The sequence below is a fragment of the Microbacterium sp. CH-015 genome (genome assembly GCF_049707015.1).
Taxonomy (GTDB): domain Bacteria; phylum Actinomycetota; class Actinomycetes; order Actinomycetales; family Microbacteriaceae; genus Microbacterium; species Microbacterium aurum.
The window spans coordinates 278,181-334,248 of the sequence record NZ_JBNAFJ010000002.1; the positions used below are offsets into that span (position 1 = coordinate 278,181).

The 56,068-nt window shown below is 72.3% G+C and carries 52 protein-coding genes, 1 tRNA gene and 1 pseudogene (2 of these 54 only partly in view); 26 read left to right on the plus strand and 28 right to left on the minus strand.

The annotated features are described in order from the left end of the window. Positions 1-264, plus strand: the final stretch of a protein-coding gene (locus ACPYN4_RS06135) for a glycosyltransferase family 2 protein (RefSeq protein WP_424445936.1). It extends 759 nt beyond the left edge of the window; the window shows 264 of its 1,023 coding nt (coding positions 760-1,023); its start codon lies off the left edge, out of view; its stop codon occupies positions 262-264. A 10-nt stretch (positions 265-274) separates the two neighbouring features. On the opposite strand, the gene ACPYN4_RS06140 is transcribed toward ACPYN4_RS06135, so the two are convergent. The 3 genes from ACPYN4_RS06140 to ACPYN4_RS06150 form a co-directional block, all read right to left on the minus strand. Continuing rightward, positions 275-1,741, minus strand: coding sequence for a CDP-glycerol glycerophosphotransferase family protein (locus ACPYN4_RS06140; protein WP_424445900.1), 1,467 nt, complete (start codon positions 1,739-1,741; stop codon positions 275-277). Further along, entirely contained in the window at positions 1,738-2,994 is a 1,257-nt protein-coding gene (locus tag ACPYN4_RS06145; protein ID WP_315548960.1) for a CDP-glycerol glycerophosphotransferase family protein, read from the minus strand. Before ACPYN4_RS06145 ends, ACPYN4_RS06140 begins: the two co-directional genes overlap by 4 nt. 81 nt (positions 2,995-3,075) lie before the next feature. Then, a complete protein-coding gene (locus ACPYN4_RS06150) occupies positions 3,076-4,635 on the minus strand; it encodes a S1C family serine protease (protein ID WP_076690447.1) in 1,560 nt (519 codons plus the stop codon). A gap of 101 nt (positions 4,636-4,736) precedes the next feature. Between ACPYN4_RS06150 and ACPYN4_RS06155 the strand changes: the two genes are divergently transcribed. Next, positions 4,737-5,948 (plus strand): aminotransferase class I/II-fold pyridoxal phosphate-dependent enzyme, encoded by a 1,212-nt coding sequence (locus ACPYN4_RS06155; protein ID WP_424445901.1) that lies wholly within the window; start codon positions 4,737-4,739, stop codon positions 5,946-5,948. Between the two features lie 10 nt (positions 5,949-5,958). Here ACPYN4_RS06155 and ACPYN4_RS06160 read toward each other — a convergent pair whose 3' ends face one another. Together ACPYN4_RS06160 and ACPYN4_RS06165 are read right to left on the minus strand one after the other, a co-directional pair. Beyond that, positions 5,959-6,762 carry a carbon-nitrogen hydrolase family protein gene (locus ACPYN4_RS06160; RefSeq protein ID WP_076690445.1) on the minus strand — a complete coding sequence of 268 codons (804 nt, stop codon included), beginning with the start codon at positions 6,760-6,762 and terminating at the stop codon, positions 5,959-5,961. Continuing rightward, the gene (locus ACPYN4_RS06165; protein ID WP_232321742.1) at positions 6,759-7,271 is read right to left on the minus strand and encodes a DUF6328 family protein; all 513 of its coding nucleotides are present in this window, start codon (positions 7,269-7,271) and stop codon (positions 6,759-6,761) included. Before ACPYN4_RS06165 ends, ACPYN4_RS06160 begins: the two co-directional genes overlap by 4 nt. Before the next feature lie 92 nt (positions 7,272-7,363). Between ACPYN4_RS06165 and ACPYN4_RS06170 the strand changes: the two genes are divergently transcribed. Further along, positions 7,364-7,437 (plus strand) — tRNA-Met (locus tag ACPYN4_RS06170). Positions 7,438-7,526: 89 nt separating this feature from the next. Here the strand turns inward: ACPYN4_RS06170 and ACPYN4_RS06175 are convergent. Continuing rightward, entirely contained in the window at positions 7,527-8,000 is a 474-nt protein-coding gene (locus ACPYN4_RS06175; protein ID WP_424445902.1) for a MarR family winged helix-turn-helix transcriptional regulator, read from the minus strand. 64 nt (positions 8,001-8,064) lie between these two features. Here ACPYN4_RS06175 and idi point away from each other — a divergent pair, with 64 nt between their 5' ends. Genes idi through ACPYN4_RS06210 form a run of 7 tightly spaced genes read left to right on the plus strand, consistent with a single transcriptional unit; the run spans position 8,065 to position 13,685 of the window. After that, positions 8,065-8,628: an isopentenyl-diphosphate Delta-isomerase gene (gene idi, locus ACPYN4_RS06180; RefSeq protein WP_076692154.1), complete on the plus strand. Its 564-nt coding sequence runs from the start codon at positions 8,065-8,067 to the stop codon at positions 8,626-8,628. Continuing rightward, positions 8,610-9,686: a polyprenyl synthetase family protein gene (locus ACPYN4_RS06185; protein WP_424445903.1), complete on the plus strand. Its 1,077-nt coding sequence runs from the start codon at positions 8,610-8,612 to the stop codon at positions 9,684-9,686. The genes idi and ACPYN4_RS06185 overlap by 19 nt, the downstream gene beginning before the upstream one ends. After that, positions 9,683-10,531, plus strand: coding sequence for a phytoene/squalene synthase family protein (locus ACPYN4_RS06190; RefSeq protein ID WP_424445904.1), 849 nt, complete (start codon positions 9,683-9,685; stop codon positions 10,529-10,531). Before ACPYN4_RS06185 ends, ACPYN4_RS06190 begins: the two co-directional genes overlap by 4 nt. After that, entirely contained in the window at positions 10,528-12,114 is a 1,587-nt protein-coding gene (crtI, locus tag ACPYN4_RS06195) for a phytoene desaturase family protein (RefSeq protein WP_424445905.1), read from the plus strand. The genes ACPYN4_RS06190 and crtI overlap by 4 nt, the downstream gene beginning before the upstream one ends. A gap of 1 nt (position 12,115) precedes the next feature. Beyond that, the gene (locus ACPYN4_RS06200; RefSeq protein WP_239280510.1) at positions 12,116-12,463 is read left to right on the plus strand and encodes a lycopene cyclase domain-containing protein; all 348 of its coding nucleotides are present in this window, start codon (positions 12,116-12,118) and stop codon (positions 12,461-12,463) included. After that, on the plus strand, positions 12,460-12,816 hold the full coding sequence (locus ACPYN4_RS06205; protein ID WP_239280508.1) for a lycopene cyclase domain-containing protein: 357 nt from the start codon (positions 12,460-12,462) through the stop codon (positions 12,814-12,816). The genes ACPYN4_RS06200 and ACPYN4_RS06205 overlap by 4 nt, the downstream gene beginning before the upstream one ends. Beyond that, positions 12,813-13,685, plus strand: coding sequence for a prenyltransferase (locus tag ACPYN4_RS06210; protein ID WP_239280507.1), 873 nt, complete (start codon positions 12,813-12,815; stop codon positions 13,683-13,685). Before ACPYN4_RS06205 ends, ACPYN4_RS06210 begins: the two co-directional genes overlap by 4 nt. A 146-nt stretch (positions 13,686-13,831) precedes the next feature. On the opposite strand, the gene ACPYN4_RS06215 is transcribed toward ACPYN4_RS06210, so the two are convergent. Together ACPYN4_RS06215 and ACPYN4_RS06220 are read right to left on the minus strand one after the other, a co-directional pair. Continuing rightward, positions 13,832-16,744 (minus strand): UPF0182 family protein, encoded by a 2,913-nt coding sequence (locus ACPYN4_RS06215; RefSeq protein ID WP_424445906.1) that lies wholly within the window; start codon positions 16,742-16,744, stop codon positions 13,832-13,834. Between the two features lie 41 nt (positions 16,745-16,785). Continuing rightward, positions 16,786-17,904 (minus strand): YlbL family protein, encoded by a 1,119-nt coding sequence (locus ACPYN4_RS06220; protein ID WP_287271419.1) that lies wholly within the window; start codon positions 17,902-17,904, stop codon positions 16,786-16,788. Between the two features lie 135 nt (positions 17,905-18,039). Here ACPYN4_RS06220 and ACPYN4_RS06225 point away from each other — a divergent pair, with 135 nt between their 5' ends. After that, positions 18,040-19,527: a zinc-dependent metalloprotease gene (locus ACPYN4_RS06225; RefSeq protein ID WP_424445907.1), complete on the plus strand. Its 1,488-nt coding sequence runs from the start codon at positions 18,040-18,042 to the stop codon at positions 19,525-19,527. An 818-nt stretch (positions 19,528-20,345) separates the two neighbouring features. Here the strand turns inward: ACPYN4_RS06225 and ACPYN4_RS06230 are convergent. Both ACPYN4_RS06230 and nudC read right to left on the minus strand, forming a co-directional pair. Beyond that, complete coding sequence (locus ACPYN4_RS06230; protein WP_424445908.1) at positions 20,346-22,130, minus strand: ATP-dependent helicase; 1,785 nt, start codon at positions 22,128-22,130, stop codon at positions 20,346-20,348. Next, positions 22,127-23,083: an NAD(+) diphosphatase gene (gene nudC / locus ACPYN4_RS06235; protein WP_424445909.1), complete on the minus strand. Its 957-nt coding sequence runs from the start codon at positions 23,081-23,083 to the stop codon at positions 22,127-22,129. Before nudC ends, ACPYN4_RS06230 begins: the two co-directional genes overlap by 4 nt. Before the next feature lie 65 nt (positions 23,084-23,148). On the opposite strand from nudC, the gene ACPYN4_RS06240 reads away from it, so the two are divergent. Beyond that, positions 23,149-24,450: a phosphotransferase gene (locus ACPYN4_RS06240; RefSeq protein ID WP_424445910.1), complete on the plus strand. Its 1,302-nt coding sequence runs from the start codon at positions 23,149-23,151 to the stop codon at positions 24,448-24,450. A 47-nt stretch (positions 24,451-24,497) separates the two neighbouring features. Here the strand turns inward: ACPYN4_RS06240 and ACPYN4_RS06245 are convergent, their stop codons facing one another. Together ACPYN4_RS06245 and ACPYN4_RS06250 are read right to left on the minus strand one after the other, a co-directional pair. After that, the gene (locus ACPYN4_RS06245) at positions 24,498-27,818 is read right to left on the minus strand and encodes a UvrD-helicase domain-containing protein (RefSeq protein ID WP_424445911.1); all 3,321 of its coding nucleotides are present in this window, start codon (positions 27,816-27,818) and stop codon (positions 24,498-24,500) included. Next, the gene (locus ACPYN4_RS06250; protein ID WP_424445912.1) at positions 27,815-31,105 is read right to left on the minus strand and encodes an ATP-dependent helicase; all 3,291 of its coding nucleotides are present in this window, start codon (positions 31,103-31,105) and stop codon (positions 27,815-27,817) included. Before ACPYN4_RS06250 ends, ACPYN4_RS06245 begins: the two co-directional genes overlap by 4 nt. 167 nt (positions 31,106-31,272) lie before the next feature. Here ACPYN4_RS06250 and ACPYN4_RS06255 point away from each other — a divergent pair, with 167 nt between their 5' ends. Beyond that, positions 31,273-31,497: a DUF3107 domain-containing protein gene (locus tag ACPYN4_RS06255; RefSeq protein ID WP_076690430.1), complete on the plus strand. Its 225-nt coding sequence runs from the start codon at positions 31,273-31,275 to the stop codon at positions 31,495-31,497. Positions 31,498-31,513: 16 nt separating this feature from the next. Next, on the plus strand, positions 31,514-31,804 hold the full coding sequence (locus tag ACPYN4_RS06260; RefSeq protein ID WP_287271382.1) for a hypothetical protein: 291 nt from the start codon (positions 31,514-31,516) through the stop codon (positions 31,802-31,804). An 11-nt stretch (positions 31,805-31,815) separates the two neighbouring features. On the opposite strand, the gene ACPYN4_RS06265 is transcribed toward ACPYN4_RS06260, so the two are convergent. Further along, positions 31,816-32,532, minus strand: a complete 717-nt coding sequence (locus ACPYN4_RS06265; protein WP_424445913.1) for a ferritin-like fold-containing protein — start codon at positions 32,530-32,532, stop codon at positions 31,816-31,818. Positions 32,533-32,735: 203 nt separating this feature from the next. Here ACPYN4_RS06265 and ACPYN4_RS06270 point away from each other — a divergent pair, with 203 nt between their 5' ends. The 3 genes and pseudogenes from ACPYN4_RS06270 (at position 32,736) to ACPYN4_RS06280 (ending at position 34,655) form a co-directional block, all read left to right on the plus strand. Then, positions 32,736-34,250 carry a DEAD/DEAH box helicase gene (locus tag ACPYN4_RS06270; RefSeq protein WP_424445914.1) on the plus strand — a complete coding sequence of 505 codons (1,515 nt, stop codon included), beginning with the start codon at positions 32,736-32,738 and terminating at the stop codon, positions 34,248-34,250. Between the two features lie 60 nt (positions 34,251-34,310). Continuing rightward, positions 34,311-34,457, plus strand: a pseudogene (locus ACPYN4_RS06275) (PLDc N-terminal domain-containing protein); the annotation flags it as partial. A gap of 21 nt (positions 34,458-34,478) precedes the next feature. Further along, the gene (locus tag ACPYN4_RS06280; protein ID WP_424445915.1) at positions 34,479-34,655 is read left to right on the plus strand and encodes an SHOCT domain-containing protein; all 177 of its coding nucleotides are present in this window, start codon (positions 34,479-34,481) and stop codon (positions 34,653-34,655) included. Between the two features lie 41 nt (positions 34,656-34,696). Here the strand turns inward: ACPYN4_RS06280 and ACPYN4_RS06285 are convergent, their stop codons facing one another. Beyond that, positions 34,697-35,584 (minus strand): PHP domain-containing protein, encoded by an 888-nt coding sequence (locus ACPYN4_RS06285; RefSeq protein WP_424445916.1) that lies wholly within the window; start codon positions 35,582-35,584, stop codon positions 34,697-34,699. Positions 35,585-35,667: 83 nt separating this feature from the next. Between ACPYN4_RS06285 and ACPYN4_RS06290 the strand changes: the two genes are divergently transcribed. Together ACPYN4_RS06290 and ACPYN4_RS06295 are read left to right on the plus strand one after the other, a co-directional pair. Beyond that, positions 35,668-36,699 (plus strand): endonuclease/exonuclease/phosphatase family protein, encoded by a 1,032-nt coding sequence (locus ACPYN4_RS06290; protein ID WP_424445917.1) that lies wholly within the window; start codon positions 35,668-35,670, stop codon positions 36,697-36,699. Between the two features lie 157 nt (positions 36,700-36,856). Further along, complete coding sequence (locus tag ACPYN4_RS06295; protein WP_424445918.1) at positions 36,857-38,293, plus strand: aminopeptidase P family protein; 1,437 nt, start codon at positions 36,857-36,859, stop codon at positions 38,291-38,293. A 70-nt stretch (positions 38,294-38,363) separates the two neighbouring features. Here ACPYN4_RS06295 and ACPYN4_RS06300 read toward each other — a convergent pair whose 3' ends face one another. Together ACPYN4_RS06300 and ACPYN4_RS06305 are read right to left on the minus strand one after the other, a co-directional pair. After that, on the minus strand, positions 38,364-39,053 hold the full coding sequence (locus ACPYN4_RS06300; RefSeq protein WP_424445919.1) for an alpha/beta family hydrolase: 690 nt from the start codon (positions 39,051-39,053) through the stop codon (positions 38,364-38,366). Next, a complete protein-coding gene (locus ACPYN4_RS06305; protein ID WP_287271392.1) occupies positions 39,037-39,669 on the minus strand; it encodes a general stress protein in 633 nt (210 codons plus the stop codon). Before ACPYN4_RS06305 ends, ACPYN4_RS06300 begins: the two co-directional genes overlap by 17 nt. Before the next feature lie 77 nt (positions 39,670-39,746). Here ACPYN4_RS06305 and ACPYN4_RS06310 point away from each other — a divergent pair, with 77 nt between their 5' ends. From ACPYN4_RS06310 to ACPYN4_RS06320, 3 genes are read left to right on the plus strand one after another with little or no spacing between them, the layout of a single operon-like run. Next, positions 39,747-41,039, plus strand: coding sequence for a magnesium transporter MgtE N-terminal domain-containing protein (locus tag ACPYN4_RS06310; protein WP_424445920.1), 1,293 nt, complete (start codon positions 39,747-39,749; stop codon positions 41,037-41,039). Next, positions 41,039-41,581, plus strand: coding sequence for a DUF1003 domain-containing protein (locus ACPYN4_RS06315; protein WP_239281270.1), 543 nt, complete (start codon positions 41,039-41,041; stop codon positions 41,579-41,581). The genes ACPYN4_RS06310 and ACPYN4_RS06315 overlap by 1 nt, the downstream gene beginning before the upstream one ends. Then, positions 41,578-42,783 carry a P-loop NTPase gene (locus tag ACPYN4_RS06320; protein WP_424445921.1) on the plus strand — a complete coding sequence of 402 codons (1,206 nt, stop codon included), beginning with the start codon at positions 41,578-41,580 and terminating at the stop codon, positions 42,781-42,783. The genes ACPYN4_RS06315 and ACPYN4_RS06320 overlap by 4 nt, the downstream gene beginning before the upstream one ends. 36 nt (positions 42,784-42,819) lie before the next feature. Here ACPYN4_RS06320 and ACPYN4_RS06325 read toward each other — a convergent pair whose 3' ends face one another. Next, positions 42,820-43,197, minus strand: a complete 378-nt coding sequence (locus tag ACPYN4_RS06325; RefSeq protein ID WP_239281268.1) for a Sec-independent protein translocase TatB — start codon at positions 43,195-43,197, stop codon at positions 42,820-42,822. Positions 43,198-43,268: 71 nt separating this feature from the next. Here ACPYN4_RS06325 and ACPYN4_RS06330 point away from each other — a divergent pair, with 71 nt between their 5' ends. Next, positions 43,269-43,910 (plus strand): O-methyltransferase, encoded by a 642-nt coding sequence (locus ACPYN4_RS06330; RefSeq protein WP_424445922.1) that lies wholly within the window; start codon positions 43,269-43,271, stop codon positions 43,908-43,910. 62 nt (positions 43,911-43,972) lie between these two features. Here the strand turns inward: ACPYN4_RS06330 and ACPYN4_RS06335 are convergent, their stop codons facing one another. The 3 genes from ACPYN4_RS06335 to dapE form a co-directional block, all read right to left on the minus strand. Next, the gene (locus tag ACPYN4_RS06335) at positions 43,973-44,146 is read right to left on the minus strand and encodes a DUF3117 domain-containing protein (protein WP_076690416.1); all 174 of its coding nucleotides are present in this window, start codon (positions 44,144-44,146) and stop codon (positions 43,973-43,975) included. Between the two features lie 87 nt (positions 44,147-44,233). Then, on the minus strand, positions 44,234-45,475 hold the full coding sequence (locus ACPYN4_RS06340) for a hypothetical protein (protein ID WP_424445923.1): 1,242 nt from the start codon (positions 45,473-45,475) through the stop codon (positions 44,234-44,236). Beyond that, positions 45,457-46,533: a succinyl-diaminopimelate desuccinylase gene (gene dapE, locus ACPYN4_RS06345; protein ID WP_424445924.1), complete on the minus strand. Its 1,077-nt coding sequence runs from the start codon at positions 46,531-46,533 to the stop codon at positions 45,457-45,459. Before dapE ends, ACPYN4_RS06340 begins: the two co-directional genes overlap by 19 nt. A gap of 74 nt (positions 46,534-46,607) precedes the next feature. On the opposite strand from dapE, the gene dapD reads away from it, so the two are divergent. Further along, complete coding sequence (dapD, locus tag ACPYN4_RS06350) at positions 46,608-47,552, plus strand: 2,3,4,5-tetrahydropyridine-2,6-dicarboxylate N-succinyltransferase (protein WP_424445925.1); 945 nt, start codon at positions 46,608-46,610, stop codon at positions 47,550-47,552. Between the two features lie 31 nt (positions 47,553-47,583). Next, positions 47,584-48,387 carry a polyphosphate kinase 2 gene (gene ppk2 / locus ACPYN4_RS06355; protein ID WP_424445937.1) on the plus strand — a complete coding sequence of 268 codons (804 nt, stop codon included), beginning with the start codon at positions 47,584-47,586 and terminating at the stop codon, positions 48,385-48,387. 6 nt (positions 48,388-48,393) lie between these two features. Here the strand turns inward: ppk2 and ACPYN4_RS06360 are convergent, their stop codons facing one another. The 7 genes from ACPYN4_RS06360 to ACPYN4_RS06390 form a co-directional block, all read right to left on the minus strand. Next, positions 48,394-49,470 (minus strand): hypothetical protein, encoded by a 1,077-nt coding sequence (locus ACPYN4_RS06360; protein ID WP_424445926.1) that lies wholly within the window; start codon positions 49,468-49,470, stop codon positions 48,394-48,396. Between the two features lie 21 nt (positions 49,471-49,491). Beyond that, positions 49,492-50,784, minus strand: a complete 1,293-nt coding sequence (locus tag ACPYN4_RS06365) for a citrate synthase (protein WP_312678228.1) — start codon at positions 50,782-50,784, stop codon at positions 49,492-49,494. A gap of 100 nt (positions 50,785-50,884) precedes the next feature. Next, positions 50,885-51,991: a succinyldiaminopimelate transaminase gene (gene dapC / locus ACPYN4_RS06370; protein WP_424445927.1), complete on the minus strand. Its 1,107-nt coding sequence runs from the start codon at positions 51,989-51,991 to the stop codon at positions 50,885-50,887. Between the two features lie 5 nt (positions 51,992-51,996). Further along, positions 51,997-52,317, minus strand: a complete 321-nt coding sequence (gene fdxA / locus ACPYN4_RS06375) for a ferredoxin (protein ID WP_076690410.1) — start codon at positions 52,315-52,317, stop codon at positions 51,997-51,999. Between the two features lie 10 nt (positions 52,318-52,327). Beyond that, positions 52,328-52,759: a histidinol dehydrogenase gene (locus ACPYN4_RS06380; protein WP_281652398.1), complete on the minus strand. Its 432-nt coding sequence runs from the start codon at positions 52,757-52,759 to the stop codon at positions 52,328-52,330. A gap of 97 nt (positions 52,760-52,856) precedes the next feature. After that, positions 52,857-53,171 carry an AzlD domain-containing protein gene (locus ACPYN4_RS06385; protein ID WP_076690408.1) on the minus strand — a complete coding sequence of 105 codons (315 nt, stop codon included), beginning with the start codon at positions 53,169-53,171 and terminating at the stop codon, positions 52,857-52,859. Beyond that, a complete protein-coding gene (locus ACPYN4_RS06390; RefSeq protein WP_424445928.1) occupies positions 53,168-53,968 on the minus strand; it encodes an AzlC family ABC transporter permease in 801 nt (266 codons plus the stop codon). The genes ACPYN4_RS06385 and ACPYN4_RS06390 overlap by 4 nt, the downstream gene beginning before the upstream one ends. Here ACPYN4_RS06390 and ACPYN4_RS06395 point away from each other — a divergent pair. After that, positions 53,967-54,329 (plus strand): DUF2200 domain-containing protein, encoded by a 363-nt coding sequence (locus tag ACPYN4_RS06395; RefSeq protein ID WP_287271890.1) that lies wholly within the window; start codon positions 53,967-53,969, stop codon positions 54,327-54,329. The genes ACPYN4_RS06390 and ACPYN4_RS06395 overlap by 2 nt on opposite strands. 24 nt (positions 54,330-54,353) lie before the next feature. Here ACPYN4_RS06395 and typA read toward each other — a convergent pair whose 3' ends face one another. Next, positions 54,354-56,068, minus strand: partial view of a translational GTPase TypA gene (typA, locus tag ACPYN4_RS06400; protein WP_287271892.1) — the 3' portion only. The gene runs 199 nt beyond the window's last position; 1,715 of the gene's 1,914 nt are visible here — the last part of the coding sequence; its start codon lies beyond the right edge, outside the window; the stop codon is at positions 54,354-54,356.

Here is a 56,068-nt window from a genome sequence, read left to right on the forward strand (position 1 = left end):
CTGCAGACGACGGGTGTGCTCGCCGGTACGGCCGCTCTTGCAGCATCCGTCGTCTACCTGCCCCTCGTGGCGTACGCCCTCCTCGTCCTCGGGTACGCGTGCAGCCGCCGGGCCGGCCCGGGCGTCCGTGAGCGGCTGTGGACCCTCGTCGTCATCCCGACGATGCACCTGGCGTGGGGCAGCGGGTTTCTCATCGGCGCGGCGCGCGGCGCCCGCGAGAACGTCGACACCTCACGGCTCGACCGCAACACGCCGCTGCCCTGAACGCGCGCGCTCAGGCGCGATCCACGAACCCCTGATCGAGGATGCGGGCGACCACGCGCTCCGCCGCGTGTCCGTCGTCACGCGCGTTGAACCGGTCGCGCCAGCGTGCGTAGCGGTCGGCGACGGCCGAGACCGCGTCGGGATCATTGAGCGCGGCGGTGAGCTCGGCCTGGGTCGCGGTCAGGGGTCCGGGCGCGTGCGCGGCCAGATCGAAGTAGAACCCGCGCAGCTCCCCCCGGTAGTGCTCCACGTCGGGCGTGAAGAAGTACACGGGCTTCCCCGTCGCGGTGAAGTCGAACATGACCGACGAGTAGTCGGTGATGAGCGCGTCGGCGGCGACGAGCAGTTCGGAGATGTCGGGGTACGCCGTCACGTCGATGACACGGGCGCCCTCCGCATCGGAACCGGGGAGCAGCGTCCGGGAATGACCCCGCACGATCACGACGGCGTCGGTGTCGCGGGCGAGCCGCTCCAGATCGAGGAAGTCGACGATCTCGTCGCGGTCGTCCCGCCACGTCGGCGCATAGAGCAGCACGCGGGCGTCCGGCGCGATCCCCAGCGCCGCCCGGACGGCGGTGCCGTCGCCAGTGACGAGCACATCGTTGCGGGGGTAGCCCTCCACCCAGATCGGGCGTCGCAGGAAGGCGTAGGCCTTGCGCAGGATGCGGGCGCCGTAGGCGTTCTGCGCCAGCAGCACGTCCCACCGGCGACTCTCGCGGATCACCGCGACGATCCGCCGCGGATCGAACCCGGGCCGGTGCAGCGCGAGGCGCTTCAGGGGCGTGCCGTGCCAGGTCTGCAGCACGACTTGGCCCGGCCGGCGGGTGTACCGCCGACGCAGCCAGTCGTTGACGACGAGCAGGCGGGCCGCTCCCCGTGCCCGCCACCACTGCGGGCTGCCCTCGATCACCGGGATGGCGCCCTCCGGCACGGCGACCGACAGGTCCACGACGCTCCAGTAGCGGGTGACACCCGGAGCGACACGGGCGAGCTCCCGGTCGATGGCCCGCGGATTGCAGCTCGCGTTTCGGCCGTAGAAGCTCTCTAAGAAGACGGCGTTCTCCAGCTCCGCACCGGGCGGGCGCGTCGCGTAGCGGCGCTCGAGCGCCGCCTGACCCTCCCCGGAGTCGTACGCCGGGTCGATCGGCGGCCGTACCGTGAGGCGATCGCCGTCCAGGCGTGCCCGCAGTGTCGCCGCCGCCACCTCCGCGACGGTCGCCGGCACCTCCCGCACCGCGCCGTCCGCGTCGGCGAGGCGCACCTCGTACGCCCCGCTCGGCAGCGGAAGCGGCTGGCTGCCCCACCGCGCCGCGCTGAGCGGAAGCTCCACCGACCACTGGCCCCCACCGGCATCCTGCGGCGTCGCGGCGACGCGGGCGCGTCGCCCGACGAGTTCCGCCGCGACGGGAGCGGTGCCGTCACCGTGCAGGACGAGCGCGGGAGCCGGATCAATGTCGATGCGGGCGGTGATCGTCATGAACGCCTCTCTGCGGCCAGGGCGGCCTGTACGGCACGGTACACGCGCGCGGTGTTCTCGCCGTCATCGAACGCGTGCACCCTCGCGCTGAGCGCCCGCGCCCGCGCGACGCGGCGATCCCGCTCAGCGGGGTCGGAGAGGACAGCCCGCACGAGCGCCGTCGCCTGCGTCCAGTCCTGCGCGATGTCGTCGCCGGCGACCTCCGCGTAGGTGCCGTAGAACCCGCGGGATCGCGCGTAGTCGGCGAGGTCGGGCGCGAGGAACAGCGTGGGAACCGGGACGAGCGCGGCATCGAACGCCAGCGACGAATAGTCGGTGATGAGCACGTCGACGGCGGGTAGCAGCGGCGTGACGTCGACCACGAGGTCGCTGCCCAGCATCCGCCCCCCGGCGCCGAGGGCGGCCGCGTAGTCTCCCGCGCCGAGCGGATGCGAGCGGACGAGGAGGATCGCCTCGGCGTCTGTCAGGACGGTCCGCAGCGCCGCCGCCTGCGCCGCATCGGGCGCGGCCGGGTCGGGCGCGCCGTCGCGCCAGGTCGGGGCGTACAGCACGATGCGACGGTCGCCGATGCCCGGAACGAGCTCGGTCAGCCGCGCCCGGGCGAACGCCCGGCGCTCGGCATCCGTCCCCCGCGAGAGAACGTCGACGCGCGGCTCGCCGGTGACCGGGACGCGGTCGTCGGGAAGTCCGAATGCCGACTCCAGCCGCCCCCGCACCATCTCGGAGGCCGCCGGCAGCACCCGGATGCGGCGTTGCGTGCGCCGGTACGACGTCGCCAGCAGGCGTCCCAGGGCGCGGCGGACGACCGCCGGCGCACCGGGGAGGGGCGCCTGCGTCGTGACCGGCGCGTCGAGCCCGATGCGCTTGAGCGGGATGCCGTGCCACAGCTGCACGATCACCCCGCCGGTGGCGGCGTAACGGTTGACGTCGCCGAACCCGTGGGTGACGACGGTGACCGCAGCGCGCGCGGTGAGCCAGAGTCCGCGCAGCGAACCCTTGCGAGCCGAGGGGATGCCGCGGCGCCGCGCCTCCGCGTCCTCGGCCGGACTGCCGGTGAGCCACACCGCGTGCTCGCCGCGGTCCGCCGCGTGCTCCCACAGCGCCCACGCCCCGTCGGCGAGCCCTACGGCGCACCCGAACACCCAGAGGTCGCGCGTGCGCGGGATCGCGAAGGTCAGCGCGCGACCGAGTGCGTACAGCGGGATGCGAAGGAGCTTCCCGGCGTTGCCGGCGCCGAACGAGAAGGACGCCACCCGGCGAGCCTATCGTCCGGTGGCGTCCTTTTTTTCGAGCGGCCCCGGCGTCGCGATGACGCCGGGGCCGCGTGTCGAGTGTTACTGCGTGAGCGTGCCGAGGGTCACGGTCGCCGACAGCGTCTTGCCGTCGCGCTCGTACACGATGGTCGCCTTCGATCCGGCGGCGAGGGCGCGCACCTGAGCGGTCAGATCGGTCGCGTCGCTGATCGGCACCCCGTTGAACGACGTCACGACGTCGCCCTTCTGTAGCCCGGCCTCGGCGGCGGCGCCGCCGGCGGTGACCTCGCTGATGTAGGCGCCCGCGGTGGTCGCGCCCTCCTGCGCGGCGGCGTCCATCACGCCGGCGCCCAGCAGGCCGTGAGTGGCGGCACCGTCGGCGATGATCTCGTCGGTGATGCGCTTGACGATGTCGGACGGGATCGAGAACCCGACCCCGATCGACCCGGACGGGCTCGAACTGGAGCTGCCGGTCGAGGCGATCGCCACATTGATGCCGATGAGCTTGCCCTCACCGTCGACCAGTGCGCCGCCGGAGTTGCCGGGGTTGATCGCGGCATCCGTCTGGATGACGGCGATCGAGATCGTGCTCGTCGCGGAGGACTGCTGCTGGCCCTGACCGAAGTCGAACTGGAACGGCGAGTCGCCCTGGCCCTGCTGCGTGTCGTCGCCCTCGGGAGCGGCGGACGAGGCGATCTGGATCGAACGGTTCAGCGCGCTGACGATGCCTGTCGTGACCGTGTTGGACAGTCCGAGCGGGGCGCCGACGGCGACGGTCTGGTCGCCGACGTTGAGCTTGCTGGAGTCGCCGAACGTGATGGGCGTGAGACCCGACGCGTCGTCGAGCTTGATGACCGCGAGGTCGTAGGTCGGGTCGGTGCCGACGATCGTGGCGGAGTACACCTTGCCGTCCGAGGTCGTGACCGTGAGCTTCGCGTCGGAGGTCTCGCCGTCGAGTGTCACGACGTGCGTGTTGGTCACGACGTAGCCGTCTTCGCTCAGGATGACCCCCGAGCCGGTGCCGCCCGACGATCCGGAGGATGCCGAGATAGTCACGACGCTCGGCACGACCTTCGCCGCGATCGCGGTGGTCTGGTTCACCGAGTCGGTGTTGTTGACCGTGACGGCGCCGGGGCCGGTGGTGACGACCGTCTGCGGCTGCGCGAAGAACGACGTCCCCGCGGCGGCACCGCCAAGGCCGGCCGCGCCGCCGACGAGGGCGGCGGCCACCATGATGCCGACGATCTTGCCGGCACCGACCTTCGCCCCGGGAGCCGCGGTGTGACCGCTCGCGCCCGCGTCGTGCCCGTGCAGGCTGTGACCCTGGGTGGGGAGTCCGGATGCCGGGGCCGTCGCGTAGGCGTCGGTGGGCTGCTGCGCGTACTGGCCGTGCTGGCCGTGCTGACCGTAGGCGGGCGCGCCAGCGGGGGCGCTCGGCGCGGTGTAGGGAGCCTGCGACGCGTACGGCTGGGCGCCGGCCTGCGGCGCGGGCGCGGCGGCGGGCTGGCCGGCCGGCGCCGCGGCGGCGTGGGCGGCCGGCTGCTGCGGCAGCGGCGGGCGCGCGGGGGTGGCCGCGGCATCCTGCGATGCGGCGTCCTGACCCGGCTGGGGCTCGACGTTGGAGGGGATGTTCTCGCTCATGGCTGCTTTCCTTCTTCCCGGAACGACACCAGGATGACGCGGGTTCCTGTGCGTTGCTTATGCCGCCACCCGGCGCAGCCTATGCATGTAGCCTGAGCGCGATGCGAGACATTCCCGGAGCATGGCGCCGCACCGCGCGCGGTGCCGGCCTGCTGTCGCCCGACGGCGCGGCGGCGCCGACGATCTTCGCCGAGATGACGGGCCTCGCCCTGCGGACGGGCGCGGTGAACCTCGGGCAGGGCTTTCCCGATGAGGACGGTCCCGCGGAGGTGCTCGCCGCCGCCGCAGCGGCCATCGCCGCCGGGGAGAACCAGTACGCCCCCGGCCGCGGAGTCCCCGCCCTGCTGCAGGCGGTCGCCGACCATCAGCGACGCTTCTACGGCATCGAGCTCGATCCTGCCCGCGAGGTCCTCATCACGGCGGGCGCCACCGAGGCACTCGCCGCGACGCTTCTCGCCCTCATCGACTCCCCCGACGACGAGGTGGTGGTGTTCGAGCCGTACTACGACTCCTATGCCGCGTGCGTCGCACTCGCCGGCGCGAAGCTCGTCACGGTGCCCCTGCGGTGGCCCGATTTCCAGCCCGATCCGGATGAGCTCGCGGCGGCCGTCGGCGACCGCACCCGGCTGATCCTCGTCAACGACCCGCACAATCCCACCGGCGCCGTCTTCTCGGCCGCCGTGCGCGAGCAGATCGTCCGTCTCGCCGACCGTCACGACGCCATCATCGTCACCGACGAGGTCTACGAGCATCTCGTCTTCAACGGCCCGCACACGCCGATCGCGACGATGCCGGGGGCCGCCGCGCTCACCCTGTCGATCTCGTCGGCCGGCAAGACGTTCTCCACGACCGGCTGGAAGATCGGGTGGGTCACGGGACCCGCTGACCTCGTCGACGCGGTCCTGGCGGTCAAGCAGTTCCTCACGTACACCAACGGCACGCCGTTCCAGCACGCGATCGCCGCGGCTCTCGGCCTCCCGGACGCGTACTTCGACGGTGCCGCGGCGACGCTCCGCGACAAGCGTGACCTCCTCGGCGAGGGCCTGCGCGCTGCCGGCTTCGCCGTGTCGGTCGCCGCCGGGTCGTACTTCACGGTGGCCGACGCCGCCGATCTCATGGCCCCGGGCACGGATGCCGCGGACTTCTGTCGCACGCTCCCCGAGCGCGCCGGGGTGGTCGCGATCCCGCTCACGGCGTTCGCCTCCACCGAGCGACGCGGCCAGTACGCGAGTCTCGTCCGCTTCGCGGCGTGCAAGCGCACCGAGGTGATCGCGGAGGCCGGGCGCCGACTGGCGGCGCTGGCCGACGCCTGACCCGACGAGGTCAGCGGGGGTCGACGCGGAAGCGCCGCAGGGACAGCGCCGGATTGACGCGCCGCACCCGCTCGACGCTGCCGGCATCCGCGAAGGCGACCGCGACGTCCGTGCCGGTTCCGATGCCCGCGATCTCCACACCCTGCGGATCGACCACGACGGAGGCGCCCACGCCGAGGGGTGGCGGGTGATCGGCGCCCGCGACGTACAGGGTGTTCTCGATGGCCCGGGCGCGCAGCAGCGTCCGCCAGTGGTGCTCCTTCAGCGGACCGCGCACCCATTCCGCGGCCACCAGCACGACGTGGGCGCCGGCGTCGGCGAGCCGCCGCGCGACCTCGGGGAAGCGCAGGTCGTAACACGTCATCAGGGCGAACCGCAGACCGCCGACCTCGAAGGTCTGCGGATCGGTGATCTCACCCGGCTCGACCCAGTCCGATTCGCGCTGCCCGAACGCGTCGTACAGGTGCAGTTTGCGCGACACCGCGCGGAGGCCCTCGGCATCCACCGCGATGACGGCATTGCGCACCCGCTCTCCCTCCCCGCGCTCGACGAGCCCGGCGACCACGACGACCCCGTGGCGGCGTGCGATCTCCCGCAGCGTCTGCGCGAACGGGCCGTCCAGGTCCTCCGCGTGCGCGGCCAGGGAAGGGTCGAACGGGTCGACGAAGTAGCTCGCGTACTCGGGGAAGAGCACGACTTTCGCGCCCCGGGCCGCGGCACGGGCGGTGAGATCCGCGATCGTGCGGAGGTTCGCCGCGGTGTCGGCGGTGGGGGCGAACTGCGCCACGGCGATCCCGACGGCATCCTCGCTCACGATCGCCCCCGCACCCGCAGGATGACCGGGACCATGCCCCAGAGGGTGATGAGCACGACCGCGGCGGCGATGCCGATGATCCATGAGGCCGCCGCCCCCAGCACGACGTCGAAGACGAAGGCGACCACCCCGACCAGCAGCACCGACACCGTCACGAGCGCCGTGATGAGCGCGATATGGCCGTATCGCACGACCGTTCCCTTCTCGCGGCGGCCGAACACCATGCGGTGCAGCGCCACCGGCGCCAGCGCGATCACCGCGCTGAGTGTCGCGAGCACCACGAGGACGAGGTAGAAGACGCGCTGACCCTGATCGAGATCCGCGAACGCCGGCTGGAAGGCGAGCGCCAGCAGGAACCCGGTGAGGATCTGCGTGCCGGTCTGCAGGACGCGCAGCTCCTGCAGCACTTCGGTCCAGTTGCGGTCGGCGCGCTCGTTGGGTGTCTCGTCGCGCCCGTCGGCGCGGTCGTCCCCGGGCACGCGGTCGCGCAGCATCGGGGGCTCGGTCATGCCTTCATCCTGGCGCGCTCAGCCGTCGGAGGGCAACGACGCCCGCCGGATGCGACCGCCGCCTCGAACCCGTGTTAGGCTATTCAACGTGCCGCGGGGTGGAGCAGCTCGGTAGCTCGCTGGGCTCATAACCCAGAGGTCGCAGGTTCAAATCCTGTCCCCGCAACGAAAGAAGAAGGCGTCCCGCACGGGGCGCCTTCTTCGTTTCCGGTTCGGGCGTCCTCCCGCAGCGCGGAGCCGACGGCGGCGCCGGTCTCAGCCCAAGGCCTCCTCCATGTCGCCGAGGAAGCGGATGACGGCGCGCAGCTCATCATCGCTGTAGTCGGCCATCGACTCGCGCATCCGCACCATCCGCTCCCCGAAACGGCGGTAGAACTCGCGGCGGGCGTGCTCGGTGATGGCCACGATCCGCGCGCGTCGGTCGTGCGGGTGGGGGCGGCGCTCCACGTGTCCGCTCTCGCTCAGCCGGTCGAGGAGCTTCGTCGTCGACGCGGTCGAGATCGCCAGGTGCTCGGCGATCTCGTGCGGGGACACCCACTCCCCCCGCTGCTCGCGCACGATCAGCATGCGCAGCGCCGCGAGGTCGGTCGCGTTCATGTCCATGTCCGAGCGGATGCCGCCGTGCATCCGGTCCATGGCGTCGGTGAACGAGCGCACCGAGGCCATCGCCGCCATCACGAGCTCATCGCGCGCGGTGCGCGGCACCCATCTCTCCACCACGGTGGACACCTCCCCTCGTTCAAAGGTAGTATCACTGGAAATCGCTAGCTAAACTAGCAATAGGGAGAAGATGGTGTCGGCGACAGAATACGTGGTGCTTCTGGACGAGGACGGGCAGGAGATCGGAACCGCCCCGAAGGCGAGCGTCCACGGCACCGAGACCGCCCTGCATCTGGCCTTCTCGTGCCACGTCTACAACTCACGCGGCGAGACGCTCGTCACGCGCCGGGCGCTCGACAAGCAGACCTGGCCCGGCGTCTGGTCCAACTCCTTCTGCGGCCACCCTCGTCCCGCCGAGCCGGTCTCCGACGCCGTCCACCGGCGCGCCGCGGAGGAGCTCGGCCTCGAGCTGCACGACGTGCGGCTCGCCCTCCCCCTATTCCGCTACCGCGCGGTGGACGCCAGCGGCATCGTCGAGTACGAGATCTGCCCTGTCTACACCGCCCTCGTCGACGCGGAACCGCGACTGAACCCGCGCGAGGTCGCCGACGCGCAGTGGGTCGACCCCGCCGACCTGGCGGTCTCGCTGCGGGCGACGCCGTGGGCGTTCAGCCCCTGGCTCGTGCTGCAGGCCGAGCAGCTCGGCATCTTCGACACCCCGGCGCCGCCGGCGGCGCGATGGGACCGGGCGTCGTGATCGCGCTCGATGCCCCCTCCCGCGAGCGGGTGGATGCCGCGATCACGGCGGCGCTGTCCCGGCTCGAGCAGCGCTCCGCGCGCCTGGGCGACGGCGCCGCGGCCCTCGGGGCGGCCACGCGCGCGGCGGCGGCCGACGGCAAGCGACTGCGCCCCGCGCTGCTCGTCGCCGCCTTCCGCGCGTTCGACGGCGACGCCGACCGCCAGCCGGGCGTCTGGGACGTCGCGGCGGCCCTCGAGCTGCTGCACACCGCGTTCGTCGTGCACGACGACCTCATCGACGGCGATGTGGAGCGGCGCGGCGCCCCCACTGTCGGCGGACGCTTCCGCATCCGCGCCCGCGATTACGGCGCCGACGCGCGTCAGGCCGCCGCTGTCGGCGACGCCGCGGCCGTGCTGGCCGGCGACCTCCTGCTGTTCGAGGCGTCGCGCCTGGTCGCCACCGCGGCGATCGACGAGGGCGCCCGCGCGGCGATGTTCGACCTGCTCGACGAGGCGATGCTCGTCTCCGCGGCCGGTGAGCTCGCCGACGTCGAGCATGCCGCCCGCGCCGACTGCCCCGGCACCGACGCGCTGCTGAGCGCGGCCCACGACAAGACCGCGACGTACTCCTTCGAAGCTCCGCTCCTGGCCGGTGCCATCCTCGCCGGCGCCCCCGACGCCGCGCGGCAGCCGCTGGCGGCGGCAGCGGCCGACCTGGGACTGGCGTTCCAGCTCGTCGACGACCTCATCGGAACCTTCGGCACCCGCCGGCAAGCGGGGCGCGCCCCCGGCGCAGACCTTCGAGAGGCCAAGCGCACGCCGCTCATCGCGCTCGCCCGCGACACCGCCTCGTGGCCCCAGGTCAGCTCGGCACTCGCCGTGGCCCACACCGGCCCCATCGCCGTGCGGCGCGCCCAACGCGAGCTGGAGGCCAGCGGTGCCCGCGACGATCTCGTCGCCCTCGTGACCGGCCGTCTGCGCCGCGCCCGCGGCCACGCCGCCTCGCCGGAGCTGCCGGCCGCCGCGGTCACACTCCTCGCGACCGTCGCCGCCGCGATCGAGGGGCGCATCCCGTGACGACCCTCTACGATCGCTGCGCGCAGGATGCCGCGGCATCCGTCATCGCCGCCTACTCCACCTCGTTCGCGCTCGCCTGCCGCCTGCTCGGTCCCCGCGTGCGCAGCCACGTCCGGAGCGTCTACGCCCTCGTCCGCGTCGCCGACGAGATCGTCGACGGCGCCGCCGAGAACGCCGGCGTGCCGGCGGCCACGCAGCGGCTGCTGCTCGACGACTTCGAAACCGAGACCCTGGCCGCCATCGACCGCGGGTTCAGCACCGATCTCGTCGTGCACGCCTTCGCCCTGGCCGCCCGCGAGTGCGGCATCGACGGCGAGCTCGTCCGGCCGTTCTTCGCCTCGATGCGCACCGATCTCACCCGCACGCAGCACGATGGCGCGTCGCACGATGCCTACGTCTACGGCTCCGCGGAAGTCGTCGGCCTCATGTGCCTGCAGGTCTTCGTGAACGCCGGACGGCGGACGCCTCTCGCCCCTGCGCCGCACCTCATCGAGGGCGCGCGGCGTCTGGGGGCGGCGTTCCAGGACGTGAACTTCCTCCGCGACCGCGCCGACGATGAGAGCCGACTGGGCCGCGACTACCTGGGCCTGCATGGCGACCGCGGCGACCGCGCGGCCGTGCTCGCCCGGATCGATGCCGACCTCGCCGCGGCGGCTCGCGCCATCCCCGACCTCCCCGCCGACTGCCGCCGTGCCGTCGCGACCGCGCACGGCCTGTTCGCCGAGCTCGCACGGCGCCTCCGCGTCGCCGACGACAGCGTCCGCGTGTCGGTGCCCGCGCCCGTCAAGGCCTCGATCGCGGCGCGCGCCGTCATCGGCCTCCCGCAGCGGCAGCGCGTCGCATGAGCCGCTCCGCCGTCATCGTCGGCGCCGGGATCGCGGGACTCGCGACCGCCGCGCTCCTCGCCCGCGACGGGTGGGATGTCACGGTGCACGAGGCGCGAGACGAGATCGGCGGCCGCGCCGGCTCGTGGCAGCAGGACGGGTTCCGGTTCGACACCGGCCCCAGCTGGTACCTCATGCCCGAGGTCTTCGAGCACTTCTTCCGCCTGTGCGGCACGACGGCCGCCGCCGAGCTCGACCTCGTGCCGCTCACCCCCGCCTACCGTGTCTACCCCGAGCCGGACGCGGGCGCAGGTCCTGCGGCGCCGGTGGACGTCGTCTCGGGACGGTCAGCCGCGCGCGAGCTGTTCGAGTCCCGCGAGCCGGGAGCCGGTGCGCTGATCGACGCCTACCTCGACTCCGCGGCCGACGCCTACCGGCTCGCGGTCTCGCGGTTCCTTTACGACCCGTACACCTCCACCCGCGGGCTGCGCGACCGCGCCGTGATCCGGCAGCTCCCCCGCCTCGTCCCCCTCCTCGTCCGCTCGCTGCACCGCCACGTCGCCCGACGCTTCCGCGATCCGGTGCTCCGGCAGATCCTCGGCTACCCGGCGGTGTTCCTCGGCACCTCGCCGTTCGACGCGCCGAGCCTGTACCACCTCATGAGCCATCTCGACCTCGACGAGGGCGTGCTGTACCCCCGCGGCGGATTCACCGAGGTCATCGCCGCCGTCGCCCGTGTCGCGCGGGCGCAGGGCGTGCAGATCCGCACCGGTTCGCCGGTGACCCAGATCGTGACAGATGCCGGGCGGGCCACCGGCATCCGCCTCGCCGACGGCACCGTCCATGACGCCGACGTCGTCGTCTCGGCGGCCGATCTGCACACGACCGAGACCCGCCTGCTGCCCCCGTCGCAGCGCACCTACTCCGAGCGCTGGTGGCGGCGACGCAATCCGGGTCCGGGGGCCCTGCTCGTGCTGCTGGGCGTCGACGGCGAGCTGCCCGCGCTCGCCCACCACACGCTGCTGTTCTCCCGCGACTGGCGCAAGAACTTCGGGGCCGTGTTCGGCCGCGGCGACGCCTCCCGCATCCCCGATCCGGCGTCGCTGTACGTCTGCCGCCCGTCCGCGACCGATGTGACCGTCGCCCCCGCCGGCGGGGAGAACCTCTTCGTCCTCGTCCCCATGCCGGCCGACCCCGCGCTCGGTCACGGCGGTGTCGACGGGGCCGGGGCGCCCGCGATCGAGGCCGCCGCCGACCGCGTCATCGCGCAGATCGCCGAGTGGACCGGCATCCCCGATCTCGCCTCCCGCATCCGCGTGCGCCGGACGATCGCGCCCGCCGACTTCGAGGCCGACCTCGGCGCGTGGCGGGGCGGTGCGCTGGGCCTGGCCCACACCCTCCGCCAGAGTGCGGTCTTCCGCCCGCGCAACGCGGCACGGAAGGTCGCAGGGCTCTACTACGCCGGCACCTCCGTCCTCCCCGGGATCGGACTGCCGATGTGCCTCATCTCCGCCGAACTGGTCGCCAAGCGCCTGCGTGGAGACGCCACAGCGGCCCGGCTGCCCGAGCCGGACACGACCCGCGCGACCGGCCGGACGGTCTGACGTGCCGGGACTGTACCTCCTCGCCCTGCTCGTCTCGGCGGCAGGCATTGCCGCCCTCGACGCGCGCTTCCGTCTCGCGTTCTGGGCGGCGCCGGGGCGCACCGCCGGCGCGATCGTCCTCGGGACCGCGTTCTTCGTGGCGTGGGATGCCGTCGGCATCGCCACCGGGGTCTTCGTCAAGGGCGACAGCCCCGCGCTGCTCGGCATCGACCTCGCGCCGCACCTGCCGCTCGAGGAGCCGGTGTTCCTGGCCTTCCTTTGCTACCTCGCCCTCGTCGTCGACGCCGCGGCGCGGCGGCGCGTCACCCGTCGGCGTGATCCGGCGCCCCGCCCGGCGGAGGCACCGTGACCTACGCGCTCATCATCGTCCCGTTCGCCCTCCTCGCCGCGGTCGTCGTCGCCGCGGCCGCCGTGCGGGCGCGCCGGCCCCGCGTCGGGCGGCGGCTGGCCGCCTCCGCCATCACGGCGGTCGTGCTGGTGCTCCTCACGATCGTCTTCGACAACCTCATGATCGCGGCGGGCCTGTTCACCTACCCGGAGCACCTCATCAGCCGCATCCGCGTGGGGCTCGCCCCCGTCGAAGACCTCGCCTACCCGGTCGTCGCGGCCTTCCTGCTGCCCGCGATCGCGGACCTCCTGCGGCCGCGCACCGGCCGCCCCTCCCGCCCCGCGTCATCGAGCCCGAAGGAGTCCGCCTCGTGACCGCGACCGCGACCGCCCGGCAGCTGCTCGTCGCCTCTCGGCCGGTCAGCTGGGTCAACACGGCCTACCCGTTCGCGGCGGCGTACCTGCTGACCACGCGCGAGATCGACGCCGTCCTCATCGTCGGCACGCTCTTCTTCCTCGTCCCGTACAACCTCGCGATGTACGGGATCAACGACGTCTTCGACTACGAATCCGACCTGCGCAATCCGCGCAAGGGCGGTGCGCACGGCGCGGTCCTGGATCGGCGCTTCCACCGGATCACCCTCTGGGCGGCGGGACTGTCGTGCGCCCCCTTCGTCGCGTTCCTGCTCGCCGCCGGGTCGCCCGCCTCGTGGCTCGTGCTGGCGGCGAGCCTGTTCTTCGTCGTGTTCTACTCCGCGCCTCCGCTGCGCCTGAAGGAGCGTCCGGTGGCGGACTCGGTCACCAGCAGCATCCACTTCTTCTCCCCCGCGGTCTACGGGCTCGTCCTCGCCGGCGCGACCTGGACCTGGCCGCTCGCGGCGATCATCGCGGCATTCGCCCTGTGGGGTGTCGCCTCACACGCGTTCGGCGCTGTGCAGGACGTCGTCGCCGACCGCGAGGCGGGCATCGGCTCCATCGCGACCGCGTTCGGCGCGCAGCGCACCGTCCGACTCGCGCTGGGCTGCTACGCGCTCGCGGGCCTCGTCATGCTGGCCTCGAGCTGGCCGGGCCCCCTGGCGGCGCTGCTGGCGGTGCCGTACCTGGCGACGGTCTGGCCGTATCGCAGCGTCGCCGACGCGGATGCCGCGACCGCGACCCGCGGCTGGGATCGCTTTCTCTGGCTCAATCAGTTCACCGGCTTCGCCGTGACGCTGCTGCTCATCTGGTACACCCTGGGCGGCTGAGCTCGCCGCATCTGACTCCGCCGAGCCGCGTCACGCCGAGTGCGCCCAACGTCGTCGAGTGCGCCCGCTCCCGCCCGCCGTAGCGGGCCCGCTCGACGAAAACCGGCCCGCTCGAGGAACGGACCGGCTCGCGACGAGGATGCGGGTCAGTCGCCGCTCAGCTGCAGCAACTTCTCGACGGCGGCGGTCAGCCGGGCATCGGCCTCGCCGTACTTCGTCCAGTCGCCCGCGGTCAGCGCCGCCTGGCGGTCGAGCATCGCCTGCTGCGCCTCCTGCAGTGCCGCCTGGAACGCGACGTCCGTGCCGGTGCCCGAACCGCCGTCGGTGGCGCCGCCGTCACCCGGCTCGGCGGACCCGGTCGGTGCCGGCGTCGGGGTGACTTCGGTGCCGCCGTCGCCCGCGTTCGCGCCGGAGTCACCGCCGAAGAGCACGTCCAGCGCGCCCTGCAGGGTGTCCTCGAACGCGATCTGGTCGCCGAAGCCCACGAGCACCTTCTGCAGCGTCGGCAGCTTCGTCGAGCCCGAGGACTGCACGAACACCGGCTGCACGTACAGCAGGCCGCCACCGACCGGAAGGGTCAGCAGGTTGCCGTTGAGCACCTGCGACTGGCCCTGCTTGAGGATGTTGATGAACGCGGAGACGGCGGGGTCGGCGTTGAACGTGTTCTGCACCTGACCAGGGCCCGGGACGGGCGTCTCGGCGTTGATCTCCAACATCCGGAGCTTGCCGTAGTTCTCGTTCTTCGTGCCGTCCTCGGCCCCGGCATCCGAGTCCACCGACAGGTAGCCCATGAGGACGTTGCGCGTGTCGTCGCCGCCGGGGATGAACGTCGTGAACATGGAGTAGCTCGGCGCATCCTGATCGGGCATCTGCATCGTCAGGTAGTACGGCGGCTGCAGCACGGGGTTCGTCTGGGTCGGGTCGTCCGGCGTCTTCCAGGCGTTGTCGCGCTGGTAGAACGACTGCGCGTCGTCGACGTGGTAGGTGCCGAGCATGGCGCGCTGCACCTTGAACAGGTCGGTCGGGTAGCGGACGTGGCTCATGAGGTCGCCGCTCATGTCCGAGACCGGCTTCAGCGTCGACGGGTACACCTTCTGCCACGCCTGCAGCAGCGGGTCGGTCTCGTCCCACGCGTACAGCGTCACCGAGCCGTCGTACGCATCCACGGTCGCCTTGACGGAGTTGCGGATGTAGTTGACGTCGTCCAGCGCGACGCGCGGCGTCGTGTTGGTGGTGTCGCTGATCGCGTCACGCAGGCTCACGACCTGCGAGTACGGGTAGTCCGCGCTCAGGGTGTAGCCGTCGATGATCCACACGATCCGGCCGTCGACCACCGACGGATACGGGTCGTTGTCGAGCTCGAGGTACGGCGCGACCTTCTGCACGCGCTCGACGGGGCTGCGGTCGTAGAGGATCTGCGACTCCTCGTTGATCGCGTCGGAGAAGAGGATGTCGGTGGACTGGAACTTCAGCGAGTAGATCAGCCGGTTGAACGGATCGCCGATGTTCGGCCCGCCGTTGCCCGAGAAGGTGTTCGTGGTGCGCGCACCGCCGTCGGTGCCGCGCGGATAGTCCAGCTCGATCGAGTCGCGACCCTCCGGGGCGCCGACGATCGAGTACGTCGGCGAGGACTCGCCGAAGTAGACCCGCGGCTCGTACTCCTCCCCCGTGGTCAGGGCGCCGGTGGTGGGGATGCCCCGCTCGACGAAGACGGGGTTGCCGTCGGCGGTGCGCTCGTTGCCCTTCGCGGCGACCATGCCGTAGCCGTGGGTGTAGACGAGGGTCGTGTTGTACCACGACGCCGCCTGGCCGAGCTCGTCCATGTTCAGCTCGCGCACCGAGACGACGGTGTCCTGGCTCTGCCCGTCGATCTGGTAGCGGTCGACGTCGAGCGGGTCGGTGAACTTGTAGTACGCCCGGTACTGCTCGAGCTGCCGCACGGTCGGCGAGATGATCGCGGGGTCCATGATGCGAATGGATGCCGTGGTCTCGGCATCCGCCCGCAGCTGCCCGGGCTCGACGTCGGTGACCGCCTGGAAGTCGTTCTTCTCCAGCCCGTCGATGCCGTACGCGGCCTTCGTGGCGTCGATGTTGCGCTGGTAGTACGGGCTCTCGAGCGTCTCCTGGTTGGGGCGCACCGAGACGTTGAAGAGCACCCACGGGTACGCGACGGTGACGATCAGCGAGGAGATGATGAGCAGGCCCGTGCCGATCAGCGGGAAGCGCCAGCGCCCCACGATCGCGGTGACGAAGAAGAGCGCAGCGACGATGACCGCCGCGATCGCGAGGATCGTCAGGCCCGGGATGATGGCATGGTCGTCGACGTAGCTGGCGCCGGTGATCCGATCGCCCTGCGACGTGAGGGTCTTGTACCGGTCGACCCAGAGGCTCACCGCCTGCACGAGCAGGTAGAGCCCCGCAAGCACCGCGAGCTGGATGCGCGCGGCCTTGGAGATGCGCAGCTCCCGCTGCCCGACGCGCACCGACCCGTAGAGGTAGGCCACCAGCGCCGTCACGATGAGGCAGACGAGCAGCACCGCCGATGCGAAGCCGAGCACCGTCGTGAAGAACGGCAGCGAGAACAGGTAGAACCCGGTGTCCATCTGGAACTGGGGGTCCGAGACACCCGTGTCCACGCGGTTGGCCCACAGCCACACGGTCTCCCACTGCGCCGATGCGGCGAAGCCGGCGAAGAACCCGAAGAAGACCGGGATGCCCCACATGGCCAGGCGCCGAAGCGGCTCCACGACCTCCTGATAGTGGTCGAGCTGCGACGTCAGCCGTGCGTAGACCGGGCGCAGCCGGTACGCGAGCTGGATCGCCACGAACACCGGCACGGCCATCGCGAGGAGCCCGATGACGAACATCACCACACGCGCGGTCCACTGCGTCCACAGCACGCTCGAGAAGCCCAGCTGGTCGAACCACAGCCAGTCGGCGTAGAGACTCGCGAAGACGAAGAACCCCACCACGATGGCGGCGATGACGGCGAGCGTGATCGCGATCGCGCGACGGAGGGGATTGGGCGTGGCCTGGTTCGGCGCTGAGGTCGTGGTCACCCCTCCATCCTAGGCGGGCCGACTCTGGGCGGATGCTGTGGCTATTCGCAGGTGGGCAGCGCGTCCAGGTCGCCGTCGCCGCGGATGGCGGCGAGCACGTCGAGCGCGTCGTCGAGGGTGGCGACCGAGAACACGCGCAGCCCCGCGGGGATGTGCCCGACGACCTCGTCGCAGTTGTCCTTCGGGGCGAGGAACCAGGTGGCACCGGCATCCTTCGCGCCGTACATCTTCTGCCGGATGCCGCCGATCGGCCCGACCGTTCCGGAGGAGTCGATCGTGCCTGTTCCGGCGACCTGCTCGCCCCCGTTGAGGTCGCCGTCGCTGAGGGTGTCGATGATCCCGAGCGCGAACATCATGCCCGCGCTGGGTCCGCCGACGTTGTCGAGCTGGATCGTGACGTCGATCGGGAAGTCGTAGTCGTGCAGCGTCGTGATGCCGATGAGCCACGTGGTCTCGCCGTCGACGGTGGCCTGCTTCGGGGTGATGCTCTCGGTGAGCGTCTGGCCGTCGCGGTCGATCGTGAGTTGCACCGGCGCCCCGTCGGCGTCGTTGATGATCGCCCGCAGCTCATCGGTCTCGGTGATGGGCTGTCCGTCGGCGGCACGGATGATGTCGTCGGGTTCGAGCACGCCTGCCGCCGCCGAGTCGTCGGTCAGGGCGTAGACGCGGACCATCGGCTTGACGTCGTAGCCGAGTTCCGTCAGCGCCGCAGCGGTCGCCTCCTTCTGGGAGTCGACCATCATGACGGCGCTCTCCTGATTGCGCTCCTCGGTGCTCTGTCCCTGCGGGAACACCTGATCGATCGGGATGACCGCCTTCGACGGATCGAACCACGCCAGGGCCAGCTCGAACCACGACGGCGTCCGGTCGCGGTTGCCGACGACCTGCACGGTCAGCAGGTCGAGCGAGCCGGAGGTGGGGAAGGTCTCCGCGCCGGACACCGAGATCAGCGGCACCTCGTCGCCGGCGGCGTCGGTGGAGGTGCCGAGCGTGTTGAAGACGGGACCGGGGCGCTGGATGACGAACGACGTCGGGATGAGGGTGAGCGCCAGCAGCGCCACGAGCGCGACCGCGAGCGACCAGACGCCGATGAGCGTCGTGCGGCTCATGGGCGCGCGACGCGCGGGCACGATCGTCGTGTTCTCGTCGAACAATGCCACGTCAGACCTTTCCGGCCGATCGTTCGCGATCGGCGTACACGCGACATCCTCCGTGGCGGGCCTCGGCGGCCGTGCGGGGAAGTGCTGCGACTAGCGTAGGACGGGACGAGAACCGCCCGCTGAAAGGCGCCTGACATGACTGATGACGACAGCCCGGACCGTTCCGGAGACGACGAGTTCCAGGAGCTGCTGCGCAATCTGCTCGGCGGCGGCGCGGCGGGCTTCGACCCCGCTCAGCTGGAAGGACTGTCCCGCATGGGCGTGGACCCGGCGATGCTGCAGCAGATCATGGCCCAGCTGCAGCACGCCTTCACCAGCGGTGGCGGAGCGGCCGACGGGATCGACTGGAGCGCCGCGAAGACGCAGGCGCTCCATCTGGCCAACAAGGACGGCCTCAGCATCACCACCGGCACCAAGCACGACTTCGACCAGGCGTTCTCGCTCGCGACGCTGTGGCTGAGCGAGGCCACGACGATCTCCGATCTCGCCGCCCCGCCGCAGGCGATCACACGGGGCCAGTGGGTGGAGCAGACGCTGCCGGTGTGGCAGGAACTCGCCGAGCCGGTCGCCGACTCCATCGCCGGGGCGCTCACGTCCGCTCTCGACGAGCAGACCCCGGAAGAGATGCGCCAGCTCGTCGCCGGCGCCGGAACCTTCATGCGGCGCGTCGGCGGCTCGCTGTTCGCGGCCCAGCTCGGCGGCGTCATCGGGCGGCTGTCGCTCGAGGTGGTCTCCGGCGGCGACGTCGGCATCCCGGTCATGCCCGACGGCGTCGCGGCGATCCTGCCGCAGAACTTCGCGGACTTCTCGCGCGACCTCGACGTGACCGACGACCAGCTCGCGCTGTACCTCGGCACCCGGGAGCTCGCTCACGCGCGCCTGTTCCGCCACGCGCGCTGGCTGCGCCTGCACGTCATCTCGCAGGTGACGGAGTTCGCCCGCGGCATCCACGTCGACACCGGCGCCCTCGAGGAGCTCGCGTCGCGCTTCGACCCGTCCTCCCCCGAAGAGCTGAAGGCCGCCATCGAGTCCGGCGCCCTGCTGCCGCAGCGCACGCCCGCGCAGGATGCCGCCCTGACCCGCCTGGAGAATCTGCTCGCCACGATCGAAGGATGGGTCGACGTCGTGACCAGCGACGCGACCGGGCGCCTGCCCGCCGCGGCGAAGATCGCCGAGGCGGTGCGGCGGCGCCGCGCCGTGGGCGGCCCCGCCGAGCAGGCGATGGCATCGCTCGTCGGGCTCGAGCTGCGCCCGCGGCGCCTGCGCGAGGCGGCCGCCATGTGGCGCGCCGTGACCGACGCCGTGGGCATCGAGGCCCGCGACAGCCTCTGGGACTACCCCGACCTCATGCCGGCGGCCGAGGACATCGACGACCCGCAGGCGCTGATCGCTCGGCTGCAGGCGCGCGCCCGCGGCGAGGAGCCCGCGCGAGACGCGTTCGATGAGGCGCTGGACGAGTTGCTCGCCCAGGCCGCGCAGGACCCGGCGGATGCCGCGGGTCCGGGTGCTACGGATACCCCGGCCGCCCCGGAGGACCGGGGCACACCGGAAGATCCCGGCTCGCCGGAAGATCCGGGATCACCGGAAGATCCCGGCTCGCCGGAAGATCCCCGCCCGGTCTGATCCGCCGCGGTGATCATCGCCTCCTCCACAGGCGGCCGATTCGGCGGATCTCGAAACGGGCCTGTGGAGAGCGCGCCCGCCGCGGGTGCGAGGCGGGCATGATCGGGGCATGCTCCGACTGGCCCCCTCCCACCCGCCCCTGTGGCGCACGCCCTCCAGCCTGCAGCTGGGGACCGATCAGGCGGTGCGCGTGGACGATGTCACCGGCTGGCAGGAGCGACTGCTCGATGCGCTGACCGCCGGCATCCCCGACGCGATGCTGGTTCCGCTCGCGCGCACGATGGGCGCCGACGTCGACGACGCCGAGCGGTTCGCGGCCCGCATCGGCGGGGCTCTCATCACCGACGACGCGACGGCGCCGGTCGTCCGGCTGGAGGTCCCCGAGAGTCTCGGCGTGGCCGGCCACGAAGCGCTCGAGGCGGGGTGGCGGGCCGCCGGCGTCCACGTCGCGTCGCTGACGCGCTGGGAGAGCGCGCCGCCGCCCTCGCGCCTTCCCGTGGTCGTCGTCGCCGAGCGGATGCTGGATCCCCGCCGTGCTGCCCGGCTGATGGCCGCCGACATCGTGCACCTGCCGATCGAGCTGGCGGGCGACCGGGTGCGGGTCGGTCCCCTCGTCGTCCCCGGACGCACCGCCTGCCTCGCGTGCGTGCACGCGCACCGCACCGACGCCGACCCGACGTGGCCGCTCCTGGCCGCGCAGCTGCTCGGGCGCGAGCCCACGCACACCGATCCGGCGCTTCTCGTCGAGGCGGCGGTCCTCGGCGCCCGCATGCTGCGCGGCATCGCCGTCGCCGACGCCGCCGGCGTGTCGGTGACGATCAGCTCGGACGACGTCCGGCGGGTGTGGCACGCGCATCGCCCGCATCCGGCGTGCCTGTGCCGGGCCGTCGAGGACCCGCCGATCGACCCGCCGGCGGACGGCGACCACCGGTCGCGATCGGCCCCGGACCGATCTCCTGCAGAAAGCGCGAGCGCTGGCGCTGCCGCGCGCCCGATCGCTCCGACCAGCTCAGCGACAGCGTGCGCGCAGCCCGCGTGATGCCCACGTAGGTCAGCCGCCGTTCCTCGTCGATCGCCTCGAACCCGGTCGCGTACGAGATGGGCAGCAGGCCCTCCGCCAGGCCCACGAGGTGCACGTGATCCCACTCCAGGCCCTTCGCGGCGTGGAGCGTCGCGAGCGTGACCGTCCGCAGCGAAGGCTCGTGCTGGTCGCGACCGCGGGCGAGCAGTTCGTCGGTGAAGCGCCGCAGCGTCATGTCCGCCGGCGCCTCTTCGGCGAGGCGCAGGACGGCCGCGCGCGCTTCCCAGGCGTCGCGCAGCGCTCCACCGGCCGGCGGCGGGTCGTCGGTGAGGCCGAGGGAGCGCAGCACGTCGCGGACCGCCGCGAGGAACGTCGTCTCGACGGGCGCCACCGAGGCGCCCCGCAGCGCCATCACCGCCTGGCGCACCTCCGGCAGGTCGAAGAAGCGCTTGCCGCCCAGCACGGTCGCGGCGATCCCGCGCGCGGCCAGCGCCGCCAGCAGCGGCGCGGACTGCGCGTTGGCACGGTACAGCACCGCGATCCGGTCGGGCTCGATGCCCGCCGCGATCTGCGCCGCGATCGCCGCGGCAACACCGTCGGCCTCGGCGCCGTCGTCCTCGTACGCCGTCACGACGGGGACCGGCCCCGCCCGTCGCGCCGACCGGAGCTCCAGCGCACCCGCACGCCCGCGCATGAGCGCGTTCGCGACGTCGAGGATCGCGGGATCGGAGCGGTAGTTGCGCTCCAGCCGCACGACGGTGGCGTCCTCGTACCGGTCGGCGAACTCCAACAGGTAGTGCGGGTCCGCGCCCGCGAACGAGTAGATGGTCTGGCTCGCGTCGCCGACGACACACAGATCGCGGCGATCGCCGAGCCACAGTTCCAGCAGCCGATGCTGCACGGGCGAGACGTCCTGGAACTCGTCCACCGTGAGGTGGCGGTACTGCTCGTGGACGGCGGCGGCGACACGGGGCTCGGACTCCAGCATCCCGGCGCACGCGAGCAGCACGTCCTCGAAGTCGAGCTGGCGGCGCTCGTCCTTGAGCTTCTCGTACCGGTGCTGCAGTTCCGCGAGCGCGTGCGCGTCCAGAGCCTGCGAGAGCCCCTCGGGGTGGGCCGCGGCATCCTGCTCGATCGTGCGCATCGCGACTTTGCGCCACTCGATGCGACTCGCCACATCCCGCAGGGTCGCGCCGTCCAGGCGCAGGCGCAGCGCATCGGCGGCCTGGCCGAGCACCCGCACCTTGTTGTCGATGATCGACGGTGCGGTGTCGTTCGCCAGCTGCGGCCAGAAGAAGTTCAGCTGGGCGAGCGCGGTCGCGTGGAACGTGCGCGCCGCAACGCCCTCCACGCCCAGGGCGCGTAGACGGCCGCGCATCTCCCCCGCCGCCTTGGCCGTGAACGTCACCGCCATGACCCTGCCCGGCGAGTAGGCGCCGGTGTCGACGCCGTGCGCGATGCGCCGGGTGATGACGCGCGTCTTGCCGGTGCCGGCGCCGGCGAGCACGCACACCGGTCCCCGGAGGACGGATGCCGCTTCACGCTGCTGCTCGTCGAGTCCCTCGAGCGCCCGCTCGCTCATTCCGGCATCGCCACCCAATCGGCGATGAGACGGTGCGCGATGGACGCCGTGCCCGGCAACGCGAAATCCTCCTCACCGGCGAACGCGGCGGTCAGCTCCGCGCGGGTGAACCAGCGGACGTCGACGATCTCCTCGCCGTCGGCGCGGGCGGCCTCGGGGTCGGCGGCGGTCGCGTGGAAGCCGAGCATCAGCGAACGCGGGTACGGCCACGCCTGCGAGCCGCGGTAGGCGGCGGCGCTGACGGTGACGCCGGCCTCCTCCGCCACCTCGCGCACGATCGTCGCCTCCAGCGACTCCCCCGCCTCGACGAATCCCGCGAACGTCGAGTACATGTTGCGGTCGGCCCACAGGGCGTTCTTGCCGAGCAGCAGCCGCTCCCGGTCGGGCGTCGTGACCGCGACGATCACGGCGGGATCGGTGCGGGGGAAGTGCTGCCGGCCGCACGACGGGCAGTGCCGCGACCAGCCGGCGCTGCGCACCTCGGTGCGCCCACCGCATGCCGAGCAGAATGGCGCCGCGACGAGCCAGCAGCCGAGCGCGACAGCCTCGACGAACACCCCCGCGTCGACAGCGGGCATCTCCCCGCCGACCGCGCGCAGCGCGCCCCACCCGTCGGGCGCGGCTCCCGGTGCGCCCTCACCGGGGTCGGCGCGCAGCGGCGACGGGGCCTGCGCCCCCGCCGCGGCGACGAGGAGCGCGCGGCCGGTCTCGTCGCGTCCGAGAAAGCCCCACTCCAGGCCGTCGCGGATCGCCTCGACCGCGACCGTCCGCAGGCTGCCGTCCGCCGTCAGCGGCGCGCGGTCGCCGTGGACGGCGACGACACGCGTGTCCGCATTCCCGCGCAGGCGGTCGATGAGGCCCGCCTCGGCGCGCTCGTCGGCGGCACGGTCGATGCCGGCGCGCGCCAGCGGCGGAGCCGAAGCTGCGGCATCCGGATCGGGAGACGGCGTCATCCGGGACCTTCCTCGCCGGGCGTGGCGCACACGGGGACGGGGCGCGGCACACCTACCCTGGGGGCATGGCACGCTCACCCCTCACTCTAGCCGCGTCGGTGACCTCCGCCCTGCCCCGCGTCGCCGTGGTGGGTGTGGGCCCGCTCACCGAGGGCGCCTCCGGACGCTACGACAGCGCCATCGCCGATCTCGACGACGGCCGACGCGTCGTCGTGCGGGTGCCGGTGGACGACCGCGCCGACGCCGACCTGCGCGGTGAGGCCCGCGCGCTGGCCTCGCTGACGGCGGGCGTCCGCGGCGTGCTGCCCTTCGGCGCCCCCGACGTGCTGGGTCAGACGACCGTCGACGGACGTCACACCCTCGTCCAGACCCTGCTGCCGGGCTACCGCGTCGACGCGGCGCACGTGCCCTCCGGCCGCGGCGTCGCCACGGCGCTCGGCGCCGCGATCGCCGCCGTCCACGATCTGCCGGTGACGGTGATCCGCGACGCCGGCCTGCCGATGCAGACCGCGGCGCAGGTGCGTGACGAGGCGGAGCGTCTGCTGGACCGCGCGGAGGCGACGGGCCTGCTCCCCTTCGGCCTGCTGCGCCGCTGGAGCACCGCGCTCGGCTCGGACCCCCTGTGGCGGTTCGAGACCACCGTCGTCCTGGGCGGCGTCGACCCGGCATCCTTCGTCTTCGAGGACGACGCCGACGGGGTGCCCGTCGTGACCGGCCTGCTGAGCTGGGGCGGCCTGGGCGTCGGCGACCCCGCGGTGGACCTCCGGTGGACGGCGTCGGCGCCGGCCGCACAGGCCGACGTGCTCGACGAGTACGGACACCGCTCGCATCGCGCCCCCGACGCGCTCGTCGCCGAGCGTGCGCGCCTGCACGCCGAACTCGAGTTCGCGAAGTGGCTCGTCCACGGCCACGCCACCGGCGACGAGACCGTCGTGACGGATGCCGTGGCCCTGCTCGAATCGCTCGACGAGAGCGTCCGCGACGAACCCGTCCGCGCGCGCGACGAGGTCACCGCCGACGACGCGATCGCGGCGACCGAGCGAGTCCCCGCCGGCTCGGGTGACGCGATCGACACCTCCATGCAGACCGACAGCTTCGACGCCGACACCCTCGCCGCCTTCCTCGCGGAGGAGGCCGGGGAGGAGCAGTCCGGGCAGATCGAGACCGTCCCGATCGAGCTGTCGGACTTCTCGCCGGCGCACCCGCCGACGCCGGCGCCGCGGGAGGGCACTCCGGTGGCGTCCGCGCCGGCCGGCGCTGACGAGCGCGACGCGGCATCCGCCGACGTCTCGGCGTACTCGGCGGACGAGATCGACCGCGACACCGCCGCGCAGAACGCGCTCCGCCGCTGGACCGGCACCGCCTGACCCGACGCCGCCCGGCAGGACGGGGCGACGCCTGACCCGGCGCCGCCTCAGCCGCGCAGGATGAGCCCGTCGGCGACGTAGAACAGCACGACGTCGATCTGGTCCACGGGCACGCCGTGCTTGGCGTGGTACGCCTGCCGGTACAGCTGCAGCTGCAACATCCGCTCGTCGCGCTCGGCCGCCGTGCGCGGCGCGCGCCCGGTCTTCCAGTCGACGATCTCGATGCGGTCGCCGCGGCGATAGACCGCGTCGAGCTTGCAGATGATGACGTGAGGGCGACCGTCGCCGAGCGCATCGGGCATCGCGACATCGATCTCGGTCTCGACCTCGATCGGCTGCAGGTGTGCCCACTCCGACGCGAGGAAGCGTTCCTGCAACTGCGCGAGCTCGCTCGCCTCGGGTGCCGCACCGCTGCCGGCGTCCCCCGCGGCGTCGTCGTCCCACAGCGCGTCGTCCAGCGTCGCCCCGGCCGCGACGACGCCCGCGCGCTGCTCGACCCACGCGTGGAACAGGGTGCCGAGCCGAGTCTGGCGATACGGCCGCTCCGGCAGCGGCCGCTGCAGCGCGGGCGCGGCGCCCAGGTAGTCCTTGAACCGGGATGCCGGGATGCGCACCGGCGCGTCGGGCGCCGGCGGATTCTCCCGCGCGGCGCGTTCGGCCAGGAGCAGCGCCAGCTCCGGAGTCGGCTCCGGCGGATCTGCCGCTGCCTCACGGGCGCGCCTCGCCGCCTGTTCCACGACCGCTCGCCGGCTGCCGAGCGGGTCGAGCGGCCACTGCAGCAGGCGGCGCTGCCCCTCGTAGGGGTTCTCGCCGATGTCGTCCGGTTCGGCCAGCGGCGTCTCGAGCGCGTCGGCGATCTCACGCAGGAAGGGGCTCGGGGCTCGGGAGGACTTCGTGCCCGACCAGCTGGAGCCGGTGAGCAGCAGGTGATCGCGCGCCCGCGTGACCGCGACATAGGCGAGGCGCCGTTCCTCCTCGACCTGCCGGGCGCGTCCCGCGGCGACGAACTCGGCGAGGGCGTCCTTCAGGTCCTGCTGCGTCGGCGCGTCCGCCGCGCGCCACCGCAGCGCCGGCAGCCAGGGGGCGTCGCCGCGGAACTCGTACGGCAGCACGCCGAATCCCAGCCAGCCCTGCGTGTCCTTCGCCCGCGTCGGCAGCTCGTCCGCCACGAAGCGCACGACCGCGACGGCGTCCCACTCCAGACCCTTCGAGCCGTGGATCGTGAGCAGTTGGACGACGTCGTCCTCGGGAGGCTCGGTGCGCGGTGCGAACTCGTCGAGTCGCTCGGCGTGGTCGAGCCACGCCAACAGGCTCGGCAGCGATCCGTGTTCATCGGTCGCGAGGAAACCGTGCAGCTCGTCCACGAATGCACGCAGCTGATCGCCGGCGGTGCGTGCCGGCCCGCGCGCCTCGTTCGCGGCGAGCTCGATCTCGAGCCGCAGTTCGAGCTCGATCGTGCGCACGAGCTCGGGGATCGGCAGGGTCGCCTGCCGCCGCAGCCCGGCGAACACGGCGGCGGCGTCGCGCAGGCGTTCGCGGGCGGCGGGGGTGAACCCGGTGAGCCAGCCGTGGTCGAGCGGATGCCGGGTGAAGAAGTCGAGCGCATCGATGAGCGACCCCTGCTCGTCGCCGGCCGACGTGCGCATCCGCTCGACGACCTCTGGGGCCAGCGGCTGCAGGGCGCTGTCGTGCCGCGAGATGCGCCGTGCGAGCTCCGCCAGCGCCCGGAGGTCCGCGAGCCCGATCGCCCAGCGAGGACCGGCGAGCAGCCGGATGAGCGCGGAGCCGGCGCGGGGATCGCTGATCACCCGGAGGGCGGAGACGACATCGACCACCTCGGGTGTGGACAGCAGCCCGCCGAGCCCCAGGATGCGATGCGGGATGCGGCGGCGCCCGAGCGCGTCGGCGAAGCGGACCATGTGCTTCTTGCTGCGGAAGAGCACCGCACCGGTGGTCTTCCGTCCGGCCTGTGCCCGGGCGGCGCGCGTGGCGGCGAACCATTCCGCCACACGGTCGGCCTCGGCGTCGATGTCGGACTCGAAGCCGATCTCGACCTCGCCGGCGGGCGCGCCCGGTCGCGCCCGCAGGGGCTCGACGGCGACCGGCGCCGATGCGGACAGCGGCGCCAGGATCGCTCCGGCGGCATCGAGGACGCGGGCGCTGTTGCGCCAGCTGGTCATGAGGGAGAACGACCCGGCCTCGCCGGAGGACGAGAACGCGGCCGCGAACCCGCCGAGGTTGCCCGCGCTTGCGCCGCGCCACCCGTAGATCGACTGGTGCGGATCGCCGACGGCCATGACCGCGGCATCCCGGAACGCGGCTGCCAGCAGATCGGTCTGCACGACGGAGGTGTCCTGGTACTCGTCGAGGAGCACCACCCGGTGGCGTTCGCGCAGCTCCGCCGCGACCGCCGGCTGCCCGGCCAGCACGTCGCACGCCCCCGCCACCTGGTCGGAGAAGTCGATGACGCCGCGTCGCCGCTTGCGATCGGCATACTCCCGCGCGAGGTCGGTGAGCACCGCCAGCCCTCCGACGCGGGCCGCCGCTCGGGCGATGTCGGCGTACACCCCGACACCCGCCTTCACCGAGGGGCGTTCGAGGACCCCGGCGAAGGCGTCGGGGAAGGCGGCGAGCTCGTCGAGATCGACGCGATTGTCGACCGCGTCGCGCGCGATGCGCAGCGCGCCGTCGATGATCGTCCGCAGCGCCTCCTCGCGCTGTTCCAGCCGTGCATCGTCCGACTCGAGCACGACGCGCCGCATGAGCAGCCACGCCGCGGACTCGCTGAGCACGGCGGCTTCGGGATCGCGGCCGACGCGGACGGCGTGCTCACGGACGATGGCGTCGGCGAAGCTGTTGTAGGTCGCGATGGTGGGCCGGTGCAGGAGCGCGTCGGCGTCCGGCGCCGCGTCGGCGCTCGTCGCCCCCGTCAGCGCCACGAGCTCGTCGAGGACGGCGCGGCGAGCGCTCTCGGGCGCGCGGGCCCGCTCCATCTCGACGAGCACGTCCAGCCGTCCGGCGGTGTGCAGCGCGTCGAGGTGGGGCACGAGGCCACGGCGCTCGAACTCCGCGAGGCGGTGCAGGCGCCGGTGGATGCGCTCGGCGAGCTCGCCGGCGGCCTTGCGGGTGAAGGTGAGCCCGAGGATCTCGTCGCGGCGGACGGCGCCGGTCGCGACGAGCCAGACGACGCGTCCGGCCATCGTCTCGGTCTTGCCGCTGCCGGCGCCGGCGACCACGAGCGCGGGCGCCAGGGGGGCCGCGATGACGGCCGCCTGCTCGGACGTCGGCGGGAACTGGCCGAGGGCCGCCGACAGGGCGGCGGGAGAGACCGAGACCGTCTCGATGAGGGCGGATGCCGGGGCGTTCACGAGGCGCTCACCGCCCCGATCGTGTGGATGCGGCAGAGTCCGTACGCGTAGTCGTCACGGCAGTGCTCCTCGTAGGGCGCGGCGAACGTGGTGCCGCTCATGACGTCGACGGCGGCCCGCACTCGCGCGAGGAACGCCGCGGTGGCCTCCGCATCCATCGGCGCCTGACGGGGCTCGACGTAGTCCTTCGTCGCCGCCGTCGGGCGCAGCACGAGCAGCTTCGCCCCGCCCGGGGTGAGGCCCTCCGCGGCAGGGATCGCTCCCTCCGCGAGAGCGAGCTGGTACGCCGCGAGCTGCGGATTGTCGGCGACCTTGGCGTCGGTCTGCGGTTCGCGCTTGCCGGTCTTCAGGTCGACGATGACGACCTCGCCCGCGCGGGTCCGCTCCACCCGGTCGATGTATCCGCTGACGACCGCGCCGTGCGCGCGCGGCGGATCGAGGGCGACGGGCACCTCGAAGTGCGGCTCCGCCCCGAGCAGGGCGCCGCCGTCGGCCTCGAACCGCCGCAGGTACAGGGCGAGACGTCGCACGAGGTCCCGCGCACGCTGCTGCTCCGCGCGGTCCCGCCACGGCGACTCGAAGTCCAGCTCCCCCCACCGCTCGGCCACCACCGCCCACAGCGCCGCCTCGTCGATGCCGTCGGCGTGTTCCATGGCGGCGTGCACGAGCGTCCCGAGCCCGGCGACGGCTCCCCCGGCATCCGCCCCCAGGTCGCCGATCACCCAGTCGAGCTGGCACTCCTCGAGAGCCTGCAGCCGCGACGGCGAGACCCGCACATCCTCGCGGTCGAGGTCGCGCAGCGGCGCGGTCGAGCTCGGCGGCAGAATGCCGAACCACTCCTCGGGCGCGGCACCCGGTACCCGCGCGGCGGCGAGCACGGCGAGCTGACCGGCCGCCGCGGCGATCGCGGTGTCGGGGACATCCTGGCGCGTGAGGGTGCGGCGGTGCGCGGCGACGAGACCCCGCAATGACAGCGGATGCTCGGGTCCGTGCGCCGCGGTCTCCGGCGGCGGCAGCAGTTCGAACAGCGGGCTCGGGCCGGTGTCGTCGTCGTCGACCGCGGTGACGACGAGCAGTCGGCGTGCCCGCGAGCACGCCCGCGCGAACAGGCGGAGCTCGTCGTGCAGCACATCGCGGCGCCGATCGAGGGTGCTGGCGGCGGCATCGGCTCCGCTCGCCGCGGCGGCGAGCCGCCAGGTCTGCAGCAGACTGCCCCGTGACCGCAGGTTCGGCCAGACGCCGTCCTGCACGCCCGCGACCACCACGGTGTCGAACTCGGCGCCGAGGGCTCCGGCGGGGGTGAGGATGCGAACGGCGTCGACTCCGTCACCGGCGTCGAGCCGATCCTCGGCGACGTCGGAGTCGAGCACACCGCGCAGGAACGCCAGCGCGGTGGTGCCGTCGGCCCGCTCCCCGTGACGCTTGGCCGCCTGGAACAGCGCGACGACGGCGTCGAGTTCTCGCCCGGCCTGCGCCGCGAGGGGTCCGGTGCCCGCCGCCGCAGCCGCCCAGCCGCGCTCCGCGCCGAGACCCTCCCACGCCGTCCACAGCAGCTCGTGCGCCGTCGCTCCGGTCGCCGGGTCGGCGAGCCCCCGCTCCCACTGCTCCCGCAGCCGTTCGAGCGTCCTGGCGATGCGCTCGGCCCGCCGGCCCTCGCGCGTGTCGAGCAGCGCGAAGGCGATCGGGTTCGCGAGCGCCGCGCTCAGCAGCTCCGCGCCGGTCCGTGGGGCCGCGGAGTCCTCCGCCGGCGCGGATGCCGCAGCATCCTCTCCCGCCGCATCAGCGCGGAGCGAACCCACGTCCGCGCCGTCCCCGGCGAGGTCGGCCGCGAGCGCCGCGTGCCGCAGCGCCGTGCGCAGCCGCCGGATCTCGACGGGGTCCATGCCGCCGCCGGACAGGGCGGCGATCACGTCGTCGTTCGACCATTCCGCCGCGGGTCGGGCCGCGAGCACGACGAGTCGGAGCAGGTCGGCGACGGCGCGGGTCTCGGCGAGCGGCCGCACCTGGCCCGTCGCGCGGGTCGGCACCTCCCGCGCCGCGAGCTCCGCCTCCAGCGCCGTCACCTGCCGGGTGTCGTGCGCGATGACGGCGCACGCGCGCCACGGCACGCCGTCGTGGACGTGCCGCTCCCGCAGCAGCCGCGCGATCATGTCGTGCTCCTCGCCCGCCGAACGGGCGGCCAGCGTCCGCACGCTCCGATCGGCCTCCGCGACCTCGTCGGCCGCGTCGGCGGGGAGCGGACGCCGGTGCGCGACGATGCCGACGGCACCGATCCGCGCGGTGATGCCCGCGACCAGCCGTCGCTGGGCCGGGGTGCCGCGATGGCCCTCGGGCAGCACGAACAGCGGGCTGGAGGCCGCCAGCCGCGCGAAGTTGGCCGGGCTCGCGCCGCGGAACGCGCCCGACCCGACGTCGGGGTCGCCGAACGCGAGCACGGCGACCCCGCGCGCCCGGCAGGCCTCGAGCAGCTCGACGCCGCCGAGGGTGAGCTCCTGGGCGTCGTCGACGACGATCGCGGCGAGGCGCTCGACGGCCGCGAGCGCCGGCGATCCCGCCGGCTGCGTGCGCACGAGGCCCAGCGCCTCGCGCACGAGTCCCGCCGCGTCGCGGTGCGCCCCGCGCAGCTGGTCGCGCACCGACAGATACTCCCTGGTGAAGGATGCCGCGGCCGCCCACTCCTCGACGCCGGTACGGGTGGCCAGGTGCGCGAGCCGGTCGGGCTCGATGCCCAACTGGGCGCACTCGGCGAGGAACGCGCGCAGCTCGGTGCGGAACCCGCGGGTGGCGCGCACCTGCGACGGCAGCGTCGACGGCCAGCGCCGGATGCCGTCGGCCTCATCCTCGGCGTCGCCGTCGAGCAGGTCGGCGATGAGCTGATCCTCGTCCGCGCCGGTGAGCAGCTGCGGCGGCTCGGCGCCGGTGTGCACGGCGTGCGCCCGGACGATCTGATAGGCGAACGCGGCGAGTGAGCGCGCCAGCGCGCCGGGGGTCGCGATCCCGACCGCGAGCGCCAGGCGGTCGCGCAGCGCCGTCGCGGCGGGCCGGGTGGGCGTGAGCACCACGACCTGCTCGGGCTGGAGCGGGGGCACGACGCCCACGTCGGCGGGGGCACCGCCAGGGTCCGCGGGGCGCAGCAGCGCCGCCACGCGCGCCACGACGGTCGTGGTCTTGCCCGATCCCGGAGCGCCGGCGACGACGCCGGAGGCGTCGACGGGGAGGTCGGCGACGGCGCGCTGCGCGGGGTCGAGGACGGGCTCCGCGGCGGGGGCGACGGGGGCGGCATCCATGCTCTTCACGGTAGCCGCCCGCGCCGACACCACCCCGCCGCGGGACGTTCGCGCACAGCGAGCACCGCGGCGGCCACGCGCGGCCGTGACGGCGCAGCCGTGTCGTAGAGTCGAGATGCGGCCGGCACCTCGGTCGCATCGTCTTCAGCAAAGCGAGGCAGTCACCCGTGGAGATCCGCATCGGCATCGCGAACACGCCGCGAGAGCTCAGCTTCGAGTCCGCCCAGTCGGCGGCCGACGTCACCAAGACGGTCGAGAAGGCTCTCGACTCCGAGGTCTCGTTCGTGACCTTCACCGACGTCAAGGGCAACACCTACATCGTGCCGACGGCGGGCATCACCTTCATCGAGGTCGGGACCGAGGAGTCCCGCCGCGTCGGCTTCGTCGCCTGACCCGGCCCGCGCCGACGTGGACATCCTCCTCGCCCTCATCTTCGGCGCCGCCTACGGCGGCGTGCTGCACTTCCTCATGCCCGGCCGCACCTCGCGCGGCGCCGCCCTCGCGCCGATGATCGGCGCCGTGGCCGGCGGGGCGACCTGGCTGGCGCTCACCTGGGCGGGGCTCGTGACGACCGATGCGTGGCTGTGGATCATCTCGCTCGCCGTCCCCGTCGCCGTGGTGCCCGTCGTCCTGACGGTGCTCACCCGCACGCGTGCCTCCCGCGACGCGCAGGAGCGCATCCGACTGAAGATCGCCTGACTCCCGACGCGTCAGGCGTCGAGGTTCATCGCCGCCATGCGGCGGGAATGCGCGCCGAGCAGATCGGTGAACACCGGCTCCACCTTGCGCTCCTCCGCGGCATCCAGCGTCTGCGGACGCAGCGCGCCGCGGGCGATGAGCAGCGTGTCGCCCACGAGGCGGCGGCCCCACAGCGCCAGCAGCGACTTCCACTCCTCGTCCGACGCGATCGCCTGCGCGATGATCGCGACGAGGGCCTGTCGGTCGTCGTCCTGACCGAGGATCCGTGCGACCCGGTCTCCCGTGGCGCCGTAGCTGGCCGACAGCGCGACGTAGAAATCGTCGAGCATCCCCGCCGTGATGTGCACCGACAGCATCGTCTCCAGGGGTCGCGCGCCGTGCGTCGCCCGCCGGAACGCGTCCAGCGGCTCGCGGAAGGGGAGCATGAGATCCAGCGGATCATCACCGCGCTCGCGGATCACCTCGACGAGCTCGCGGTGCTTCAGCAGCGCGGCACCGGCCGCGCGCGACAGCGACTCCTTGTGGCTGAGCTCCGGGGTCGGCGCGATGAGCGCGCTGAGGGTCTCGAAGAAACCGAGCTGGAGGTACGCCGCCTGCCCGAGGAACGTGTCGATCGACGGTGCCAGCTCGGCGAAGTCGACGCGACTGACGTCGCCGAAATCGCCGCGCGAGCGCACTTTCAACGTGCGGGCGGCGGTGCGATTGCGCTGCCAAGGCCAGGTCACCACGGCTACAGCCTACGGCCGCCGCCGCGCGCGCCGCGGCATCGGCATCCGTCCGCCGCGTTCTGCCCGCTTCCGCGGCCCCGCCGAGCGGCTCCGCTAGGCTGGTGAAGTCCCGGCGACGGATCGGGACCACCGCGCCTGTGGCTGAGTGAAGGGCGTGGACTTCTTCACCCGGCGGCTTCTCACCGCCAGACAGGCATGACAGCATGACGACTTTCGCAGAGCTCGGCGTCGACCAGGACATCGTCGAGGCCCTCGCGGCCAAGGGCATCTCCGACGCGTTCCCGATCCAGGAGCAGACGATCCCCCTGGGCCTTCCCGGCCAGGACATCATCGGCCAGGCCAAGACCGGCACCGGCAAGACCTTCGGCTTCGGCATCCCCGTCGTCCAGCGTCTCGGCCTCGACCCGGAGCCGGGCGTCAAGGCGCTCATCGTCGTCCCCACGCGCGAGCTCGCCGTGCAGGTCTACGAGGACATGGACATGCTGACCTCGAACCGCTCCACGAGCGTCGTCGCGATCTACGGCGGCAAGGCCTACGAGGGCCAGATCGACCAGCTGAAGGCGGGGGCGCAGATCGTCGTCGGCACCCCGGGCCGCCTCATCGACCTGAACAACCAGCGTCTGCTCGACCTCTCCGGCGCCATCGAGGTCGTCCTCGACGAGGCCGACAAGATGCTCGACCTCGGCTTCCTCGCCGACATCGAGAAGATCTTCCAGAAGGTCGCCCCGGTGCGTCACACGCAGCTGTTCTCGGCGACCATGCCGGGGCCGATCGTCGCGCTCGCGCGGCGGTTCATGTCGAACCCCATCCACATCCGCGCCACCGACCCCGACGAGGGCCTGACGCAGGCGAACATCCGCCACCTCGTCTACCGCGCGCACTCGCTCGACAAGGACGAGGTCATCGCCCGCATCCTGCAGGCCGAGGGTCGCGGCAAGACCGTCGTGTTCACCCGCACCAAGCGCGCCGCGCAGAAGCTCGTCGATGAGCTCAACGACCGCGGGTTCAACGCGGGCGCCGTCCACGGCGACATGAGCCAGGAGGCGCGCGAGCGCTCCATGGCGGCGTTCAAGGCCGGCAAGAAGGACGTCCTCATCGCGACGGATGTCGCCGCGCGCGGCATCGACGTCGACGACGTCACCCACGTCATCAACCACACGATCCCCGACGACGAGAAGACCTACCTGCACCGCGCGGGGCGCACCGGCCGCGCCGGCAAGACCGGCATCGCGGTGACGTTCGTCGACTGGGACGATCTGCACAAGTGGGCCCTCATCAACCGCGCGCTGGAGTTCGGCCAGCCCGAGCCCGTCGAGACCTACTCGTCGAGCCCGCACCTGTACACCGACCTCGACATCCCCGCCGGCACGAAGGGGCGCATCGCGAAGGCACCGCGCACCGAGTCGGTCCGCACGCAGCAGCCGGCGCGCGCCGCCGACGCCGCGGCCGAGGGCACCGGCGAGGGCGGCTCGCGCCGCCGGCGCCGCCGTCGCACCGGCACCGAGCAGGTCGGTGCGAGCTTCGCCGAAGGCGCGGATGCCGCGGCATCCGCCTCGGGCACGGGCGTCGCGACGGCGGAGCGCGGCGCGGACGGCGCCGGCACGCACGACGGCGCCGGCCGCGAGCACCACGACGGCAAGCCCGCCCCCGCACGCCGGCGGCGTCGCCGTCGCGGCGGTGGCGGTGGCGCCGCAGGAGCCCCGGTCGCGGGAGCCTGAGCCCCGACCGCTCATCCGACGCGGGCGAATCCGGGCGTCATCTTCCGGCAGCGGGCGCACCTGGGGTTCTCGGCTGAGCGCAAGCGGCATTCGCCGCCCTGCTTATCCGGAGAGGCTGTCTCCCGCGACCGCAAGCTCTCGGGCGGGTGGAAGGCGGTCTGGATCTTCTTCCTGATCTTCTTCCCGATCATCACCGCGCTCATCTACCTGATCGCGCGCGGTCGGGGCATGGGCGAGCGTCAGGTCGAGGCGGCGCAGCAGTACAAGGCGGCACAGGACGACGACATCAAGCAGGTCGCCGGCACGAGCCCGGCCGAGCAGATCGCCCAGGCCAAGAGCCTGCTCGACTCGGGCGCGATCTCGCAGGCCGAGTTCGACGCACTGAAGGCCAAGGCCCTGGCGTGACCGCCGGGCGCTGAGTGCCCAGCGAGCGCCCTCGTCTTTCCTCAGGGGAAGACGGGGGCGCTTCCCGTTGCGCGGTCGATGATGCGGGCGACCATGTCGTCGGCCGTCGTGCGCTCCCCCGGCAGGTTCGGCTTGCCGAGCCCGTGATAGTCGCTGGAGCCGGTGACGATGAGGCCCTCGCGGGCCACGAGCTCGCGCAGCGTCGTCAGCGCCGGCTCAACGTTCTCGCGGTGGCCCAACTCGAACCCCGCCAGGCCCGCCGCCAGCATCCGCTGGACGAGCGGTGCCGGCAGGAGGCCCGCCCGCCCCGCGGGATGGGCGATGATCGGCACGCCCCCCGCGCCCGCGATCGCCGCGACCGCGGTCACCGGATCCGGCGCGTAGAGGTCGACGTAATAGGGGCTCCCCGGGTGCAGGATGCCGGCGAACGCCTCGCCGCGATCGACGACGTGCCCCTTCGCGACGAGCGCATCCGCCAGGTGCGGCCGGCCGACCGTCGCCCCGGCGGCGGTCTGGTCCTCGATGTCCGCCCAGGACAGGTCGTAGTCGCGGCCGATGAGCTCGGCCATCGTGCGCGCGCGCGTGAGGCGGGAATGGCGGATGCGGTCGGTCAGCGCGCGCAGGTCGCCGTCATCCGGATCGAACAGGTAGCCGAGCACATGGACGCTGCGCCACTCGTAACGCGCCGACAGCTCCATGCCCGGCAGGAACGTCATGCCGAGGGATGCCGCGGCCTCCGCCGCCTCGGCCCAGCCGGACGTCGTGTCGTGATCGGTGAGCGCGGCCGTGCGCAGCCCCGCGCGGTAGGCGGCGGCCATGACGGCCGCGGGCGGCTCGGTGCCGTCGGAGTGGTCGGAGTGCAGGTGCAGGTCGCTGGGGCCGCGAAACCGTGCCCCGGTGGGCTCCTCGGAGTCGGTGTCCGTGACCATCCTCCGAGCGTACCGGCCGCCATCGGCAGGAGCCCGTGCGGACGTCGGGGTTCTTTCAGATGCGCTCCCGTAGAGTCGCTGACGTGCTGCGCCTGCTCGGAATCCTTCTCACCGTGGCCGCGGCGATCGCCGCCGCGATCGTGACGTGGCCGCAGTTCTTCCGCCTGGAGCGCAGCTACCCGTTCGCGCAGATCGTGTCGCTGCGCGGGGTCGTCGTGCTCGTGTTCGGCGCCGTGCTGGTGCTCGCGCTCATCGCGTGCCTCAGTCGCCGCACGCGCGCCTTCGCCGGCTCGATCGCCGTCATCGCACTCGTCGCCGGCGGCGTGAACGCCGGCATCCTCGTCTCCCGCGGGGTCGGCCCCGGCGCACTCCCGGCCCAGACCGAGACGAGCATCCGGGTGATGACGTGGAACACCGCCGGCGATGCCACCGACGCCCACCTCATCGCGCAGACCGCCATCGCGATGCAGGCGGACATCGTCGCCCTGCCCGAGACGACGATCGAGACCGGTGAGGCCGTCGCGATCGCGATGCGGGAGATGGGCTCGCCGATGTGGGCGCACCACGAGAACTACGGGGAGCGCGACGGCTATCCCGACTGGGCCGCGAACTCGACGACGCTGCTGATCTCCCCCGACCTCGGCGATTACGCCGTCGTGGACTCGACGGCCGACGGCACCAGCAACACCTCGTCGGTGCCCTCGCTGGTGGCCATGCCCGTCGACGGCGCCGGACCGACGATCGTCGCCGTGCACGCCGTCGCCCCGCGGCAGGCGTTCATGGCCGATTGGCGCAGCGACCTGCAGTGGGTCGCCGACCAGTGTGCCGGCGGCGACGTGATCATGGCGGGCGACTTCAACGCGACCGTCGACAACATGGCACGCCTGGGGACCGGCTCCGGCACGCTCGGCGCCTGCCACGATGCTGCGGCGCAGACCGGCACCGGCGCGCTCGGCACGTGGTCGACCGACTGGCCACGCCTCATCGGCACGCCGATCGACCACGTCATGGCCACCGACGCGTGGACGCCGGTCGGCTCGGTCGTGCTCGACTCCCTCGACGCCAGCGGCAGCGACCACCGCCCCCTCGTCGTCCAGTTCGAGCCCGCCGGTTGACCTCCCCCCGGCGCGCCCGCGCGCATCCTCCACGGGGTGCGCGCCTTCATCCGTCGCAAAGTGTCGCATCACGGGCGCGAAGCCGCAGTTTCCGCCGGATGAGCGCCGCGCTCACGCCGGCGGCGCTCGCGCGCGCGGCAAGTGGGAGACTGGGAGTATGAGCGAGACGACGCAGGCGAGCGAGACGGTCACGAGCGAGCAGCAGACGGCGCAGGCGCCGGCGGAGAACACGAACCGCAAGCAGCCCTTCCCGAAGGGGTTCCTCGAGACGATCTCCACTGGATGGGCCGAGCGCCCCGACCTGACCCCGCCGCAGCGTGCGCAGGCTCCCTACGCCGCCGCCCGTCGCGACGCCGTCTCGGCCGCCTTCCCGGGCAAGCGGCTCGTGATCCCGGCCGGCTCCTACAAGCAGCGCTCCAACGACACCGACTATCCCTTCCGCGCGCACTCCGCGTTCGCGCACCTCACCGGCTGGGCCAGCGACAGCGTGCCCGACTCGGTGCTCGTCTTCCAGCCGCGCGAGGACGCGGCATCCGGCCACGACGTGACCCTCTACCTCCGTGAGCGCGCCGACCGCACGACCGCAGAGTTCTACGGCGACGCCACGATCGGGGAGTTCTGGATCGGCCCGCGCCCCGCGTTGGCGGGCGTCGCCGCGGACCTCGGCGTGCCGACGGCGCACATCGACGAGTTCACCGCGGCCGAGGGCGACCTCGTCCTCGATGAGGATGCCGACCTCACACGCTTCGTGTCGGAGCTGCGCCTGGTCAAGGACGAGTACGAGATCGCGCAGCTGCGCCTGGCCGTCGCGGTCACCGCGCGCGGGTTCGACGACATCGTCGCCGATCTCCCCCGCATCATCGACACCCCCCGCGGTGAGCGCGCCGTGGAGGGCGTCTTCCACCACCGCGCACGCATCGAGGGCAACGGCGAGGGCTACGACACGATCGCCGCCTCGGGGCCGCACGCCTGCTACCTGCACTGGACGCGCAACGACGGTGCGGTCGTGCCGGGCGACCTCATCCTCATCGACGCCGGCGTCGAGGTCGACAGCCTCTACACCGCCGACATCACCCGGACCCTGCCCGTCAACGGCACGTTCACGCCGATCCAGCGGAAGATCTACGAGACCGTCCGCGAGGCCGCCGACGCCGCGTTCGCCGCGGCGCGGCCGGGCGTGAAGTTCCGCGAGGTGCACGAGGCGGCCATGCGCGTCATCGCCGATCGCGTCGCGGAGTGGGGCCTGCTGCCGGTGACGGCCGACGAGGCGCTGGACGCCGACCGCGGCGGGCAGCACCGCAGGTACATGGTGCACGGGACGAGCCACCACCTCGGCATCGACGTGCACGACTGCGCGCAGGCGCGCCGGGAAATGTACTACGACGGCATCCTGGAGCCCGGCATGGTCTTCACGATCGAACCGGGACTGTATTTCCAGATCGATGACCTGACCGTGCCGGAGGAGTACCGCGGCATCGGCGTGCGGATCGAGGACGACATCCTCATGACCGCGGACGGGCCGGTGAACCTGTCCGCCGGCATCCCCCGCACCGCCGACGAGGTCGAGGCCTGGATCGCGCGCCTCGCGCGCTGACCCGGCTCGGTAGGACGCGCACCCCGCGGCGGAAGAACGTCAGGGCGGAGCACCGCAGCCGCCGACTCGGTCAGGCGAACCGGGCGCGCAGCCACGGCAGGACGGATGCCGCGAGTTCGGCCCCGGTGACCTCGGGAGCCCGCCGCGCGCCGGCGACCTCGAACGAGTGGCCGCCGCCGTCGATCCACAGGACCTCGGCATCGGGGCACGCGCCGACGGCATCCGCCAGCTGCGACACGGGCTGGACGAACGGGTCCCTCGTCCCCGACACGAACAGCTGCGGCGCCGTGACGAGCGGGAGGTGCGACGCGCGCATCTTCTCGGGCTCGCCGGGCGGATGCAGCGGATAGCCGAGGTACAGCAGCCCTGCTGGCGCGATCGCCCCCTCGGCCGCGGCCACGGACGCCATCCGGCCGCCGTAGGACTTGCCGGCGGCGATCAGCGGAACGCCGGGCGCGATGTCGCCGAGCGCGGGCATGACCGCGTGCCAGGTGGCCACAGCGTGGGCGGCCGGTCCCGGCATCCGCCGGCCCGCCTCGGCGTAGGGGAAGGCGAAGCGCAGCACCGTGACATCCGCGTCGGTGAGGGCACGGGCGAAACCCTCGAGGAACGGGTGGGTCATCCCGGCTCCCGCACCGTGCGCGAGCGCGACGGCCGCCCACGGCCGCGACGGCGACGGCGACGTCGACAGCGTCGAGACCGTGACCGCACCCTTCGGCAGCGCGACCTCGATCGCGCCGGGTTCAGCGGCCCTCGGCATCCGGACCCGTCGCGGGCGGCGCGGGCTCGTCATCCGGGAGCCGCGGCGGATCGACGCGCTCACCGTACTGCGGGGGTGCGGGGTCGACCCGTTCGCCGTACTGCGGCGGCACGGACGGGTCCACGGGCGGCTGCGGAGCGGCCGGTGCCGGTGCCGCCGGCGCGACGGCGCGTCCGACGATCTCACGCGCGCGGTGGATGCTGCGGGGCAGGACCGTGACCTCGTAGCGGTCGGCGAGGACCTGCGTCACCGACGTGTAGTCCCGGCGTCGGCGCACGATCGCGTAGGTGATGAGGCTCATGAGCATGCCGAGCGCGATGCCGACGAACATGACGCCGACGAACAGCTGGATCGCGGCGTTGGGCGTGCCGAGGACGAAGATCGCCGAGAACAGCAGGCCCAGCAGGATGCCGTTGATCGCGCCCGACCGGGCGGCGGCGGCGTAGCCGAGGCGTCCGGTGACCGTCTCGACGGAGCGCAGGCCATGGCCGATGATCGCGATGTCGCGAGCCGGGATGTCGGCCTCGACGAGCTGCGACACGGCCTTCTGAGCGGCCTGATACGTCGCGTAATCGGCGATCTTCTCGCCGTGTTCCTGAGGAATGCCGCCCATCATGCTCACCGTCCCATCTTGTCACGCCGTGTTCAGCGCCGTCCCCGTCCGGCCGGAGGCTCCCGGACTACGCTGGACGAGTGAGTACGCAGAGGGTTTTCGTGGCACGCCTGGTCGGCTGCACCGTCTTCGACCCCGCGGGCGACCGGCTCGGCAAGGTCCGTGACGTGGTCGTCATCTACCGAAAAGACGATCCCCCGCGAGTCGTCGGCCTCGTCGTCGAGATCCCCGGTCGCCGGCACGTCTTCCTCTCCATCGGGCGCGTCACCTCCATCCAGTCGGGTCAGGTCATCACGACCGGGCTCATCAACGTGCGCCGCTTCCAGCAGCGCGGTGGCGAGGTGCGGGTGATGACCGAGCTGCTCGGCCGCAAGGTGTACTTCACCGACGGCTCCGGCGAGGCCGTCATCGAGGACGTCGCCATCGAGCGCGATCGCCTGGGCGAATGGGACATCGGCCAGCTGTTCCTGCGCAAGCCCAAGACGAGCGCCTCGCCGTTCGCGAAGGGACCGACGACGTTCGCGAACTGGACGGATGTGCGCGAGCACCTGTCCCCCGGTGAGTCGCAGTCGGCGGAGCAGCTCGTCGCGACCTACTCCGAGCTCAAGCCCGCCGATCTCGCCAACACGCTGCTGGATCTGCCCGAGGAGCGTCTGCTCGAGGTCGCCGAGGAGCTCTCCGACGACCGTCTCGCCGACGCTCTCGAGGAGATGCCCGAGGAGGAGCAGGTCCACATCCTCGAAGCTCTCGGCGATGAGCGCGCCGCCGACATCCTCGACCAGATGGAGCCCGACGACGCGGCCGACGTCCTCGCACAGCTGCCCGAGGACCAGCGCGAAGAGCTTCTCGATCTCATGGAGCCGGAGGAGGCCGAGGACGTGCGCGCCCTCCTGAAGTACGGCCCCGACACCGCCGGCGGCCTCATGACGAGCGAGCCGATCGTGCTCTCGGCCGACGCCACTGTGGCCGAGGCCCTCGCCCTCATCCGCCGGCATGAGCTGCACCCCGCCCTCGCCGCCGCCGTCTTCGTCACCCTCCCGCCCTACGAGACGCCCACCGGGCGCCTGCTCGGCACGGTCCACTTCCAGCGGATGCTGCGCTATCCGCCGCACGAGCGGCTCGGCGCGATCATCGACGACACCGTCGACGCGTTGCCGGTGACGGCCTCGGCCGCCGAGGTGGCGCGCCTGCTCGCGAGTTACAACCTCGTCTCGGTCCCGGTCGTCGACCAGGCCCATCGCCTCGTCGGCGCGGTCAGCGTCGACGACGTGCTGGACTACCTCCTGCCGGAGGACTGGCGCTCTCACGACGGCGATGAGGCGGATGCCGCGGCATCCGCCCCCGCTCCGGTGCGGCCGGGGGTGCGGCTGTGATGGCGCGGAAGAAACGGCAACCGGTTCTCGATGCGCCCCTCGGGCGCGGCACGCGGCGCGCGCCGCAGCCCTCGCGCGACCGGTTCGGGCGCTTCTCCGAGGCGTTCGCCCGGGCGATGGGCACGAGCGGATTCCTCATCGGGATGACGGTCTTCGTCGCGGTATGGCTGATCTGGAATTCAACGGCGGATCGGCAGTGGCAGTTCGACCCCGCCGAGACGAACTTCACCCTGCTGACGCTGATCCTGTCGCTGCAGGCGTCGTATGCCGCTCCCCTGATCCTGCTCGCACAGAACCGGCAGGACGACCGCGACCGCGTGCAGATCGAGCAGGACCGTCAGCGCGCCGAGCGCAACCTCGCCGACACGGAGTACCTCGCCCGCGAGGTCGTGGCGCTGCGGATGGCGCTGACGGACGTGTCGGGACAGGTCGTGACGCGTGACGTGCTGCGCCAGGAGTTGAAGTCGCTGCTCGCGCAGCTCGACGACAGCCGCGATGCCCGCGAGAGCGCCGAACCGGCCGCAGGCAGTCGCGAGCCGTGACCGGCGACCTCTCCGCCGCGGTGCGCGCGGCCGTGGGCGCCGTCACCGATCCGGAACTGCGCCGGCCGCTCGCAGAGCTCGACATGGTGCGTGGCGTCGAGGTCGACGGAGCCGTGGCGCACGTGCACATCGCGCTCACGATCGTCGGCTGCCCCGCCGCCGACCGGATCTCTCGCGAGGTGACGGATGCCGCGGCATCCGTCCCGGGCATCGACGACGTCGACCTGTCGGTCGGGGTGATGACGCCGGCTGAGCGTCAGGCGCTGACCGAGCGCCTGCGCGGCGGCCGCGCGGCGCGGCAGATGCCGTTCGGTCCCGACAGTCTCACGCGCGTCGTCGCGGTCACCAGCGGCAAGGGCGGCGTCGGCAAGTCGACGCTCACCGCGAACCTCGCCGTCGCGCTCGCCGCACGGGGTCTCGCCGTCGGCCTCATCGATGCCGACGTGCACGGCTTCTCGATCCCGGCGCTGCTGGGCCTGACGGACGACGACGGTCGGCCACCCGCGCCCACGCGCATCGACGACCTCATGCTGCCCCCGGTCGCCTACGGCGTGAAGACGATCTCCATCGGCATGTTCCTGCCGCGCGACCAGCCGGCCTCCGCGGCGGTGGCGTGGCGGGGGCCCATGCTGCACCGGACGGTGTCGCAGTTCCTCACCGATGTGTTCTTCGGCGATCTCGACATCCTCCTGATCGACATGCCGCCGGGCACCGGCGACGTCGCGATCTCGGTGGGGCAGCTGCTCCCCCATGCGGACGTCCTCGTGGTCACGACGCCGCAGACCGCGGCATCCGACGTCGCCGTGCGCAGCGGACTCGTCGCCGCACAGACCGGACAGCGCGTCATCGGGGTCGTGGAGAACATGGCCGCGATGACCCTGCCCGACGGCACGACCCTCGACCTGTTCGGCTCCGGCGGCGGCGCCGCCGTCGCCGCGGCACTGTCCGCCACCGCGGGTGCAGATGCCGGGCGTGCAGACGCCGCAGGTGCAGATACCGCAGGTCCGGACGCGGGCTCGGTGCCGCTCCTCGCCTCGGTGCCGCTCAGCCCCGCGCTGCGCCGCGGCGGCGACGCCGGGGTGCCGGTCGTCATCGCCGAACCGACCGACCCGGCTGCCGTTCAGATCGCCCGCGTCGCCGACGCGCTCGCGATGCACCCGCGGGGCCTCGCCCGTCGGCCGTTGCCCTTCACGCCGCGCTGACGCGCGCGGCGCACCGGAGACACCTGGGCGCGCGCGTCAGGTGGCCTCGTTGTCGAACGGAACGTCGCGCTGCGGGTCGAAGGAGGCCGCGAGCGGCGTCGTCGCGGTCGAGGCGATCGCCGTGCCGACGGCGGCGGCCTGCACGGTGGGAACCGGGGCGTCCTCGAGCAGCGCATCGCGGATGATCCGTCGCGGGTCGTACTGACGCGGGTCGAGCTTGCGCCACTCGACGTCGTCGAAGTCGTCGCCCAGCTCCTCCTTCACCCGCGTCTTGGCGCCGCTCAGCCACTCGCGGGCGCGCACCGTGAGCCGCGCGAGCGTCTCGGCGTAGCGCGGGAGGCGCTCGGGTCCCACCAGGAGTGCGGCCACGATCAGGATCAGGACGAGTTTGTCCCAGTCGAGGCCGAAGAACATGCCTCAAGGTTACCCGTGCGCCTGCGGGGCACCGCGCTCCGCGCGCCGTACGCTGGCAGGGGAGGAAGCACATGGCCGATCACGACGCGATCCGCAGGTTCGTCGACGAGGTGACCGTCGAGCCCGACCCCATCGAGCGGGCGCGAGCCCACGCTCTGGAGCTCGGCGCCGCCCCGGTCAGTCCCGCCGTCGGCGCGCAGATCGCCGTCATCGCCGCCGCGACCGCCGCCTTGAACATCGTCGAGATCGGCACCGGCGCGGGGGTGTCGGGCCTGTGGCTGCTGCGCGGCTCGCCGCGGGCGACCCTCACGACCATCGACAAGGAGCCCGAGCACCTCGCCGCCGCCCGCGCCGCCTTCGTGGACGCGAAGGTGCCGCCGGCGCGCGCTCGATTCATCACCGGCCGCGCCGCCGATGTGCTTCCCCGCATGAACGAGGCGTCGTACGACATCGTCCTCGTGGATGCCGACGAGGAGGGCGTCATCGACTACGTCGAGCACGGACTGCGGCTGGTCCGCGCCGGCGGCACCGTGCTGATCCCGCGCGTCCTCGCCGGGGGCGCCGTCGCCGACCCGGTCCGCCGCGACGCCGTCACGACCGCGTATCGCACGCTCATCCAGGAGACGCAGGCCTCCCCCGCCGTCCTCGGCGCGCTCTCGATCGCGGGCGAAGGCCTGCTCCAGCTGACGACCGTGGCGGCGGAGCAGCGCTGAGACGCCGCGGAGACGACGAATGGCCGGTCCGCAGACCGGCCATCCATTCGTGAGCTGAGGTGTCAGGCGGCGCCGACGACCTCACCGAGCACTCCGTGGAGTTCCTTCGCCTCTTCGTCATTGACAGAGACGACGAGTCGTCCGCCGCCCTCGAGGGGAACGCGCACGATGATCAGGCGCCCCTCCTTCACGGCCTCCATCGGTCCGTCCCCGGTTCGCGGCTTCATGGCTGCCATTGCGGCTCCCTTTCGTCATCGGACTACACATCAAGTTTATCGCTACGCTGACAGTCCCGGCCGCCACACCGATACGCCTGAATACGGTCACGGGATCTGGGTATAGGAGTTGCCGAGGGCGAGCATCTCGTAGATCCACCACCATTGGCCGAGAAGGCCGAGCCCCAGCATCCCGAACCGCCATGCCGGATGCCGGGGACCGGCGATCGCGCCGTATAACGGTGCGAGCGGCAGCAGCAGGCGGAAGATGCTCGACTGCGGGAAGAACACCAGCAGCAGGTACACGAGGTAGCTGGCCGACCACAGCCGCACCTCCGGTCCCAGCCGTCGTACGTGCGGCTCGAACAGCAGCAGCGCCGCCAGGGCGAGCACCGCCGCCCCCAGTGCGACGTAGCCCAGCACCTCGGGCAGGCCCCACAGGCGGAACCACAGGGCCGCCGCCTGCACGAACCCCGACAGCGGCACGAACCCGCCGTCGCCCTCGCCGATCCAGCCGCGCCGCCACGACAGCTCGGTCTCGAGATACGCGGTCGGGTCGCCGGTGACGTAGCCGGCGATCACCTGCCAGGAGAATCCGATGAGCACGGCGAGCAGACCCAGCAGCACGATGTGCACGGCCTCGGTCGCGGGCAGCGGGTCGGCGCGTCGGCGCCACCAGCGGCGGATGCCGTACAGCCCCAGCAGCAGCGCGAATGCGAGCACCCCGGGACGGGTGTATCCCATGAGCGGAATGAGAAGGTACAACCAGCCGAACCGGCGTTGCACGAGCAGCCACAGCGCGAGGAACAGCCAGAGCAGGAAGAGGCTCTCGGCATAGCCCATCTGGAAGATGGCGCCGAGCGGGGATGCCGCGAGCAGCGCGACCGCCCAGAGCGCGGTGCCCTTGCCGATGCGCTCGCGCAGCAGGTGGAACAGCACGAGACAGGCGAAATAGCCCGCGACGATGGCCAACATGACAGCCGCGAGGGGATATTGACCGCCCAACACGACCGACAGCGCGCGCGAGAGCGCGGGGTACACCGGCATGAACGCCCAGGCGTTGTTCGTCACGTTCCCGGCGTCATCGAGGGGCAGGTCGGTCGGGTAGCCCGACGTCGCGACCACCCAGTACCACTGCGCGTCCCAGCCCATCGAGAGCGTGCCGAGGGTCGCATCGGCTCCGAAGCGCGAGGTGGGACCCGACAGCTCGGCCGCGATGATCAGGAAGACCGTCGTGATGATGCGCGCACCGGCATACAGCACGGCGACGGCCAGCGCAGGACGCAGCGCGAGCAGGCCCCGCTCCGGTGCGGGCGCCGCGGCATCCGCCGTCAGCGCGCGCTCAGCCACGCGCGCAGGCCCCGCTCGACGTCCTCGATCTGCGCGTACGGCACGCGCTCCTCGTCGTGGTGAGCAAGGCTCGGGTCGCCCGGGCCGTAGTTGACGGCGGGGACGCCCAGCGCCGCGAAGCGCGCCACATCGGTCCAGCCGTACTTCGGCCGCGGCTCGGCGCCGACGGCGGCGAGGAACTCCTGCGCCAACGGGGCGTCCAGGCCCGGGCGGGCACCGGCCGCGCCGTCGACGACCTCGACCTCGAAGCCCTCCAAGACGGCGCGCACGTGCTCCGCTGCCTGCTCGAGGGTGCGGCTGGGCGCGAAGCGGTAGTTGATCTCGACGTCGCAGCGATCGGGGATGACGTTGCCGGCGACGCCGCCGGAGATGCGCACCGCGTTCAGGCTCTCCCGGTAGACGAGACCGTCGACCGCGACCTCGCGCGGACGGTACTCGGCGAGGCGGGCGAGGATCGGGGCGGCGCGGTGGATGGCGTTCTCCCCCATCCACGCCCGCGCGCTGTGCGCGCGGACGCCGTGCGTGCGGGCGACGACACGCAGCGTGCCGTTGCAGCCGCCCTCGACCTGACCGTTCGAGGGCTCCCCGAGGATCGCGAAGTCGGCCTCGAACAGGTCGGGTCGGCTGCGGGCGAGGCGCGCGAGGCCGTTGAGGTCGGCATCCACCTCTTCGTTGTCGTACCAGAGCCAGGTGATGTCGACGCGGGGCGCGACGAGCTCGGCGGCGAGGCGCAGCTGCACCGCGGTGCCGCCCTTCATGTCGACTGTGCCGCGGCCCCAGAGGTACGGCTCGCCGTCGATCTCGATGTCGCGCGTCGGGAGGTTGTCGTTGATGGGCACCGTGTCGATGTGACCGGCGATCGCGACCCGCTGCGCGCGACCCAGCCGGGTGCGCGCCACGATCGTGTCGCCGTCGCGGTACACGTCCAGGTGGTCGAGGGCGCTCACGGCCCGGAAGATCGCATCCGCGAGCGGGGTCTCCTGCCCCGACACGCTGGGGATGTCGCAGATCGCGCGCGTGAGGTCGACGGACGTGGCGGTGAGGTCGAGCTCGGGCATGGCGTCGATTCTATCCGCGGCGGTCGGGCACGACCCGGGGCGGGATGCCGGCGGGACGCCGATACGCTGGATGCATGACCGACGAACGATGGATCTGGGGTGCCGGCCTTGCCACGCGGGCCGCCGACTGCACCGTGCTCGACACCTGGTACCCCGCCCCCGAGGCCGGGCGCGCCCCGGCATCCGCCGACACGTCGGCCTTGGAGCCGTTCGCCGGGCCCGACGAGCGCCGCGAGGTCACGGTCGAGGTCGTCGTGGTCGAGATCGACCTCGATGCCGCCCCGAGCAGCACGAGCGACGCCTACCTGCGTCTGCACGCTCTGTCGCATCTGCTGGTCGCGCCGAACGAGCTCGACCTCACGGGCATCTTCTCCCATCTGCCGAATGTCGCATGGACGACGGCCGGGCCCGTCCACCCCGAGGCGGCGGCGCGCCTGCGTCCGGCGCTGCAGCGCGCCGGCATCCAGACCCAGGGCATCGACAAGTTCCCGCGCCTGACGGACTACGTCACCCCCGCCGGCGTGCGCATCGCCGACGCCTCGCGGGTGCGGCTCGGCGCACACCTGGCGCCCGGAACGACGGTCATGCATGAGGGTTTCGTGAACTTCAACGCCGGCACGCTCGGCGCCTCGATGGTCGAAGGTCGCATCTCGCAGGGCGTCACGGTCGGGGACGGGTCGGACATCGGCGGCGGCGCATCCATCATGGGGACGCTCTCGGGCGGCGGCACGCACCGCGTGTCGATCGGCGCGCGGACGCTCCTCGGAGCGAACGCCGGCATCGGCATCTCGCTCGGCGACGACTGCATCGTCGAGGCGGGCCTGTACGTCACGGCCGGGTCGAAGATCGTGCTCGCGAACGAGGCGCCGCTGCACGACGGCACCCGCCCCGTCGTCAAGGGCGCACAGCTGTCGGGTCAGAACGGCATCCTGTTCCGCCGTAACTCGCTGTCGGGTGCGATCGAGGCCGTGCGCCGCGAGGGTAAGGGCGTCACGCTCAACGAGGCGCTGCACGCCTGAGCACCACTACGCTCGACACATGAGCGAGCGGATGCCGAAGAAGCTGTACGAGAAGGAGCTGAAGGCCCTGCAGGTCCGGCTCGTCGATATGCAGGCCTGGGTGCAGTCAAGCGGCGCCCGTGTCGTCGTCATCTTCGAAGGGCGCGATGCCGCGGGCAAGGGCTCGACCATCAGCCGCGTCACGCAGTACCTCAATCCCCGCGTCACGCGGGTCGTCGCCCTCCCGACACCGACCGAACGCGAGAAGACCCAGTGGTACTTCCAGCGCTACGTGGCGCATCTGCCCGCCGCCGGTGAGATCGTGCTGATGGATCGCTCCTGGTACAACCGCGCGGGCGTCGAGCACGTCATGGGCTACTGCACCAACATCGAGTACCACCGGTTCCTCCACCAGGCGCCGATCTTCGAGCGGATGCTGGTCGAAGACGGCGTCCTGCTCCTGAAGTACTGGTTCAGCGTGTCCGATGTGGAGCAGGAGAAACGGTTCCGCTCACGCAACGACGATCCGCTGCGGCGGTGGAAGCTCTCCCCCAACGACGTCCTGTCGATCACCAAGTGGGAGGACTATTCGCGCGCGAAGGACACGATGGTCGTGCACACCGACATCCCCGAAGCACGCTGGTTCGAGGTCGACAACGACGACAAGCGCCGCGGGCGGATCAACATGATCCATCACCTGCTGTCTCAGATTCCCTACGAGCATGTCGAGCGCGCCCCGATCGTGATCCCGCCGCGCCCGCCGTCGGGCGGATACGAACGCCCTCCGCGCGAACTGCAGAACTACGTGCCCGACTACGTCGCGACCATTCTCCCGGATGACGCCGCGGCGGAGTGATCCGGGTCAGGGTGCCCGGTCCCACGGTCCTTCCGGGGCATGCGCCTGCCAGTGCACGCGCGCGCCCTCGACCTCGCGCACGAGGCCGGTGAGCCAGTAGGTCTCGTCGGGGCCCCAACCGCCGATGACGCTCGAGTACTCGGCATCCACCCCAATCTCGCGCGTCGCGGCTGTGAGGTAGGCCAGGCCCGTGAGGTGCACGGCGTCCCATTCCTGCGCGACGCGCGTCCAGTCGGGCAGCAACCAGCGACCATCGCGACCGGTGACGCGGTACCAGTCGTGACGCCGGCTCGCCGTGACCTCGATCGGGAAGCGCCGACACAGCTCGGCCCAATCGTGGGCGGTGCGGATCTCGACCGTCCGGCCTCCGCCGCGCACCGGGATCGCCACTGCGTGGGTCCACCCGAAGCCGTCCTCGACGAACGGAATCCCGGCGGGAACCCCGGTCGGCAGGTCACCGGTGGTGTGCGGACAGCCCCACGGGTGTGACCACCACGTGCCGCTGTAGTTCGCCGTGACGTCGGACGGGCGCTCGGCGCGAGCGCGTGCCTCGTCGGCGGCGGTGCTCTCGCGCCACTTCTGCGCGCCACCGGGAGCCTCATCGAACGGCGCGCCGTCTTCGCTCGGATCGAACTCGACGGCCCACTGCTCGGCCGTGCGATCGCGGCTCCACCACGTGGTCTCGGGGAGCGCGGCAACCGTCGCCGCGATCTGCTCCAGCGATGCACGCACCGCGGCATCGGCCGCGATGGTGTCTTCGCCGTCGGGCTCCTGCCAGTACCGGGCGCTGTCGACGGCGCGCAGCATCGCGGCGTACAGGTCGTCGGTGGTCGGCGTGAAAGCTCCCACCGCGCGGATCGCGTCGGCCAGCGCGGCCGTCGTCGCCGACGTCTCGACCTGCCCGCGCGTCTCGAACGTCGAGCCGTCGTCGTTCCAGCCGAACAGCACGACCGCGGCTCCGGCCGCGACGTCGGCGTTGTACGCGAGCTCGTGCAGCAGGCGGCGCACGGTGTCGGATGCCTCGCACGCCAGTTGCAGACACAGGCGACGCCCGCGCGGACCGCTCCGCAGATCAGGGGTCATCCCTCGATCTTGGCAGTCGGGTCAGACGCCGGGGTAGTTGCGCTCGCGCGCGCCGATGTAGAGCTGCTGCGGGCGCCCGATCTTGGTCTGCGGGTCGTTCTGCATCTCGGTCCAGTGCGCGAGCCAGCCGGGCAGACGCCCGATCGCGAACAGCGGCGTGAACATCCGCGTCGGGAAGCCCATCGCCTTGTAGATAACGCCCGTGTAGAAGTCGACGTTCGGGTAAAGGCGACGCTCCTTGAAGTAGTCGTCGCTGAGGGCGACCTCTTCGAGCTCCTTGGCGAGGTCGAGCAGCGGGTCGTGCACGCCGAGTTCGGCGAGGACCTCGTCGGCCGACTCCTTGACGAGGCGCGCACGGGGGTCGAAGTTCTTGTAGACGCGGTGCCCGAAGCCCATGAGCTTCACGCCGTCTTCCTTGTTCTTGACCCGCTCGACGAAGCGCTGCACGCTCTCGCCCGAGTCGCGGATGCGCGCGAGCATGTCGAGCACCGCTTCGTTCGCGCCGCCGTGCAGCGGCCCGTACAGGGCGTTGATGCCGGCCGAGATCGACGAGAACTGGTTCGCACCCGTCGAGCCCACGAGGCGCACCGTCGACGTCGACGCGTTCTGCTCGTGGTCCTCGTGCAGGATCAGCAGGCGCTCCAGCGCCCGCGAGGTGACGGGGTTCACTTCATAGATCTCGGCCAGGTTGCCGAAGTTGAGCTTGAGGAAGTTGTCGACGAAGCTCAGCGTGTTGTCCGGATACAAGAACGCGTGGCCGATCGACTTCTTGTGCGCGTACGCCGCGATCACGGGCAGCTTCGCGAGCAGGCGGATCGTGTTCAGCTCGACGTGCTCGGGGTTGTTCGGGTCGGACTGGCCCTCGTAATAGGTCGACAGCGCCGCGGTGGCCGCCGAGAGCACCGACATGGGGTGCGCGGTGTGCGGCAGCGACGAGAAGAAGCGCTTGAGGTCTTCGTGCAGCAGCGTGTGGTGGCGGATCTTGTCGTCCCACTCGCCGAGCTGGTCGGCCGTCGGCAGCTCGCCGTACAGCAGCAGCCACGCGACCTCGAGGTACGTGCTGTGCTTGGCGAGCTGTTCGATCGGGTAGCCGCGGTAGCGGAGGATGCCCTGATCTCCGTCGATGTAGGTGATGGCCGACTTCGTCGCCGCCGTGTTGACGAAGCCGTAGTCGAGCGAGGTGTGCCCGGTCTGCTTCGTGAACGTCGAGAAGTCGACGCTGGGGACGCCCTCGGTGCCGGTCAGGATCGGCAGTTCTGCGGTTCTGTCACCGACGGTGACCGTGGCCTTCTGGGGGTTTCCCACGTCGCTCACGAAGCCTCCTTGCGGTCGTTGGGGGATCCTTTACAGCCTACTGGCCGTGCGGGCCTACTCAGATCCACGGCAAAGGATCGGCGGATGCGTAGGAGGAAACCTACGACTGCGTCAGGCGCTGCGCCGCCGCCGCGATGCGCTCGTCGGTCGCGGTGAGCGAGAAGCGCACGTGCTGCGGGAAGTGCGTGCCGTAGAAGTGCCCGGGGCCGGCGAGGATGCCGAGGTCGGCGAGTCTTGCCATGCTCTCCCACGCGTCGACGCCTTCGGTGGCCCACAGGTACAGGCCGCCTTCGGAGTGGTCGATGCGAAAGCCCCCCGCTTCCAGTGCCGGCTTGAGCACGGCACGGCGCGCCCGATACCGCTCCCGCTGCTCCGCGACGTGCGCGTCGTCGGCGAGGGCCACCGTCATCGCGGCCTGGACCGGCGCCGGCAGCATGAGCCCCAGGTGCTTGCGTGCCGTCACCAGAGCGGCGACGATCCCGGAATCCCCCGCGAGGAACGCCGCGCGGTAGCCGGCGAGGTTCGACTGCTTACTGAGGGAGTAGACCGACAGCACACCCGAGCGGTCGTCGCCGACGACGCGGGGATCGAGGATGCTGGGGACGCGCTCCCCCGCCCACGGTCCCTCCCAGCCGAGCTCGGCGTAGCACTCGTCGCTGGCGATCACGGCGCCGAGCTCCCGCGCGCGGGCCACGGCGGCCCGCAACTCGGCGATATCCAGGACGCGACCGTCGGGGTTTCCGGGCGTGTTGAGCCAGACAAGGCGTGTGCCGTCGAGCCATTCGGCGGGGTCATCCGAGGCGAACGGCGTCGCCCCGACGAGCTTCGCGCCCACTTCGTAGGTGGGATAGGCCGCGCGCGGGTGCACGACGACGTCGCCCGCGCCGATGTCCAGCAGCAACGGCAGCAGGGCGACGAGCTCTTTGGAGCCGACCGTGGGCAGCACCTCGCCCACTCCCAGTCCGGGCACGCCGCGCCGGCGGTCGTACCAGGCCGCGATGGCTTCGCGCAGGGCCGGGGTGCCGACCGTCTGCGGGTACGCGTGCGCGTCGGTGGCCGCGCGCAGCGCGTCGGCGACGACGGCGGGGGTCGCATCCACCGGGGACCCGATCGACAGGTCGACCGCACCCCCGGGGTGTGCGGCGGCGCGGCGCGCGTACGGGGCGACGGCGTCCCAGGGGTAGTCGTCGAGGTCGCGGACGGCCACGAAGGTCAGTGCTCCTGGGGCGGGAGCGCGGCGATGATGGGGTGGTCCTTCGGGATCACGCCGACCTTGGCGGCGCCACCGGGCGAGCCGATGTCCTCGAAGAACTCCACGTTCGCGGTGTAGTAGTCCTGCCACTCGTCGGGCAGGTCGTCCTCGTAGTAGATCGCCTCGACGGGGCAGACCGGCTCGCAGGCACCGCAGTCGACGCACTCGTCGGGGTGGATGTACAGCGAGCGCTCGCCTTCGTAGATGCAGTCGACGGGACACTCGTCGATGCAGGCACGGTCCTTCACATCCACGCACGGCAAGGCGATCACATATGTCACGCCTTCGAGTCTAGTTCGTGGTGTCGGCCTCGGCGTCCGGCGTCGCCGGCACGGCCCGGTCGGATGCCGTGGAGCCCCCGCTCGACCGCAGGGACGGCCAGGCGACGACGAGAGCGGTGAGGATCGGGACGGCGATGGTCCAGATGACGCCGGTGGAGATCGTACCTTCCGCCGGCGCGGGCACCACGACCGATCCGCCCGGACCGCGCCCGGAGAAGACCAGGGTGGCGATCATGGCGCCCATTCCCGCGGCGAGAGCGGACCAGCGATCGAGCGTCAGCAGCCGCACGGCGAGAAGCAGCGCACCGGTGCCGACGATCGCCACGATGAGGCCCACCGGCAGCGCACCCCACATGGCCGCCTGCCCGATGGTGCCGGCGACGCCGTAGACGAGCCCGATGACGACGGACACGACCCACGTGCCGATGCGCGCGATACCCACGCCGGGAGTCTACGCGGCGGCATCCGTTGGAGAGCCGTGAATGGCGCTCCGGATGCCGGATTCACAGCCCGTGGCGCTTTTCGAAGGTCTGCGGCGATCAGGCGGCGAGTCCCCAGAGCCGCAACAGTGCTGCGACGAGCGCGGCGGCGACCACGACGACGAGGAACGGCGCCCGCACGATGAGGAGCCCGGCCGCCACGACGAGGGCGGGCACCCGCGCGTCGAGCACGATCTGCTGGCCGACGCCGAGCGTCTGCACCGCCACGAGGGCGCCGAGGAGCGCCACCGTGAGCAGGTCGACGATGCGCGACGGCGCCGGCGCCTCGAACCATCGGGGCGGGATGAGGTAGCCGACGGCCTTCAGCGCGAAGCACAGCAGGGCCGCGGCCAGCACGGCGGTCCAGAGGGTCACGTCCCCTGCCCCGGTCCCTCGGCCCGCCGCGGGGCGGGCGCCTCGCCGAGGACGGGCGGGGGCGTCGCAGACGCGCCGAGCCAGTTCGTCCATCCCACGACGATCGCGACGACCGCCGCGACGAGCACCGGCATGCCCGGCATGAGCACCGGCGTCAACACCGTCGCGACGACCGCCGCCGCGATACCGACCGCGATCGCCTGCCGCTGCCGCAGCCGGGGCCAGAGCAGGGCGAGGAAGGCCGCGGCGGCCGCCGCATCCAGTCCGTACGCGCGGGGGTCGCCGAGCACATCGCCGAGGAGCGCACCGAGGAGCGTCGTGAGGTTCCAGCCGATGTAGATGCCGATCCCGGTCACCCAGAAGCCGACCCGGCGGGCGCGCGGCTCGGTGTGCGCCAGCGCGACGGCGGTGGATTCGTCGATCGTGAAGTGCGGCGCGATCAGTCGACGCAGGCGGTCGACGCCGACGACCGGCGCCATCCGCAGTCCGTACGCGACGTTGCGGATGCCCAGCAGGCCCGCCGAGGCGATCGCGGCCGGGGCCGCCGCGACTCCCCCGGCGCCGATCACCCCGATGAACGCGAACTGCGATCCGCCGGTGAACATCACGAGGCTGAGCACGCAGGTCTGCCAGATATCCAGACCGGATGCCGTGGCGAGCGCCCCGAACGAGATCCCGTAGGCGCTCGTGGCGAGGGCGACGCCGAGCCCTTCGCGCCACGCGCGACGCGAGGCGTCCGCGGCGGCATCCGTACTCACCCGCCCGAGCCTACTGGGCTGGCGTACCCTGGCAGGCATGGACACCAGCGAGCGCGCACAGAAGCGCATCCGCGCCCTCACCTTCGCGTCGGTCTACCCGCTGTACATCCAGAAGGTCGAGCGCAAGGGACGCACGAAGGCCGAGGTCGACGAGGTCATCCGCTGGCTCACCGGGTTCGACGACGCCGACATCGCCCGTCACGTTCGCGACGGCTCGACGTTCGTCGAGTTCTTCGACGACGCGACGCTCAACCCCCACGCGGGGCTCATCACCGGGGTCATCTGCGGCGTGCGGGTCGAGGAGATCGACGACCCGTTCATGCAGAAGCTGCGCTACCTCGACAAGCTCGTCGACGAGGTCGCCAGGGGCAAGGCGATGGAGAAGATCCTCCGCGCCTGACACACCCCGGCGGCGACGCGGCGGTCAGGCGCTGGCGTCCTGGCGCTTCGCGCGGGCCGTCGCGCGGCCGCGCTCGGTCGCGTCGAGCACGACCTTGCGGATGCGCACCTTCTCGGGGGTGACCTCGACGCATTCGTCGTCGCGGGCGAACTCGAGCGACTCCTCCAGCGAGAGCACGCGCGGCGGAGTCATCGACTCGAAGGAGTCCGACGTCGACGAGCGCATGTTCGTCAGCTTCTTCTCCTTCGTGATGTTGACGTCCATGTCGTCGGCGCGGGAGTTCTCGCCGATGACCATGCCTTCGTAGACCTCTTCGGTGGGCTGCACGAAGAAGCTCATCCGCTCCTGCAGCGCGATCATCGCGAAGGGGGTGACGACACCGGCGCGGTCGGCGACGATCGAGCCGTTCTGGCGCGTCGTGATCTGACCGGCCCAGTCGTCGTAGCCGTGCGAGATGGCGTTGGCGATGCCGGTGCCGCGCGTCGTGGTGAGGAACTCGCTGCGGAAGCCGATGAGCCCGCGGGAGGGCACGACGAACTCCATCCGCACCCAGCCGGTGCCGTGGTTGGTCATCGTGTCCATGCGGCCCTTGCGGGCGGCCAGCAGCTGCGTGATCGCGCCGAGGTACTCCTCGGGCGCGTCGATCGTGAGGTGCTCGAAGGGCTCCTTGAGCTTGCCGTCCTCGCCGCGGCGGGTGACCACCTGCGGCTTGCCGACGGTGAGCTCGAAGCCCTCGCGGCGCATGTTCTCGACGAGGATGGCGAGGGCGAGCTCGCCGCGGCCCTGCACCTCCCACGCGTCGGGACGGCCGATGTCGACGACCTTGAGCGAGACGTTGCCGATGAGCTCGCGGTCGAGGCGGTCCTTGACCATGCGGGCGGTGAGCTTGTGGCCCTTGACCTTGCCCATGAGGGGCGAGGTGTTCGTACCGATCGTCATCGAGATCGCGGGGTCGTCGACGGTGATCGCCGGCAGCGGGCGGACGTCCTCGGGGTCGGCGATGGTCTCACCGATCGTGATCTCCTCGATGCCGGCGATCGCGACGATGTCGCCGGGGCCGGCCGACTCGGCCGGGTAGCGCTCGAGGGCCCGGGTCTTCAGCAGCTCGGTGATCCGGGCGTTCGAGTGCGAGCCGTCGTGGCGGACCCACGCGACCGTCTGCCCCTTCTTCAGCGTGCCGTTGAACACACGCAGCAGGGCCAGGCGGCCGAGGAAGGGCGACGAGTCGAGGTTCGTGACCCATGCCTGCAGCGGCGCCTCGTCGTCGTACGACGGGGCGGGAACGTGCTCCAGGATCGCCTCGAACAGCGGCTCGAGGTCGTCGTTGTCGGGCAGCGACCCGTTCTCGGGACGGGTGCGGGATGCCGCGCCCGCCCGCCCGGACGCGTAAACCACCGGGACGTCGAGCAGCGCGTCGACGTCGAGGTCGGGCACGTCGTCGACGAGGTCGGAGGCGAGGCCCAGCAGCAGATCGTGCGCCTCCTCCTCGACCTCGGCGATGCGGGCGTCGGGGCGGTCGGTCTTGTTGACGAGCAGGATGACCGGGAGCTTCGCCTCGAGCGCCTTGCGCAGCACGAAGCGGGTCTGCGGGAGGGGACCCTCGGAGGCGTCGACGAGCAGGACGACGCCGTCGACCATCGACAGGCCACGCTCGACCTCGCCGCCGAAGTCGGCGTGACCGGGGGTGTCGATCACGTTGATGGTGACGGGCGCGTCGGTGTGGATGCCGTTGTAGGTGA

What these genes read in the sequence shown, in the direction of transcription:
- ACPYN4_RS06140 (WP_424445900.1), bottom strand. Translation starts at nt 1,741, where the DNA reads ATGACGATCACCGCCCGCATCGACATTGATCCGGCTCCCGCGCTCGTC.
- ACPYN4_RS06150 (WP_076690447.1), bottom strand. Translation starts at nt 4,635, where the DNA reads ATGAGCGAGAACATCCCCTCCAACGTCGAGCCCCAGCCGGGTCAGGAC.
- ACPYN4_RS06155 (WP_424445901.1), top strand. Translation starts at nt 4,737, where the DNA reads ATGCGAGACATTCCCGGAGCATGGCGCCGCACCGCGCGCGGTGCCGGC.
- ACPYN4_RS06165 (WP_232321742.1), bottom strand. Translation starts at nt 7,271, where the DNA reads ATGACCGAGCCCCCGATGCTGCGCGACCGCGTGCCCGGGGACGACCGC.
- ACPYN4_RS06185 (WP_424445903.1), top strand. Translation starts at nt 8,610, where the DNA reads ATGGGACCGGGCGTCGTGATCGCGCTCGATGCCCCCTCCCGCGAGCGG.
- crtI (WP_424445905.1), top strand. Translation starts at nt 10,528, where the DNA reads ATGAGCCGCTCCGCCGTCATCGTCGGCGCCGGGATCGCGGGACTCGCG.
- ACPYN4_RS06225 (WP_424445907.1), top strand. Translation starts at nt 18,040, where the DNA reads ATGACTGATGACGACAGCCCGGACCGTTCCGGAGACGACGAGTTCCAG.
- ACPYN4_RS06230 (WP_424445908.1), bottom strand. Translation starts at nt 22,130, where the DNA reads ATGAGCGAGCGGGCGCTCGAGGGACTCGACGAGCAGCAGCGTGAAGCG.
- nudC (WP_424445909.1), bottom strand. Translation starts at nt 23,083, where the DNA reads ATGACGCCGTCTCCCGATCCGGATGCCGCAGCTTCGGCTCCGCCGCTG.
- ACPYN4_RS06240 (WP_424445910.1), top strand. Translation starts at nt 23,149, where the DNA reads ATGGCACGCTCACCCCTCACTCTAGCCGCGTCGGTGACCTCCGCCCTG.
- ACPYN4_RS06250 (WP_424445912.1), bottom strand. Translation starts at nt 31,105, where the DNA reads ATGGATGCCGCCCCCGTCGCCCCCGCCGCGGAGCCCGTCCTCGACCCC.
- ACPYN4_RS06270 (WP_424445914.1), top strand. Translation starts at nt 32,736, where the DNA reads ATGACGACTTTCGCAGAGCTCGGCGTCGACCAGGACATCGTCGAGGCC.
- ACPYN4_RS06280 (WP_424445915.1), top strand. Translation starts at nt 34,479, where the DNA reads ATGGGCGAGCGTCAGGTCGAGGCGGCGCAGCAGTACAAGGCGGCACAG.
- ACPYN4_RS06285 (WP_424445916.1), bottom strand. Translation starts at nt 35,584, where the DNA reads ATGGTCACGGACACCGACTCCGAGGAGCCCACCGGGGCACGGTTTCGC.
- ACPYN4_RS06295 (WP_424445918.1), top strand. Translation starts at nt 36,857, where the DNA reads ATGAGCGAGACGACGCAGGCGAGCGAGACGGTCACGAGCGAGCAGCAG.
- ACPYN4_RS06300 (WP_424445919.1), bottom strand. Translation starts at nt 39,053, where the DNA reads ATGCCGAGGGCCGCTGAACCCGGCGCGATCGAGGTCGCGCTGCCGAAG.
- ACPYN4_RS06305 (WP_287271392.1), bottom strand. Translation starts at nt 39,669, where the DNA reads ATGATGGGCGGCATTCCTCAGGAACACGGCGAGAAGATCGCCGATTAC.
- ACPYN4_RS06315 (WP_239281270.1), top strand. Translation starts at nt 41,039, where the DNA reads ATGGCGCGGAAGAAACGGCAACCGGTTCTCGATGCGCCCCTCGGGCGC.
- ACPYN4_RS06325 (WP_239281268.1), bottom strand. Translation starts at nt 43,197, where the DNA reads ATGTTCTTCGGCCTCGACTGGGACAAACTCGTCCTGATCCTGATCGTG.
- ACPYN4_RS06330 (WP_424445922.1), top strand. Translation starts at nt 43,269, where the DNA reads ATGGCCGATCACGACGCGATCCGCAGGTTCGTCGACGAGGTGACCGTC.
- ACPYN4_RS06335 (WP_076690416.1), bottom strand. Translation starts at nt 44,146, where the DNA reads ATGGCAGCCATGAAGCCGCGAACCGGGGACGGACCGATGGAGGCCGTG.
- dapE (WP_424445924.1), bottom strand. Translation starts at nt 46,533, where the DNA reads ATGCCCGAGCTCGACCTCACCGCCACGTCCGTCGACCTCACGCGCGCG.
- dapD (WP_424445925.1), top strand. Translation starts at nt 46,608, where the DNA reads ATGACCGACGAACGATGGATCTGGGGTGCCGGCCTTGCCACGCGGGCC.
- ppk2 (WP_424445937.1), top strand. Translation starts at nt 47,584, where the DNA reads ATGCCGAAGAAGCTGTACGAGAAGGAGCTGAAGGCCCTGCAGGTCCGG.
- ACPYN4_RS06360 (WP_424445926.1), bottom strand. Translation starts at nt 49,470, where the DNA reads ATGACCCCTGATCTGCGGAGCGGTCCGCGCGGGCGTCGCCTGTGTCTG.
- ACPYN4_RS06395 (WP_287271890.1), top strand. Translation starts at nt 53,967, where the DNA reads ATGGACACCAGCGAGCGCGCACAGAAGCGCATCCGCGCCCTCACCTTC.
- ACPYN4_RS06390 (WP_424445928.1), bottom strand. Translation starts at nt 53,968, where the DNA reads ATGCCTGCCAGGGTACGCCAGCCCAGTAGGCTCGGGCGGGTGAGTACG.